Annotated in this window: 54 protein-coding genes, 1 tRNA gene, 1 other RNA gene and 1 pseudogene (1 of these 57 only partly in view); 22 read left to right on the top strand and 35 right to left on the bottom strand. The window is 61.0% G+C overall.

All coding sequences use genetic code 11. The annotated features are described in order from the left end of the window. The 3 genes in view from BM269_RS08980 to BM269_RS08970 are tightly spaced (each overlapping or abutting the next) and all read right to left on the bottom strand, a layout consistent with a single transcriptional unit that may run on beyond the window. A protein-coding gene (locus BM269_RS08980) for a metallophosphoesterase family protein (RefSeq protein WP_090436688.1) crosses the window boundary here: on the bottom strand, positions 1-30 show its 5' end (the start). The gene continues 780 nt to the left of window position 1, outside the view; the window shows 30 of its 810 coding nt (coding positions 1-30); its start codon is at positions 28-30; the stop codon falls past the left edge of the window. Next, positions 30-932, bottom strand: a complete 903-nt coding sequence (locus BM269_RS08975; RefSeq protein WP_090436687.1) for a diacylglycerol/lipid kinase family protein — start codon at positions 930-932, stop codon at positions 30-32. Before BM269_RS08975 ends, BM269_RS08980 begins: the two co-directional genes overlap by 1 nt. Then, on the bottom strand, positions 929-1,591 hold the full coding sequence (locus tag BM269_RS08970; protein ID WP_090436686.1) for a phosphatase PAP2 family protein: 663 nt from the start codon (positions 1,589-1,591) through the stop codon (positions 929-931). Before BM269_RS08970 ends, BM269_RS08975 begins: the two co-directional genes overlap by 4 nt. 110 nt (positions 1,592-1,701) lie before the next feature. On the opposite strand from BM269_RS08970, the gene BM269_RS08965 reads away from it, so the two are divergent. Continuing rightward, the gene (locus tag BM269_RS08965; RefSeq protein ID WP_090436685.1) at positions 1,702-1,926 is read left to right on the top strand and encodes a hypothetical protein; all 225 of its coding nucleotides are present in this window, start codon (positions 1,702-1,704) and stop codon (positions 1,924-1,926) included. Here BM269_RS08965 and BM269_RS08960 read toward each other — a convergent pair. Further along, the gene (locus BM269_RS08960) at positions 1,923-2,825 is read right to left on the bottom strand and encodes a LysR family transcriptional regulator (protein ID WP_090436941.1); all 903 of its coding nucleotides are present in this window, start codon (positions 2,823-2,825) and stop codon (positions 1,923-1,925) included. The two genes, BM269_RS08965 and BM269_RS08960, sit on opposite strands and share 4 nt — an antisense overlap. 102 nt (positions 2,826-2,927) lie before the next feature. On the opposite strand from BM269_RS08960, the gene BM269_RS08955 reads away from it, so the two are divergent. Further along, on the top strand, positions 2,928-3,944 hold the full coding sequence (locus BM269_RS08955; protein ID WP_090436684.1) for a zinc-binding alcohol dehydrogenase family protein: 1,017 nt from the start codon (positions 2,928-2,930) through the stop codon (positions 3,942-3,944). Here the strand turns inward: BM269_RS08955 and BM269_RS08950 are convergent. The 3 genes from BM269_RS08950 to BM269_RS08940 form a co-directional block, all read right to left on the bottom strand. Further along, positions 3,941-4,507 (bottom strand): hypothetical protein, encoded by a 567-nt coding sequence (locus BM269_RS08950; protein ID WP_090436683.1) that lies wholly within the window; start codon positions 4,505-4,507, stop codon positions 3,941-3,943. The two genes, BM269_RS08955 and BM269_RS08950, sit on opposite strands and share 4 nt — an antisense overlap. A 113-nt stretch (positions 4,508-4,620) precedes the next feature. Continuing rightward, positions 4,621-5,343, bottom strand: a complete 723-nt coding sequence (locus BM269_RS08945) for a hypothetical protein (protein ID WP_139232698.1) — start codon at positions 5,341-5,343, stop codon at positions 4,621-4,623. Between the two features lie 15 nt (positions 5,344-5,358). Beyond that, a complete protein-coding gene (locus BM269_RS08940; protein ID WP_090436681.1) occupies positions 5,359-6,255 on the bottom strand; it encodes a ribose-phosphate pyrophosphokinase in 897 nt (298 codons plus the stop codon). A 152-nt stretch (positions 6,256-6,407) separates the two neighbouring features. On the opposite strand from BM269_RS08940, the gene BM269_RS08935 reads away from it, so the two are divergent. Further along, positions 6,408-7,238, top strand: coding sequence for an alpha/beta fold hydrolase (locus BM269_RS08935; protein WP_090436680.1), 831 nt, complete (start codon positions 6,408-6,410; stop codon positions 7,236-7,238). On the opposite strand, the gene BM269_RS08930 is transcribed toward BM269_RS08935, so the two are convergent. The 3 genes from BM269_RS08930 to BM269_RS08920 all read right to left on the bottom strand — a co-directional run bounded on the left by BM269_RS08930 (position 7,214) and on the right by BM269_RS08920 (position 12,239). Beyond that, positions 7,214-8,512, bottom strand: a complete 1,299-nt coding sequence (locus BM269_RS08930) for an MFS transporter (RefSeq protein WP_090436679.1) — start codon at positions 8,510-8,512, stop codon at positions 7,214-7,216. The genes BM269_RS08935 and BM269_RS08930 overlap by 25 nt on opposite strands. Next, complete coding sequence (locus tag BM269_RS08925) at positions 8,509-9,810, bottom strand: GH1 family beta-glucosidase (RefSeq protein WP_090436678.1); 1,302 nt, start codon at positions 9,808-9,810, stop codon at positions 8,509-8,511. The genes BM269_RS08930 and BM269_RS08925 overlap by 4 nt, the downstream gene beginning before the upstream one ends. A gap of 71 nt (positions 9,811-9,881) precedes the next feature. Further along, positions 9,882-12,239 (bottom strand): TonB-dependent receptor, encoded by a 2,358-nt coding sequence (locus BM269_RS08920; RefSeq protein WP_170860327.1) that lies wholly within the window; start codon positions 12,237-12,239, stop codon positions 9,882-9,884. Positions 12,240-12,349: 110 nt separating this feature from the next. Here BM269_RS08920 and BM269_RS08915 point away from each other — a divergent pair, with 110 nt between their 5' ends. Together BM269_RS08915 and BM269_RS08910 are read left to right on the top strand one after the other, a co-directional pair. Then, positions 12,350-13,912: a tryptophan halogenase family protein gene (locus BM269_RS08915; RefSeq protein WP_090436676.1), complete on the top strand. Its 1,563-nt coding sequence runs from the start codon at positions 12,350-12,352 to the stop codon at positions 13,910-13,912. 53 nt (positions 13,913-13,965) lie between these two features. After that, positions 13,966-14,997, top strand: coding sequence for a LacI family DNA-binding transcriptional regulator (locus BM269_RS08910; protein ID WP_090436675.1), 1,032 nt, complete (start codon positions 13,966-13,968; stop codon positions 14,995-14,997). 3 nt (positions 14,998-15,000) lie between these two features. On the opposite strand, the gene BM269_RS08905 is transcribed toward BM269_RS08910, so the two are convergent. Beyond that, complete coding sequence (locus tag BM269_RS08905; protein WP_139232697.1) at positions 15,001-16,167, bottom strand: M23 family metallopeptidase; 1,167 nt, start codon at positions 16,165-16,167, stop codon at positions 15,001-15,003. A gap of 45 nt (positions 16,168-16,212) precedes the next feature. On the opposite strand from BM269_RS08905, the gene BM269_RS08900 reads away from it, so the two are divergent. From BM269_RS08900 to BM269_RS08880, 5 genes are all read left to right on the top strand, one after another. Then, positions 16,213-16,302 (top strand) — tRNA-Ser (locus tag BM269_RS08900). A 370-nt stretch (positions 16,303-16,672) separates the two neighbouring features. Next, on the top strand, positions 16,673-17,650 hold the full coding sequence (locus BM269_RS08895) for an ATP-binding protein (protein WP_090436673.1): 978 nt from the start codon (positions 16,673-16,675) through the stop codon (positions 17,648-17,650). Beyond that, complete coding sequence (locus tag BM269_RS08890) at positions 17,647-17,985, top strand: STAS-like domain-containing protein (RefSeq protein WP_090436672.1); 339 nt, start codon at positions 17,647-17,649, stop codon at positions 17,983-17,985. Before BM269_RS08895 ends, BM269_RS08890 begins: the two co-directional genes overlap by 4 nt. After that, positions 17,957-18,460 (top strand): hypothetical protein, encoded by a 504-nt coding sequence (locus BM269_RS29015; protein WP_139232696.1) that lies wholly within the window; start codon positions 17,957-17,959, stop codon positions 18,458-18,460. Before BM269_RS08890 ends, BM269_RS29015 begins: the two co-directional genes overlap by 29 nt. A gap of 31 nt (positions 18,461-18,491) precedes the next feature. After that, positions 18,492-19,007, top strand: coding sequence for a hypothetical protein (locus tag BM269_RS08880; RefSeq protein ID WP_090436670.1), 516 nt, complete (start codon positions 18,492-18,494; stop codon positions 19,005-19,007). A 172-nt stretch (positions 19,008-19,179) separates the two neighbouring features. Here the strand turns inward: BM269_RS08880 and BM269_RS08875 are convergent, their stop codons facing one another. Next, entirely contained in the window at positions 19,180-19,578 is a 399-nt protein-coding gene (locus BM269_RS08875; RefSeq protein WP_090436669.1) for a hypothetical protein, read from the bottom strand. Between the two features lie 205 nt (positions 19,579-19,783). Continuing rightward, a pseudogene (locus BM269_RS08870) lies at positions 19,784-20,242 on the bottom strand (integrase core domain-containing protein); the annotation flags it as partial. A 57-nt stretch (positions 20,243-20,299) separates the two neighbouring features. On the opposite strand from BM269_RS08870, the gene BM269_RS08865 reads away from it, so the two are divergent. Then, a complete protein-coding gene (locus tag BM269_RS08865) occupies positions 20,300-20,644 on the top strand; it encodes a YggL 50S ribosome-binding family protein (protein WP_090436668.1) in 345 nt (114 codons plus the stop codon). A 145-nt stretch (positions 20,645-20,789) separates the two neighbouring features. On the opposite strand, the gene BM269_RS08860 is transcribed toward BM269_RS08865, so the two are convergent. The 5 genes from BM269_RS08860 to BM269_RS08840 are packed head-to-tail and all read right to left on the bottom strand — an operon-like array spanning position 20,790 to position 24,614. Beyond that, positions 20,790-21,404, bottom strand: coding sequence for a GAD-like domain-containing protein (locus tag BM269_RS08860; RefSeq protein ID WP_211482676.1), 615 nt, complete (start codon positions 21,402-21,404; stop codon positions 20,790-20,792). Position 21,405: 1 nt separating this feature from the next. Next, positions 21,406-22,032 (bottom strand): GAD-like domain-containing protein, encoded by a 627-nt coding sequence (locus BM269_RS08855; RefSeq protein WP_090436667.1) that lies wholly within the window; start codon positions 22,030-22,032, stop codon positions 21,406-21,408. Between the two features lie 25 nt (positions 22,033-22,057). After that, a complete protein-coding gene (locus BM269_RS08850; protein ID WP_090436666.1) occupies positions 22,058-22,675 on the bottom strand; it encodes a GAD-like domain-containing protein in 618 nt (205 codons plus the stop codon). 11 nt (positions 22,676-22,686) lie between these two features. Next, positions 22,687-23,304 carry a GAD-like domain-containing protein gene (locus BM269_RS08845; protein WP_090436665.1) on the bottom strand — a complete coding sequence of 206 codons (618 nt, stop codon included), beginning with the start codon at positions 23,302-23,304 and terminating at the stop codon, positions 22,687-22,689. 11 nt (positions 23,305-23,315) lie between these two features. Then, positions 23,316-24,614, bottom strand: a complete 1,299-nt coding sequence (locus tag BM269_RS08840) for a DUF6861 domain-containing protein (protein WP_090436664.1) — start codon at positions 24,612-24,614, stop codon at positions 23,316-23,318. A 195-nt stretch (positions 24,615-24,809) separates the two neighbouring features. Here BM269_RS08840 and BM269_RS08835 point away from each other — a divergent pair, with 195 nt between their 5' ends. Then, complete coding sequence (locus tag BM269_RS08835; protein ID WP_090436663.1) at positions 24,810-25,835, top strand: alpha/beta hydrolase; 1,026 nt, start codon at positions 24,810-24,812, stop codon at positions 25,833-25,835. Between the two features lie 37 nt (positions 25,836-25,872). Then, entirely contained in the window at positions 25,873-26,670 is a 798-nt protein-coding gene (locus BM269_RS08830) for an alpha/beta hydrolase (RefSeq protein WP_090436662.1), read from the top strand. Here BM269_RS08830 and BM269_RS08825 read toward each other — a convergent pair. From BM269_RS08825 to BM269_RS08805, 5 genes are all read right to left on the bottom strand, one after another. Then, positions 26,667-27,464 carry a substrate-binding periplasmic protein gene (locus BM269_RS08825; RefSeq protein ID WP_229204562.1) on the bottom strand — a complete coding sequence of 266 codons (798 nt, stop codon included), beginning with the start codon at positions 27,462-27,464 and terminating at the stop codon, positions 26,667-26,669. The two genes, BM269_RS08830 and BM269_RS08825, sit on opposite strands and share 4 nt — an antisense overlap. A 2-nt stretch (positions 27,465-27,466) precedes the next feature. Further along, positions 27,467-29,524, bottom strand: coding sequence for a putative bifunctional diguanylate cyclase/phosphodiesterase (locus tag BM269_RS08820; RefSeq protein WP_090436661.1), 2,058 nt, complete (start codon positions 29,522-29,524; stop codon positions 27,467-27,469). Positions 29,525-29,526: 2 nt separating this feature from the next. After that, positions 29,527-30,714 (bottom strand): HDOD domain-containing protein, encoded by a 1,188-nt coding sequence (locus BM269_RS08815; protein WP_090436660.1) that lies wholly within the window; start codon positions 30,712-30,714, stop codon positions 29,527-29,529. Between the two features lie 205 nt (positions 30,715-30,919). Beyond that, the gene (locus BM269_RS08810; protein ID WP_090436659.1) at positions 30,920-31,549 is read right to left on the bottom strand and encodes a response regulator; all 630 of its coding nucleotides are present in this window, start codon (positions 31,547-31,549) and stop codon (positions 30,920-30,922) included. Further along, positions 31,546-32,907: a cache domain-containing protein gene (locus BM269_RS08805; RefSeq protein ID WP_090436658.1), complete on the bottom strand. Its 1,362-nt coding sequence runs from the start codon at positions 32,905-32,907 to the stop codon at positions 31,546-31,548. The genes BM269_RS08810 and BM269_RS08805 overlap by 4 nt, the downstream gene beginning before the upstream one ends. Positions 32,908-33,036: 129 nt before the next feature. Between BM269_RS08805 and BM269_RS08800 the strand changes: the two genes are divergently transcribed. From BM269_RS08800 to BM269_RS08785, 4 genes are all read left to right on the top strand, one after another. Then, entirely contained in the window at positions 33,037-35,097 is a 2,061-nt protein-coding gene (locus tag BM269_RS08800) for a carbon starvation CstA family protein (RefSeq protein ID WP_090436657.1), read from the top strand. A 4-nt stretch (positions 35,098-35,101) separates the two neighbouring features. Further along, a complete protein-coding gene (locus BM269_RS08795; protein WP_090436656.1) occupies positions 35,102-35,302 on the top strand; it encodes a YbdD/YjiX family protein in 201 nt (66 codons plus the stop codon). A gap of 186 nt (positions 35,303-35,488) precedes the next feature. After that, positions 35,489-38,275, top strand: a complete 2,787-nt coding sequence (locus BM269_RS08790) for a response regulator (RefSeq protein WP_090436655.1) — start codon at positions 35,489-35,491, stop codon at positions 38,273-38,275. Positions 38,276-38,279: 4 nt separating this feature from the next. Then, on the top strand, positions 38,280-40,367 hold the full coding sequence (locus BM269_RS08785) for a putative bifunctional diguanylate cyclase/phosphodiesterase (RefSeq protein WP_090436654.1): 2,088 nt from the start codon (positions 38,280-38,282) through the stop codon (positions 40,365-40,367). Here the strand turns inward: BM269_RS08785 and recR are convergent. Genes recR through dnaX form a run of 4 tightly spaced genes read right to left on the bottom strand, consistent with a single transcriptional unit; the run spans position 40,347 to position 44,139 of the window. Next, positions 40,347-40,937, bottom strand: a complete 591-nt coding sequence (gene recR, locus BM269_RS08780) for a recombination mediator RecR (RefSeq protein WP_090436653.1) — start codon at positions 40,935-40,937, stop codon at positions 40,347-40,349. The genes BM269_RS08785 and recR overlap by 21 nt on opposite strands. A 4-nt stretch (positions 40,938-40,941) precedes the next feature. Next, positions 40,942-41,232, bottom strand: coding sequence for a YciI family protein (locus BM269_RS08775; protein ID WP_090436652.1), 291 nt, complete (start codon positions 41,230-41,232; stop codon positions 40,942-40,944). A 9-nt stretch (positions 41,233-41,241) separates the two neighbouring features. Next, complete coding sequence (locus BM269_RS08770; protein WP_090436651.1) at positions 41,242-41,568, bottom strand: YbaB/EbfC family nucleoid-associated protein; 327 nt, start codon at positions 41,566-41,568, stop codon at positions 41,242-41,244. Between the two features lie 45 nt (positions 41,569-41,613). Beyond that, complete coding sequence (gene dnaX / locus BM269_RS08765; protein WP_090436938.1) at positions 41,614-44,139, bottom strand: DNA polymerase III subunit gamma/tau; 2,526 nt, start codon at positions 44,137-44,139, stop codon at positions 41,614-41,616. A gap of 96 nt (positions 44,140-44,235) precedes the next feature. Between dnaX and BM269_RS08760 the strand changes: the two genes are divergently transcribed. Then, positions 44,236-44,898 (top strand): DUF2987 domain-containing protein, encoded by a 663-nt coding sequence (locus BM269_RS08760; protein WP_090436650.1) that lies wholly within the window; start codon positions 44,236-44,238, stop codon positions 44,896-44,898. 43 nt (positions 44,899-44,941) lie between these two features. On the opposite strand, the gene ffs is transcribed toward BM269_RS08760, so the two are convergent. Both ffs and ubiD read right to left on the bottom strand, forming a co-directional pair. Further along, positions 44,942-45,040: signal recognition particle sRNA small type (ffs, locus tag BM269_RS08755), an RNA gene on the bottom strand. A 16-nt stretch (positions 45,041-45,056) separates the two neighbouring features. Beyond that, the gene (ubiD, locus tag BM269_RS08750) at positions 45,057-46,541 is read right to left on the bottom strand and encodes a 4-hydroxy-3-polyprenylbenzoate decarboxylase (RefSeq protein ID WP_090436649.1); all 1,485 of its coding nucleotides are present in this window, start codon (positions 46,539-46,541) and stop codon (positions 45,057-45,059) included. Between the two features lie 478 nt (positions 46,542-47,019). Here ubiD and BM269_RS08745 point away from each other — a divergent pair, with 478 nt between their 5' ends. Continuing rightward, positions 47,020-47,952, top strand: coding sequence for a lytic transglycosylase domain-containing protein (locus tag BM269_RS08745; protein WP_090436648.1), 933 nt, complete (start codon positions 47,020-47,022; stop codon positions 47,950-47,952). 41 nt (positions 47,953-47,993) lie between these two features. On the opposite strand, the gene BM269_RS08740 is transcribed toward BM269_RS08745, so the two are convergent. The 6 genes from BM269_RS08740 to ribBA form a co-directional block, all read right to left on the bottom strand. Beyond that, positions 47,994-49,277, bottom strand: a complete 1,284-nt coding sequence (locus BM269_RS08740; protein WP_090436647.1) for a sensor histidine kinase — start codon at positions 49,275-49,277, stop codon at positions 47,994-47,996. Then, positions 49,274-49,939, bottom strand: a complete 666-nt coding sequence (locus tag BM269_RS08735) for a response regulator transcription factor (protein WP_211482679.1) — start codon at positions 49,937-49,939, stop codon at positions 49,274-49,276. The genes BM269_RS08740 and BM269_RS08735 overlap by 4 nt, the downstream gene beginning before the upstream one ends. 8 nt (positions 49,940-49,947) lie before the next feature. Next, the gene (locus tag BM269_RS08730) at positions 49,948-51,003 is read right to left on the bottom strand and encodes a type 1 glutamine amidotransferase domain-containing protein (RefSeq protein WP_170860326.1); all 1,056 of its coding nucleotides are present in this window, start codon (positions 51,001-51,003) and stop codon (positions 49,948-49,950) included. 108 nt (positions 51,004-51,111) lie between these two features. Next, the gene (nusB, locus tag BM269_RS08725; protein ID WP_090436644.1) at positions 51,112-51,582 is read right to left on the bottom strand and encodes a transcription antitermination factor NusB; all 471 of its coding nucleotides are present in this window, start codon (positions 51,580-51,582) and stop codon (positions 51,112-51,114) included. A 20-nt stretch (positions 51,583-51,602) separates the two neighbouring features. After that, on the bottom strand, positions 51,603-52,091 hold the full coding sequence (ribH, locus tag BM269_RS08720) for a 6,7-dimethyl-8-ribityllumazine synthase (RefSeq protein WP_090436643.1): 489 nt from the start codon (positions 52,089-52,091) through the stop codon (positions 51,603-51,605). A gap of 37 nt (positions 52,092-52,128) precedes the next feature. Continuing rightward, positions 52,129-53,238 carry a bifunctional 3,4-dihydroxy-2-butanone-4-phosphate synthase/GTP cyclohydrolase II gene (gene ribBA / locus BM269_RS08715; protein WP_090436642.1) on the bottom strand — a complete coding sequence of 370 codons (1,110 nt, stop codon included), beginning with the start codon at positions 53,236-53,238 and terminating at the stop codon, positions 52,129-52,131. Positions 53,239-53,383: 145 nt separating this feature from the next. Here ribBA and BM269_RS08710 point away from each other — a divergent pair, with 145 nt between their 5' ends. From BM269_RS08710 to BM269_RS08700, 3 genes are all read left to right on the top strand, one after another. Further along, the gene (locus BM269_RS08710) at positions 53,384-53,806 is read left to right on the top strand and encodes an OsmC family protein (protein WP_090436641.1); all 423 of its coding nucleotides are present in this window, start codon (positions 53,384-53,386) and stop codon (positions 53,804-53,806) included. Positions 53,807-53,957: 151 nt separating this feature from the next. Continuing rightward, positions 53,958-54,671, top strand: a complete 714-nt coding sequence (locus tag BM269_RS08705) for an SDR family oxidoreductase (RefSeq protein WP_090436640.1) — start codon at positions 53,958-53,960, stop codon at positions 54,669-54,671. A gap of 38 nt (positions 54,672-54,709) precedes the next feature. Further along, a complete protein-coding gene (locus tag BM269_RS08700; protein ID WP_090436937.1) occupies positions 54,710-55,060 on the top strand; it encodes a type II toxin-antitoxin system RelE/ParE family toxin in 351 nt (116 codons plus the stop codon). Positions 55,061-55,311 lie beyond the last annotated feature (251 nt).

Here is a 55,311-nt window from a genome sequence, read left to right as displayed (position 1 = left end):
CAGATCGGAGATATGGACCAGGGTTCGCATTATTCCTCCTGAGGGCGCGGCACAATCACCGGCAAGGCGGCCGGGCGGATCCGGTAACGCAACGGCGGCGTCATGACCGAAACCTCGCCATCGGTCGCCACGCGCAGGCGACGGTGGTGCGTCTCGATCGCCATCTCGCCGGCCTGGAACACATGAAACTCGCGCGATTGGCGCAATCGTCCAAACAAGGCCCGCAAGGCCAGCTTCAGCAAGCCAAATCGTGTCGGCCGCTGCGCCACGTAGACGCTGAGGGCGCCGCCATCGATGCGCGCCCTTTCGCCGATATTGAACCCTTGCATCTGGTATTCATTATTGCCGACGAAAACGAAAGGCGTACGGCGCGCATGGCCTTGCTCGCCAACGGTCAGGCGGACGCTGAGGAAAGGATAGCGCCGAAGCGCAGCCAGTGTCGCCCAGCCAAACGCCGTCCACTTTCCGCGCCCGAGGCGGCGCTGCTGCCGCTGGCGGTCGCGCACGATATCCGGATACAGCCCGAGGCTGGAGTTATTCAGGAAAATGCGGCCATTCACCTCCCCGACGTCGATCTGCGCCACGTGGCCGGCGGCCAGGGTGGCAATCGCCGCATCGAGCTGGGACGGAATGCGCAGGTCGCGCGCAAAGTGGTTGAGCGTCCCCATCGGCAGCACACCGAACACGGCGCCGCTGTCCAGCACCACCGAGGCCACGGCATTGATGGTGCCGTCGCCGCCGCCGGCCACCACGATGCGCGCCCCGGCGGCCAGCGCCGCGCGCGCCGCCTCCATCAGATGGTTGACGTCGGAAGCCAGCGTAATCTCCGCATCGAGGCCGTGGCCGGCAAAGCGCGCCGCCAGCGATTCGCGCCACGGCTCGCCATACCCCAGGCCTGCGCCGGCATTGACGATGACGGCCATGCGGCTCATAGCCGCTCCCGGTGCCGGCGCAGGCTGGATACGGCGGTCACGCAGATCGCCAGCCAGGCCATGCCTTCCGCCACGGCAGCCAGCACATCGGTCAGGTAATGCACGCCCAGGTAGACGCGGCTGAATGCCACCAGCGCCACCATCAGCAGCGCGGCCACGACAAGCGCCGCCCGTTGGGCAGCGCTGCGGGCTCGCGTCCAGAGATAGCAAGCCAGCACGCCGTAGAACACCGTCGCCGCCAGCGTATGGCCACTGGGAAAACTAAAGGTCGGCAAAGTCAGCAATGGCACTTCAAAGCTGGGCCGCGCCCGCTGGTAACTGTGCTTGAGCAAAACGTTCAGCACCATGCCCGGCGGCACGGACAACAGCAAGGTCAGCAGCCAGTAATGCGCTTGCCTGCGCCAGAGATGCCAGGCAAGCAGCAGCGTCATGAAGGCGATGCCGGCCACGCTGTGCCAATGGCTGACCGCCAGCATCAGCGTGGTCCACGGGTCGCCGGCACGGGCATGCAGCCATTGCGACACATGGATATCCAGCGCCGCCAGGCGAGCGCCCGGCCCCACCGCGGCGCCGGCAATGGCTTGGAAAACAGCCGCGGCCACGATCAGCAACGCCAAGCCGGCCACAAGATGCAAAGGAAGTCGGATCGTATCTCTCATACAACGCTTAATAAAAATACCTGATTTTTCATCCAGTACTGTTGATTCATACAGTATTTGTGTTATTCTAATCACTCGTTAAACACACAACACAGCAAAAGGAATTCGTCATGAACACTATGCACAGCACCTTCGGCTCCCGCTTTGGCCTGGAATATGCCCCTACGTCTTTCCTGGTTCGCTTCGGCAAACGCGAAGTGCTGGTGTGCCGCGACTTCCGCAAGCGCTTCTACGCTGTGAACCCGATCATCGAATGCGACACCGGCGTTCAGCCTGGCCATCTGGAAGTACTGCTGTTCAGCCGCTGGCTGCTGATCTTCTCCAAGGCCCACTAAGCTTCAGTCTCGCATAGCTGTTCATACTGAGCGCGCAAATAGTCGCGCAAACGAATCACGACGGGCGTGACCTGCGAGCGATGCATGCAAACCAGCTGTAATGGCACCTCTTCACCCATTACATCTGGTAGCAGCAAACGCAAGCGACCGGCCTTCAGGTCGGCGGTCACGTCCAACCGTGATTTGTAGGCAACCCCCAATCCCGCTACCGCCCAGCGGCGCACCAGGTCGGCATCATCGCTGCTGCGATTGCCCCTGACCTGCACCACTTTGCCCTGGGCGGGGAAGGCCCAGCGGTCATACAGCATGTCATCCAATGCAAAGCGCAGGCAATTGTGCCGTGCCAGCTCGTCCAGGTTGGCCGGGGCACCGTGCCGGCGCAGGTAATCCGGCGAGGCCACCAGTGCGCGCCGGTTGTTGGGCGCAATGGGCATGGCCACCAGGCTGGAATCATCCAGCTTGCCATAGCGCAGGGCCAGGTCGACCGGCTGGCGGTACATATCGGCGACCCGGTCGCTGACAAACAGCTGCAGGCTGATGGCCGGGTATTCGGCCTGGAATCCGTCCAGCCATGGCAGCAGCACGTTGCGTCCCACGTCCGATGGCATCGAAATCTTCAGCAGCCCAGCCAATTCCTGCTGGCCCTGCCTGATCGCCTCATGCCCTTCGCGTAATTGGCGCACCGCCTCGCGCGCGTGTTGCAGGTAGTGCTCGCCCTCCGCCGTCAGGCGCAGTGAACGCGTGGTACGGGCAAACAAGCGCAATTGCAATGCCTCTTCCAGCCGCTTCAGGGCCGCACTGGCCAGGGCCGGCGAAATATCCAGGGAGCGCGCCGCCGCCGACAAGCTGCCACGATCGGCGGTGTTGACGAAGACTTCCAGGTCGTCCAGGCGCAGCATTTTCAGCATTCCTTTGAAAGTGTTTCCATGATTTTAATCTTTTTCTTGAAGCCGCAATGTTCGAAGATAGCGACATCGCCACTTTTTACGAAAGAATGAATCATGAAAGCTGTTGCTTACCGCGCCTCCCTGCCGATCGACCACGCCGATGCGCTGATCGATGTTGAACTGCCTGCCCCGGTTGCCACCGGCCGCGACCTGCTGGTCGAAATCAAGGCGGTTTCGGTCAACCCGGTCGATAGCAAGATCCGTCTCAACGTCGCGCCTGCCGAAGGAGAAAGCAAGGTGCTGGGCTGGGACGCCACCGGCATCGTGCGTGCGGTCGGGCCCGACGCAAGCCTGTTCAAGCCGGGTGATGAGGTCTGGTACGCCGGCGCCCTTGGCCGCTCCGGCACCAACGCCGAACTGCACCTGGTTGACGAGCGCATCGTCGGCCACAAGCCTTCCAAGCTCAGCTTTGCCGAAGCGGCCGCCCTGCCCTTGACTGCCATTACGGCCTGGGAATTACTGTTCGACCGCTTGGGCGCAAGCCGCGACCAAATGGGCGAAGCCGGCAAGTCCCTGCTGGTGACGGGCGCCGCCGGTGGCGTCGGTTCCATCCTGGTCCAACTGGCACGCCAGTTAACGGGACTGACCGTGATCGGCACGGCCTCGCGTCCCGAGACCGCGGAATGGGTCAAGTCGCTGGGCGCCCACCACGTGATCGACCACAGCAAGCCATTGGATGAAGAAATCCGCCGTCTCGGCCTGCCGCCCGTCAATTACATCGCCAGCCTGAACGAGAGCGAACAGCACTTTGCCGCGCTGGCAGAACTGGTGGCTCCGCAAGGCAAGCTGGCCCTGATCGACGACCCGGCCCAAATCGATGTGCGCCTGCTGAAACGCAAGAGCGTATCGCTGCACTGGGAATTCATGTTCACGCGTTCCATGTTCGAGACCGCGGACATGGCGCAACAGCATGCACTGTTGAACGAGGTGTCGCGCCTGGTGGACAATGGCGTGCTGAAGACCACGCTGGGTGAACGCTTCGGCGCCATCAACGCGGCCAACCTGAAACGCGCGCACGCCCTGCTGGAAAGCAACCGGGCACGCGGCAAGATCGTGCTGGAAGGGTTCTAAACGCCGGCGGCGGAAGCGGTGCGCGCGGCATGCGCTGCCGCGCTCGCCTCGCCGGCCTGCGCCATCGCATGCTGCTGCTGGCGGATTGCCAACGCCCGCCGGTCATGCGCATCGACCAGGTCGATCAATGATTGCGAAAGACGGCATGCCTCCTTGACCGTTGCATCAAAGCGGTCACGGCCACGCTTCAACATGGGCGATTCGTAGCCGACTGCGCTGAACATCTCGCAGATTTCAGCGCACAGGTCGTGCAGGCTGCGCATCGAATCACAGGCGCCCTCGATGTCGGTGCGCATCTTGCGGTCAAGGTCGATGAACTCGGTACGGGCACAGTCATGGGCCGTCAATTCCGACACGGTGACTTTCCAGCCCTGGATGCGGCCGCAGATACGTCGGATGTTGGCATTTTTCTCGCGAAGGATCAGCGCATACTGCCAGGCCAGCAGCGCCATCGGCAGGCAGGCCAGGAAGGCCGGCATGCCGGCACGCCGCAATGAGGTTTCCATTTTTTTGCAGCGGCGCAGGACTGCGCCGATATTGCTGCCCAGGGATTGATTGCGCATGGCCGTCCTCCCGACGATCCGCCGTGCAAAGGCATGGCGCGACAAGCCAAGTATAGGCAGCGCAGGACCGGCGCGAACGTGCCCAAGGTTGATGCAGATTAAAGGTGGGACGATTAGGCGCCGTTGAGCCAGGTTTGTTCGTGGGCGCGTTCGCGCCGACGGCGTTCGGCTGGAGAATCGAAGTCGCGCAGAAACTGGATGTGCTTGCGCTCCAGCGCCAGCATCTCGCGCTCGAGCGCGTCGATCTCGGCACGGTCGGCCGAGTGGTTCATGTAGGCGGCGCGTTCGCGTTGCATACGCTCCTGCTCGTCCTGGATGGTTTGCAAGCGGCCCTCGCAACGCTGCACGGTCCGGCGCAGCTTTTCAGGCGTCAGCCCCTGGTCACGCAGGTCGGTCTGCACGGCCAGGTCGCCACGCACGGCATTGGTACGCTTTTGCAGTTCGGCGACCTCCGCGTTGACCTCATCGATGGCCCTGGTGTCCTTGGCTGCATAGGCGTTGCGGCGACGTTCGCCCAGCAGGGCCATTTCCGCTTCCAGTTCTTCGTACTCGTCGCGGAAGGGGCGTTCGAAATTGCCCAACTGGGTACGGCAGGACTCGAGCTGCTTCTCCAGCGCCACCACTTCAAGCTGCAGTTTGGCGACCGGTATGTCGAAGCGGCGCTGGGCGCGCTCCTCCATCGCCTTGTTGGCGGCCAGCAGGCGCGCCTCGTAGCGCACGGTCGAAAACTTCCTGCGCGCCTCTTCCTCATGGACGGCACGCAGCCTGCGCTCATACGCGCGGTAGGCCGCGGGCATGCGCAGCTTGCGATACCAATTACGAATCCAATTCCACATAGGCAGGAATATAGCCTAGGCTGCGCCGCGTGTCATGTCTGCCAGGGCCGGGGCCAGCAAGGATGCGACAGGAATGGCATTGCTGCTGTGCGGCACGGTGTCGCAGCTCGCGGTACGGGCAACGCCAGCGCCTTGCAAGTCTTCGAAGGCGCTGCCGGCAAACAGGGGATGGATCGCAACGCATACGGGCGGCGGCAGGCCGGCCCGGCGCACATGGCCGACGGCGGCGATCATGGTGCGGGCGGTGGATGCGATATCGTCAACGATAACGGGGGTGTGGTGCAGCCAACGTTCCGTGTCGGGCACCGAGACTTCCACATCGTGGTCGCCGCGGCGCACTTTTTCCAGGACGATGCAGGGGCAATCGGCGCCGCGCGCCACTTCAGAGGACCATTGTTCGCTTTCGGCATCCGGCCCGATCACCAGCGGCCGCTCCACATTGGCTGCGATCCATTGCGATATGGCGGGCGCGGCGCGCACAACGCGGGTCGGGATGGTATAGATTTCGGCCAGGTCGTGGTGGCGGTGCAAATGGGGATCGATCGTCACCATCCAGTGGAATACACCCGACACCAGCCGCGCAAAGTGGGCGGAGGTGATGCCTTCACCCGGGTTGAAGACGGCATCATGGCGCATATACGCCAGGTAAGGCGTGACCAGGCCGACGCTGGCTGCCCCCAGATCGCGTGCGATGCCGGCGGCGAAATACAGCGGCATGAAACGGTCGTCCGGCCGGTCCATGGTGCAGACCAGGACCACCTGGCGCCCTTTCACTTCCGAGTGATAGCGCACGTAGGATTCACCGTCCGGAAAGCGCCGCACCTGCAAACTCCCATGCTCCCAGCCTGTCAATGCCGACAGCTGCGCTGTCATTGCTTCATTGCCGGGCAGTGCGAACAGGATTGGCGCCATGACGATTCCCCCTCGATGTAGTGACTTTTATTCTAGCCCCCAGGCCGGGATTTATGCAATTCATGCATCATTTTTGACAACTCGTCGCAAACGCCAGATGGCCAACAGTTGCAGCGACCAGAATCGCTCCTGTTATCAAACTGGAGACATTCATGCCCTTGACCCGTTTCACCTTGCCCTTCCTGGCATTGGCGCTGGCAAGTACCCACGCGCATGCGGAAACCATGCTGAAGGATATTGCAGGCCATAAGATAGAAGTCCTGAAACTCGCCAAGCCCGGCACCCCCGCCACCGTGGTATTCGAGAACGGTTCGCGCAACACCCTCGATAAATGGGACAAGGTGATCCCTGAAGTGGCCAAGGAAGCGACCGTGTTCGCCTATAACCGCCCGGGCTACGGCAAGAGCGACAAGCCGTCCACGCCACGCGACGGCAAAACCGTGGTGGAAGAATTGCGCCAACTATTGCGCGAACAAGGCTTGCAGCCGCCTTATACCCTGGTTGGCCATTCCCTCGGCGGCCTGTATATGCAGCTGTACGCGCGCGCCTACCCGCAGGAAGTCCAGGGCGTGGTGCTGGTCGATTCGCTCTACCCCGGCATCATCAAGAAGCCGCAGGACTTCCCCCTCATGACGCGCATGGCCAAGTACGTTTTCCTGAATGCGGCGATGGAAGCGGAAGTCGACCAGATCAACAGTACCGGCCAGGCCACGCTCGCGCTGCCCTGGAATGACGATATTCCGGTCGTGCGCCTGTTCAATGTGCCCAAGTCGGCCGGCGCGGTGGCGGTCGACCTGGGCACCGTGAACGACGACGAGCAGACCCGCAACATGGTCAAGAACATGTATCCGAAAGCCTGCAAGGTGATCGTGGATTCCGATCACCAGATGCAGCAGGCCAATCCCGAAGTGGTGGTCAACGCCATCCGCGACGTGATTGGCGCGCGTGACGGCAAGCGTCAGCCGGCCTTGCACTGCATCTGATCGGGCTCCTCCACGGGACGCGCTTCTTCATGATGGAAAGGCGCGTACCAGGTGACGATGAAGGATGGCACGGTCGCCGCCATCACCAGCCAGAAGTAAGTGACATAGCCCATAGCCTCCTGCAGGTGGCCGCTGACCATGCCGGTCAACATGCCGCACATTCCCATCAAGCCGGTGCCGAAGGCGTAGTGGGTGGTGGTGTATTTGCCGGGCGCCAGTTGCTGCATCAGGTAGATCATGAAGCCGACCGAGCCGAAACCGAAGGAAAACTTCTCGATCACGACACCGGTGCTGATCACCCATAGGTTGGACGGCTGGTAAATCGCCATCAGCAGGAAGGTGGCGATCGGGATGTTCAGCACGCAGCACAGCGTGAACAGCACCGGCTTCAGGCCGCGCTTCGCCACGTACCAGCCTCCGATCAGCGAGCCGGCCAGCACGGCCAGCAAACCGTATGTGCCGTAGACAATGCCCAGCAACTCGTTGGACATGCCCAGGCCACCCTTTTCGATCGGATCGACCATGAAGAAAGGACCGATCTTTTCCAGCAGGCCGATCGACACGCGATACAGCAACGCGAAGGCCACCATGGTCCACACGCCGCGCTTTTCAAAGAAAGTCTTGAAGGCGTCGCGCAGGATAAAGCCAGCCTGTGCCACGCTTTCGGGCGTATCGGCAGCACGCGCGCCATCCGGCATCACGCGCCAATGCCAGGCGGTAATCACCAGCAGCAGGATCGCCACGGCGACGAAGACGATGCGCCAGGCGCCCAGCCAGTCCATGCCATAGTCCGAATGCAGGCGGCCACTCAGGTAGACCAGCACGCCGGAAGCCACCACCGGGCCGATATTCCAGCTCAGGCTTTGCACGCCGCAGTACAGCGACTGGCTGCGCGAGCTAAGCGATGTGACATACACGCCGTCGCTGGCGATGTCCATGGTGGCGCCGATGAAGGACATGATCCAGAACAGCACCATCATCAGGGCCATTGAGCCCGGCATGCCCATGACCATGGCCACCGCGCCGAAGCCCAGGCCAAGCAGCAACTGGGTGACCAGCACGAAGAACTTCTTGGTGCGGTACATTTCCACCACCGGCGCAAACAGCGGCTTGATGGTGTAGGCCAGGATCAGCATGCTCGAATACTGCGCGGCGCGCCCATTGTCCATGCCCAGGTTCTTGAACATGATGGAGGTGACGCTGGTCAGCATCATATAGCCCATCGCCATCGCGAAATAGCCGGTGGGCACCCACTGCAGCGGCGAGCGGTTCATGAGCGCTGAACCTTGATGAACTCGCGGTACCAGTGCGCGCTGTCTTTCAGCGTGCGCTTTTGCGTGGTGTAGTCGACGTGGACGATGCCGAAGCGTTTGGCGTAGCCGGAATCCCATTCGAAGTTATCCAGCAGGCTCCACATGAAATAGCCCTGCACGTCGACACCCTGCTCCATGGCGGCGGCCAGCGCATCGAGATGGCGCGAGACGAAGGAGATGCGCTCTTCGTCATGCTCCGGCGTGCTGCTGGCCATGCCGTTCTCGGTGATGTAAATCGGCGGCAATTCGTACTCGCCTTTCAGCTTGAGCAGCAATTCGGTCAATCCTTGCGGATAGATTTCCCAACCCATGTCGGTACGCCCGTTTTCCAGCGGCGGCGTGCGCGGCGGGTCTTCGGCGCTGCAGAAGGCGCGGAAATAATAGTTCACGCCGAGGAAGTCGATCGGCTGGTGGATCGCGGCCATGTCGCCCGCCTCCACGTGCGGGGCGTTGGCGGCGTGGTGGCGCAATGCCAATTCGGGATAGCGGCCTTTGAAAATTGGGTCCATGAACCATTGTACCGAACGCGCGTACTCCACTTCGGCCAGGGCGCGGTCGACATCGCTGTCGGTGGCCGGGTCGGCGGTCCACTGGTTCAATACGATGCCCAGCTTCGCTTTAGAGCCGACGGCGCGCATGGCGTTCATGGCCAGCCCGTGCGACAGCAGCAGGTGATGCGAAACCTGGACGGCGGCCTTGGCGTCGCGCACACCCGGTGCGAACTGGCCGTTGCCGTAGCCGAGGTTGGCCGTGCACCAAGGCTCGTTATGGGTGGCGATGCTGGCCACCCGGTGGCCGAAGCGGCGCGCCACTTCCGCTGCATAGGCGGCAAAGTGGTAGCAGGTATCGCGATTCAGCCAGCCGCCCTCCTCTTGCAAGGCTTGCGGCAAATCCCAGTGGTAGAGCGTGACGTAAGCCTGTTTGCCTTTCGCGTGCAAGGCATCGATCAGGCGTTCATAAAAAGCGAAGCCGGCTTCATTCCAGGCGCCTTTGCCGTCCGGCTGCACGCGCGACCAGGCGATGGAGAAGCGATAGGCATCGACGCCGAGGGAGTCGATGATGTCGACGTCCTCGCGGTAGCGATGATAGTGATCGCAGGCGACGCTACCGTCGCTGCCATCCTTGATCTTGCCGGGCGTGTTGCAGAAAACGTCCCAGATAGAGAGGCCTTTGCCGTCCTCCTGGTTGGCACCCTCGATCTGGAAGGCGCTGGTGGCTACGCCCCAGAGAAAATCGGGCGGCAGGCGTGTGTCTTTCATTCTTGATTTCGCAGGTAAAAGCTTAGGGATGGCCTGCCCCGGGGGACGAGGCAGGCCGCGTTGCGACGGGCTTAGAAGTCGATGCCCGCGTTAACACCGATGGTGCGTGGAGGCAGGTACTGCGCCACCCACACATTGGCACCGTTCATGGCGCTGGTCTTGATGCGCTTGTCGCCTGCATTACGCACGAAGACGTCCACCCAGAACTGCTTCGGTCCCTGGTAACGCAGGCCGAGGTCGAACTTGGTGTAGGCGGCTTGCTGGTCTTCCGCACCCAGGTTGAAGATCGACAGTTCGGACTTGGTTTCGTAATGTGCCGAAATGCGCGGGACCAGCGTGTCGCCATTCGCCAAGCGGAAGGTGTGCTGGTAGTTCAGGTGGGCCGAGAACTTTGGAGCGTGCGGCATGATGTTGCCGGTGACGTTCAGGCAGTTCGAGTTCAAGTCCGGGCAGAACGGCAGCGCGTAGTCGTTGGAGCCGGCAACCAGGAAGCCCAGCTTGGTATGCGTATAGGCCAGGGCCAGCGCCAGCTTGTCGTCCGGCGACAGCTTGGCCTGGATCTCCGATTCAACGCCCCACACCTTGGCGCCATCCACGTTGCTGGTGACAAAGGTATGCGAACCGTCCGGATTGGTGACCGGAGAGCTGAACTGGAAGTCCTTGAAGTCTTCGTAGTACACCGCGTTATTGATGCGCAGTGCGCCGCCGAGGAAGGAGCTCTTGCTGCCGAACTCGTAGTTGGTCAGGGTCTCCGGGTCGTAAGTACGGCCGCCGTCCTGCAGGCCGCCGGCCTTGTAGCCGGTGGCGACGCTGGCGTACAGCATGTGGTTCTTGTCGATATCGTAGCTCAGGCGCAGCAGGCCGGTGGTCTTGCTGCCTTTGTAGCGGCCATCATTGGATGGCACGCTCGGGTTATAGCCTTGGCCAGGCTTGGTCGGGTCGATGCTCGGGCTCAGTGGAACTTGCGGCACGGTCGCATCGTAGTTCCAGGTGTAGCCGTTACCGCCTTCATTGGTGCGCTTGTCCGAGGTGTAGCGCAGGCCGCCGGTCAGGTGCAGGTTGCCTACGTTCCAGGTAGCCTGTCCGAAGACAGCGCGCGAATCCACCGTTTCTTTCGGCTGGATGAAGGAGCCCTGCCACGCCACACTGCCCTGCTGGGTACCGTGCATGATCGGGATATCGAAACGGATGCCGTTGTCTTCCGCCGCATAGTAAGCGCCCAGTTGCCAGTCCACCTCCTTCTGGCCGACCGATTGCAGTTGCAGCTCGTGGCTATTGCTGCTGTACTTGGACCAGACGGTGTTGTTGGCTTGGAAATCGCCACCGGTGGTGAAGCTGGTTGGCAGCACGCGGCCGCCGTCCTGGTCGTATGTGGACGAACCGGAGAACTTGGAATGGCCGGCGATGTAAGTCAGCGACATATCCGGGTTCACCGCATATTCGAGTCGGCTGCGGAAGGTGTTCACATTCCGGTGCAGGAACGGCGCGGTGTCGATCAGTGCCGACCACTCGTCCTGGCCGGCGCGCGGGGTCTGCATCAGGTTCATGTTCGGGGTGCCGCGGTCCTGGAAGCGCTCATACGAAATATTCCACTTCAGGCGATCGGTCGGCTGGTACAGCCAGCTCACGCGCACGCCGCTCTGGTTCTGCGCGTTGTAGCGTGGACCGTTGACGACGTACTGGTTCGGGTTGATCGGCTGGAACAGCGCCGGGTCGCCCCCGCCTGCCAGGAAGGCCGCTCGCTGGTCAGCCAGCGAAATGTTCGGCAACGTCTGGTACTTCACGTAGCCGTCGTGCTCCTCGTGGATCACGGCCACGCGCAGGGCGGAGTTGTCGCCGGTCGGCACGTTCAGGGCAGCACGGGCGCCAAGGCGGGCGTAATCGCCGATGCCGCCGGAAACGCTGCCCGAGAATTCTTTCAGCTTGGGTTTGACAGTCTGCATATTGACCGCGCCGACAGTGGAGTTGCGGCCCCACAGCGTGCCTTGCGGACCGCGCAGGACTTCAATCGCTTCCACATCGAACAGCAGCGCGGTGGCGCCTTCCGGACGCGGCGAGTAGATACCGTCCACGAAGAAGGCCACTTCCGGATCGGCGTATTCGGTCTTGGCGGAGTCATTACCGATACCGCGCATGGTCATGGTGATGACGCCGTGGTCGCCCTGGCCGGTGGCCTGGAAGCTTGGCACCAGGTTGGTCACGTCCTGGATGGTTTGCACGTGTGCGTCTTCCAGCGCCGCTGCATCCAGTGCGGTGACGGCCACCGGGGTCTTTTGCAGGGAAGTGGTGCGCTTGGTCGCCGTGATCAGCACTTCCGGCACGACGGTGGATTCGGTGGCGGCAGGCGCGGCAGGGGCTTGCTGCGCGGTAGCGCTGTTCGCGGACGCGACCAGGGCCAGCACCCCGATCTGGATTGCAGAAAACTTCATGTTGTCTCCGGGTTGTTGTTGTGAAAACGATTTCTTATTGCTTGAAAACGTTTTCATGGTACATTTTTGAAAAATAAAAAGTCAACAAATTTTTAAAGGAGACGACAAAAATGGTAGCGATTCCAACACGGCGCATACTCATCGTTGGCGGCGGCAGCGCGGGCTGGCTGTGCGCTGCTTACCTGGCCAAGATGTTCGGCGGCAGCAAGGAAATCACCTTGGTGGAAGCGCCCGAAATCGGCGCTATCGGCGTCGGCGAGGGCAGCTTCCCTTCCCTGCGCGCGACCCTCGCGGCGCTGGGCATTCCGGAAACGGAATTCGTGCGCGAATCCAGCGCCACCTTCAAGCAAGGCATCACCTTCCAGAACTGGCTATATGGCGGCGACCACTACTTCCACCCGTTCTCCATGCCGAGCCAGCGCCCCGGCGCTCCGGAACTGCTGCCTTACTGGCTGCAAGGCATGGCCGGCGACACACCGTTCGCCGAAGCCGTCACCATGCAACAGCGCGTGGTCGATGCACAACGTGCGCCGAAACGCGCCGGCGACAGCGACTACAACGGGCCGATGAACTACGCCTACCATTTCGACGCGGCGCGCTTCGCCGGACTGCTGGCCAAGCACGCCCGCAAGCTCGGCGTGCGCCACTTGCAGGACCACGTCGAAGGCGTACAACTCGCCCTCGATGGCGCGATCGCCAGCGTCGAGACCCGTGAGCACGGCGCACTCACCGCCGACCTTTACATCGACTGCTCCGGCTTTCGCGCCCTGTTGATCGGCGCCGCGCTTGGCGCGCCGTTCCGCAGCGTGAGCGACATCCTGTTTTGCGATATCGCACTGGCCGTGCAAGTGCCCCACCCCGCGCCGGACGCGCCGATCGCCTCCGCCACCATCTCCACCGCGCACGAAGCCGGGTGGACCTGGGACATCGGACTGCAGGAACGGCGCGGCATCGGCTACGTTTATTCGAGCCGCCACACCAGCGATGAACGCGCCGAACAAGTGCTGCGCGCCTACGCCGGCCCGGCCGCGGATGGCCTGAACGTACGCAAGATTCCCATGCGCGTCGGCTATCGCGAACAGCACTGGATCAAGAATTGCGTCGCGATCGGCCTGGCGGGCGGCTTCCTCGAACCGCTGGAAGCATCCGGCATCGGCCTGGTCGAAACGGCGGTGCACATGCTGGGCGCCCTGTTCCCGCACAACGGCGACATGGCGCCGCTGGCGCGCCACTTCAACCAGTTCATGAGCGAGCGCTATGCCCGCATTGTCGACTTCATCAAGCTGCACTACTGCCTGAGCCAGCGCCACGAGCAATTCTGGATCGACAATTGCGACCCTGCCACCTGGACCGACAGCCTGCGCGACAAGCTCGCCATGTGGCGCTGCCGACCGCCGCAGCGCATGGATTTCCTGACCGATGTCGAAATGTACCCGCCGACCAGCTGGCAGTACGTCTTGTATGGAATGGGCTTCCCCAAGGTGATGCCCCCTTTGCCCAGCCTGGAACCGATGGCCGATGCAGCGCGCCAGGAATTCGCCAATATCGCCGCCGTTGCAGCGCGTGCAGTGGCGGACTTGCCCGACCACCGCGCCTTCGTAACCCAGCTATGCCAACATGAAAACGCTTTCAGAAACGACTTTCATGCCATTCGCGCAACAGTGAGCCGCTGAGCGCTTGCTGCTGTCGGGTTCTATGGTAATCTCCGCTTGAAAAGCATTTCATAATGAGAAACCTCTTGAACGACCACGCCAATCCCCCCTCGCCAGCCACGCTGACCGACGTCGCCCGCCGCGCAGGCGTTTCACCCAGCACCGTATCGCGCATATTGAACGGCACCGCCAAGGTGGCTGACGATAAACGACAGGCCGTGCAAGCAGCGATCAGCGAATTGAATTTCGCCCCCAACCAGATGGCGCAAAGCCTGAAGCATGGGCGCACGATGACGATAGGGATCGTGGTGCAGGATATCGCCTCGCCCTTCTTCGACGAGATCCTGCACGGCGTGGACGACGGGCTGAAAGGCACCGGCTACGCCTCCGTGATCGTCAGCGGCCACTGGAACGCCGACGAAGAAGCAGAGCGCATCCGCCTGCTGCTGGCACGCAAAGTGGACGGCATCATCCTGCTGACCGGCCGAATGACCGATGCCACGGTGCTGGGCTTCGCAGCGCAGCGCCCCGTCGTATCGCTGGGCCGCGTGCTGCGCACCAACCGCGCCATCGGCTTCGCGCTCGATAATGAACATGGTGCCTGGCTGGCCGTGCGCCACCTGATCGAAATGGGGCACCGCAGTATCGCCCACCTGGCTGGGCCAGTCGAAAACCGCGACTCGGTGGAGCGCCTGGCAGGCTACAAACGCGCATTGAAGGAAGCCGACATCGCCTTCGATCCCGCCTTGGTCGTTGAAGGCAACCTGCAGGAAGCCGGCGGCCTGATGGCAATGAACCGCCTGTACGACAGCCAGCATCCCTTCACCGCGGTATTCGCGGTCAATGACCAGACGGCATACGGTGCACGGCTCTTCCTGTACCGCAAAGGCATCCGCGTGCCGGACGATGTTTCGCTGGTCGGCTTCGATGACCTGCCCGGCTCCTCCTACACCACCCCGCCGCTGACCACCATCCGCCAGCCGCTGTACGTGATCGGCCAGACAGCCGTGCAATCCATGCTCGGCCTGATCAACGGCGACGAAGTGGAAGGCACCATCCCGCCCGTAGAGCTGGTGGTGCGAGAGACCACACGGCGCATCCGCTAGTACTTACGGAAGGCGACGTACCACGTCGCCGCTATCGACTTGGCCTTGACTGACCTTGAGCCAGCTCTTGCCAGTCAGGCGCTCGAAATTATTGAATGGAGATGGCAGCGCGTCGGCGTCAAAGCCTGGCGCATTCTTCAAGTCATAGTGCAGGTGCACCAGGAAGGCGTCGCCGGAAAAGCCCATTTCACCGACCTTCTGGCCTGCCTTCACCATATCGCCCACTTTAACCGGCACACTACCCTGCTTCATATGGGCCAACAGGCTGATTTCGCCGTTGCCATGGTCGATTTCCACATGATTGCCCCACATGATGCTCGGATCGGCAATGAACTGCTCCTTGCCAAACGACGGCCCCTTTCCTTTGGAATTGTCCGGGATCGTGGAAACCGCGCGAATCACTTTGCCACCGGCCGGCGCCAGGATCGGTTTGCCCCAGCCATACCAATCCTCATTGCGCGAACCGTCGCCTTTGAACATACGGCCCTGGTCGTCGGTGGCGACGAAATCATAACTGTAGCGCATGAAGTTGCGCTTCCATTTCAAGGCCTGCGCCATCGGGTCAAGCAATGGCAAGCGTCGGTGATGGCCATAGAAGTCGTGACCATCATGCACCAATACAGGTCCCGCCACGGGTAGCTTCAACTGTGCTTTCGGCTTGTAAGGGCTTGGCTCCACAGGGATTTCGACGGTGTATTTGGTGTCATCGCCCACGTCGAACTTAAAATTATAGCGCAGGCGAGATAAATCCAGCTCCTGAGGGAATGCAAACAGGGGATTGAAAACCAGCTCCGACTTACCCGCCTCGATAAACCGGTTCGGCACCACCAGCACACTGCGGCCATTGGCCCCTACGCGGTATTGCGCCACCAGCTTGCCGGCGTCGCCCAGCACGGAAACTTCAACTTCGCTCAATTCGACCTTGTCCTGACTATCGTTCTTGATCAGAAAGTCGATGTTCAGCAGTTGCTGACCCTTGCCCTGCTCAATCAGCGGTTTGACAGGCGACACGCTCACGTTGATCGGGTCAGCCCATGCCATGCCGGACGCCAGGGCCAGTGCAGCGAAGGCGATGTTATGCAATTTCATTGAGTCCCCCACAGGTTTTAATAGTGGGGCGACTTTACCCGGCACCGGGACGCAAATGCGGGAATTTGCGACGAACTGCACGATTCTTGGCGTGATCCGCGCCAGGAATGTATAATCCAGCCCTCCGGAAGCGTGGCCGAGTGGTTGAAGGCAGCAGTCTTGAAAACTGCCGACGGTTAATCCCGTTCGTGAGTTCGAATCTCACCGCTTCCGCCAAACACGTCAATAAAACCCTTGTACATCAAGGGTTTTTCTTTATCTGCAATGAGCAACTCGGACAGGCGGTACTAACTTCGGCACATGCTGATCCGCTAGTTGCGGAAATTGTTTCCGCAACTAGCGTCAGAACTGACAGTAATTGATATCTCGATTTGTTTCCAATCATTAACTTGCTTATAATTAACACATCGAAACCAGCCCGGACAAGTCGATGAGCTCTCGCAAGGTGCCAAATGAAATCGAAGCACGCATAAATCGGAGACGCTCCGAATACGCAGTGTCTCGCAGGCGAGAGTTTCTCGCAGCCAAGCGCCGAACAGCGCAAGCGGGGGCGGTGAAAGGAGACTACAGTTGGCGCATAAACCGCATGATCATCAAGGTGCCTGAAGTTTTAGACCTAGTTGATCATCGGGCCAACACGCTTGAAGTCGCCGCTGCATGTCGCTCAAACTGCATGATTCACAAAAAGCGAACTCTCCTCGACTTCTCAGCGACGAAGACCATTTCTTCTGCGGCGGTCTTATTTCTGGTGGCTGAGATTGACCGATGCCGGAAAGTGAGCGGCATCGCGATGCTGACCGGCACATTCCCTCGCGACAAACGCTTAAACCGGCAAATGCGTGATAGCGGCTTCTATGACGCTTTGGGCGTAAAGTGTGACATTCCGCAACGTGAGCGCATCTATCCGGTGGAGTATATTAAAGTACGTAGCGGAACGGCAGCTGACGGGCGTCTGGCGGTCGAGTTGCGCCAAGCATTACTTGGCCCACATGAGGAACAGCTAGCCAAGGACAAGAGGGGGTCTTTCTTTCGCGGCATAACAGAGGCCATGACCAATGTGGCACAGCATGCCTATCCCGACGATTGGGACAATGGTCCGATCAAGGTCATAAAGAAGGGTTGGTGGATGCTGGGGCACATCAACAAGCTTTCAAAGCAATTGAAGATCATGATTGTGGATCAGGGCATTGGCATTCCTCGTAGCCTCCCCCGTACGCACAAAGATGTGATCCCGGCGCTTCTTGCAATGCTTAAATTGGAGAACAGCGACGGGGCGATGATCCACGCAGCCATGGAGCTTGGTCGTTCAAGATTAGAGCAAAGTCACCGTGGCAAGGGGTTGAATGATTTAAAACAGATCATAGATTTATGTCAGGAAGGCACATTACGCATCCTGAGCAAGAAGGGTGAATATCTCTACCGAGTTCGGGGTGGCCAATGCCTGCCAACCATCGTAAGCGGTCACCAAGATTCACTCAATGGTACACTCGTAGAGTGGAGTATTCCGCTAGATGCAATTTTGCCGTTCTTGTTGATTAACGAGGTCGGAAACGAGGAAAAATGAAAGTGATTAATATTGCCAAGGAGTTTTCTGCCTATCCAGTTGGGCGCTTTTACACCGACGGACCGGACAGCGGAGAACGTTTCAGAGAAGAATTCTTGGCGCCTGCAATGAAAGACGGCGGTCTGGTACGTGTTGAACTTGGCGGTACGGAAGGCTACGGTTCCTCTTTTTTGGAAGAGGCATTTGGCGGTGTCGTGCGCAAGTTTAATCTAAGTGAAGCCGACGTCGCTACGAGGTTAGAGCTAGTGGCGGACGATGATCCCGTCGACCAAAGCTATTTAACGGAAACCCTTGAATATATTGCCAATGCCTGCCGAGACAACAAACGCAAATAACCTATTTGAGTTCGCAAAAATCGGGATTCAGTTAGTTGGTTATGGAGTAACTTGGGGTATTGTTTTTCGCGGCTGGAAAGTCAGCAACGAGCAAAACGCTAAGCGCGACGATAGGAAGGAGTTACGGGACCTGGTGAACGACATTGCTGATTCCATCCGCAATGTCGAGGCCGATGTCGTCTCTTACCTCACATCGACTGAAGGCAAGTCGGCAAGCTATTGGACTGTTCATTTTGGCGTCCGTCAGGTGAACGCCTCCATTGTTGGTAGCAAAATTTTCAATACCAAGCCTATCAATGATCTCTTGATCGCCTATCGTCAAGCCGTAACTGATAAAGCATTGCAGGGTCCCGACTCCCCTGCACTCACGGGGCATCAATTAAGTTCAGCTCTCCGGGGCGTTAGTAGTGCTGGTACCAGTCTGATACGTGGGATCGAAACACGATACCGTGAAATTTACCCGCTCGCAGCGTGACATCGGGCTCATGCCGTAGTTGGACTTACCTATGCCTCCTGAAGAAATTCAACTTCTCGCCGATACCGTAAAAATCGGATTCCCCGTCATAGGTACTATCGTAGGTACATTGATTGGCGGCGTATCGACGTACTTACTTACAAGGCTCAATCATCGACACGACGCCTCCAAAGAGCTCACCAAGCGCCGCTTCGAATTGCTGATTCAAACCGCCAATGATGTAACCGAATTTGAGCACCTCGTCGGCAGCTATGCCACGGAGGTAAGTAACAAAATTCAGGGGCTCACAGGAGCGCTTAACTTTGAAGAAGCCAGAACAAATATCTACACGAAGAACCAGCCACTACGTCGCGCAAGGATGTCGCTAAAAGTTCTCGGTCTAAAAGAGGCTGAGGCAAACTTAGAAAAGTACGTCGAAGTTACGCGTGAGCTCATTCGGTATGGTCCAAATTTATCGAAGGAGCGGGCCTCAGAGCTAGCGAAGCAAATCGTCATTGGACCGGTAGAGTTTTATGAGTCCCTTGCCAAAGAAGTATCCCCTACCTAAGCTAAGCTGTAGTGGTCGCGATCTGATCGGGAAGTGACCCCGGTTTGGACATCGGCGCTGTCAGATCAGATGTACTGGCTCAGACTTGACCAGACACATGATGTCTGGTGACCGGCAGCAACCGCCCCATTGCTGAAGTTCACGAATCTAAAAGCGAATTTTCAGCGTTGATTTAAACGATACGCCAGCGGATCCGCTGCGAGTAAGAGTTAGACATCGAATGGTGGAGCGAACCATCCTCATATGGAGATTCGCCAACGAACAGCCAATATGCCAGATCATGCAACCTTTCATAAGCATCTTCGTAGTATTGACGCTCATACGGCCTGGAGAACGAAGCGTGGGAGGACCATTCTTTGACAAAGTGATCCAGAAACCAAAACCCTTCTGCTACCCAGCGTTCAAGGCTTTCCGACTTTGGCCTTCTCTCGATGTAGTCCTGCATAGCCCTGATGAGACGGATGAAAGCCTTCTTGTTCCATTTCAGATTGCATCTTAACTCTATTAGAAATGAACCATCTTCGCCTTGAAGCTCTTCCTTGAGGACAAGAATGTGGTCAGGTGTGGTCATAAATGTTTATTTGCCGAGCGATCGCTTGATTGCACGCTCTTGGGTGGCCGATGTTGGCCGAAGTCAGTCAATTTGTGGCTAGTTCGATTGGCGCGGCCTCGGGCCACGTCTGGCCCGGAATCGGCCCAAACGAACTCTAGCCCATCTTACACTCTGTGTCAGATCAAGTCGAAGCTACTACAGATCAGATCGCGACCACTACAGATCAAATTCCGTCGTTCAGTGCGACGATTTTATCGCGCCACGCCTCCTTTCCGTCAATTAGAGTTTGCATCGGTGTCCGGCCACGGCACATCTTCCCTTGATGCGTTCGCTCGTTGTTGTAGTAGCGAAGCCATTCAGCGACGTCCGCCCGCAGTTCATCAATGCTCCGATGGATCCTGCGTCGAAACGCCACCTGGTAAAACTCCTGCAGGATGGTCTTGTGGAAGCGCTCGCAGATTCCATTGGTCTGCGGATGCCGAACTTTCGTTTTTGTGTGCTCGATCTCATTCAACGCTAGGTACAGCTGGTAATCATGCTTTTCCGGCCTTCCGCAGTATTCGGTTCCCCGGTCGGTGAGGATCCTGATGACGCCCATGCCTTGCTCCTCCATGAATGGCAAGACGCGGTCGTTAAGAAGATCTGCTGCTGTATTCGGGGTCTTCGTGCTGTACAACTGGCATTATGCGAAGCCCTCCTCCTGTGCTAACATCCCAAGTCCAAAATATTAGGCCCCACCATGACCGCATCCCGCCGCTATAACAAACGTCAACTCAAGAAAAAGCACCTCGGTGAATTCCAGGAACTCGGTTTCCTCGTCGAGGCAGAACTGGTTGGCACCCTGACCCTGGCCGAGCACAACACCCTGATCCACCAGTTCCTCGAAGAAGCCATCGAAGCCAATGGCCTCGCGTTCGGCGGTGGCTACAGCGACGACTTCGGAGGCATCGTGGTGTCGAACAAGCCTTATGGCAAAGTCGAAGAACGCCATCGCACCCTGGTACAGGATTGGCTGTCCAAACACAGCAAACTGACCAACGTCAAAGTCGGCGAACTGCGCGACGCTTGGTACGGCTGGGGCTAAACGGAAAGCTTCGCGCCAGTGAAGGGCAGCCTTAGAGCTGCCCTTTTTCATTTCTCGGTCTATCCAAGACTAAGCTTTGATCTCTGAATGGGAGACCAGGCACTGAGGCAGCAAGCACCAACGACCTCGCCGTACACGCCACCAATCAGGGCGCCGTCATCACTTCCAATGGAGCGAGTTGAGCAAGGAGCACTAAATGCTCGACGGCATTGACCTTCTGCAGATGCGACAATTCAGACGGGCCGCCCAACGCCAGTGCAGGGACAAAACCGTACATCTCATCATGCTTTAGCGGCCCGAGCTTCTTTGAAGCTGAAGAAAACAGGTCCGCATAGTCGCTCTCTTCACGATCCCGTTTGCTGAAGAATGCGCGCACACCCCGGTCCAAATCACCGTTCTGGAATGTTGACTCACGAGGAAAACAATACGAGCCAGGTGCAAAGACTTTCAATGAATCGCATGTGTGTTCGCCCCAAAAGTACAATTCACCGAAGGCCCCACGTGCAATGATGTGGTAGGCGTCTCTGTTCATGAATGGCGTTTCGCCTATCCATGCTTCTAATACGGGTTCGTATTCTTGCGGATCGACCGTCCAGAACAAGCCGTCAGCATAGCCACACCAGCCATGCTCGGCCCAATACGTCAACAATTGATCGGGGAGTTTTCCTCGAAAACGTTCGATACTCGGCGCTGGGACGCAACGCTTGTCCATGGCCGGCCCCATCTTTTCAAGAAAAAACTCGAAGTGTTCGTCCATCATTTTACAGATCAGTCAGCGTAGGGGGCGTCATCACGTCCAATGGGGCGAGTTGCGCGAGAAGCACCAAATGCTCGACAGCTTTGACCTTCTCGAGGTATGTCACGGTCGCAGGGCCGCCGAGCGCCAAAGCCGGAACGAATCCATACATTTCATCGTGCTTCAACTGACCAAGCTTTTTTCGGGCGCTGGAGAACGTACCGTCAAAATTATTCTCGTCGCGATCTCGCGCGCTGAAGAACGTGCGAACGCCACGATTCATATCCCCATTCTGGAAAATCGATTCGCGAGGGAAGCAGTATGCGCCAGGGGCGAAAACAGTTAGCGAGTCGCAGGTACGCTCGCCCCAGAAGTACAACTCACCGAAGGCGCTTCGCGCAATGATGTGATAAGCATCCTTCTCCATGAACGGAGTACTGCCAATCCATGCGTCCAGCACAGGCCCGTACTCTTGAGGATCGACGGTCCAGAAGAGCCCGTCTGCGTAACCGCACCAACCATGCTCTTCCCAGTAGGCCAACAACTGCTTGGGGAGCTTGCCGCGGAAGCGTTCAATGCTTGAGGGCGGAACGTACCGCTTATCAATTGCGGGCCCCATCTCTTCTAGGAATAGTTCGAAATGCTCGTCCATATTATTAGCAGGCGCGTATGCTGTTTCAGGCTGGAGGAGGTGTCATCACCTCCAATGGAGCGAGCTGCGCAAGGAAAACCAAGTGCTCGACAGCTTTGACTTTCTGAAGGTGTTCCGAAGTCGAAGGGCCTCCCAGGGCGAGGGCGGGAACAAAGCCGTACATTTCCTCGTGATTTAACCGACCCATTTTTTTCAAAGCCGGAGAGAACATCTCTGCGAAGTCGTTCTCCTTTCGTTTCCGGACGCTGAAGAAGATTCGCATACCCGACTCTAGCTCGTGCTCCTTAAATGCTGGTTCTGTAGGAAAGCAATATGCGCCTGGCGCGAACAACGTCAGCGTGTCTCCTGTTCGTTCACCCCAAAAGTACAGCTCCCCGAACGCACTCCGCGCGATGATGTGATAAGCATCCCTCTTCATGAGTGGCGTATCGCCGATCCATGCATCCAGAACGGGCTCATATTCTTGCGGATCGACAGTCCAGAACAAGCCGTCCGCATAGGCACACCAACCATGCTCTTTCCAGTAGGCCAGCAACTGCTCTGGAAGCTTTCCGCGGAAACGATCAAGGCTCGATGAAGGAACATGGCGCTTCTGAGTGGCTGGCCCCATCATTTTCAGAAAGAATTCGAAATCCTCGTCCACTGCATCAGCCTTTACGTAGGGGGAGTCGTCATCACTTCCAAAGGAGCGAGCTGTGAAAGGATTACCAAGTGCTCCACTGCCTTCACCTTCGTTAAGTTTTTCAATGTTGAAGGTCCACCTAACGCCAACGCCGGCGCGAATCCATACATTTCGTCATGCTTCAAATGTCCCAATTTCTCTAATGCGGGAACGAACATTTCAGCGAAGTCGTTTTCCTCACGATCTCGAATGCTGAAAAACGCCCTCACTCCAAGCTCCAGTTCATCCTCTTCAAAGACCGATTCGATAGGAAGGCAGTAAGAGCCCGGCGCAAACAACCGGAGTGATTCGCCAGTACGTTCTCCCCAAAAGTAAAGCTCTCCAAATGCACTTCGTGCGATGAGGTGATAGGCATCGTTTTCAACGAAAGGCGTCTCTCCGATCCAGGCTTCTAATACAGGCTCATATTCTTGGGGATCAACTGTCCAGAAAAGTCCATCCGCGTACCCGCACCAACCATGCTCTTCCCAGTAAGCCAGCAGTTGATCGGGAAGCTTACCTCGGAAACGCTTGACGCTTGACGGTGGCACGTGGCGCTTTTGAATTGGTGGGCCCATCTTTTCAAGAAAGTACCCGAAGTATTCATCCATAGCTCTTCTTTCTATTTGCATCGTTCAAGTTTCGCATTAATCTTCATCGATGCGCGGTATGACAACGGTACCTTAGTTGCGGCATCATCGAGCGCCCCCACACGGCTTCGCCATTGCGCACCAATGCGAGAGTTGATGTTCCGGTCGCCAAAATCGCCAATGGCGTCCTTCCCGGCCACGATCATGTCTGGATTATGTAACGCCGCCAATGTTTTCATTCTGATTGCAGCTTCCTCCAGAGCCTTTGCCGCCGCGACTTGTGGCGGGAGTCCTTTCCGAATGAACTCTCTCTCAAACTTCTTTGTAAGTTGCGCCTCGTGAGCAGCGCGAGCATGCTTAGCCACGCTCGGATCGCGAGTTACATCCTTCGCTTTAAAGGCCTCACGTCCTTCTAGATACTCCTCGACGGTCATGGCATTCAGGCCGGCTTCTTGCCCCGCCAGTTGGCGGTCAAACTCGGGAATGCTCCCTTGCGGCAAATCATTCGGTTTAAAGCACGGCACCTTCTTTTGCGGCATGCCGGCGGGGCGTGGCTGCTCCGGTTCCTCGACCGGGCGTTTGCGCTTCGGTGGCACGGGTGCAGGCTCGTCCAGCGCGCTAGTTGCATTTTTTCGGCGTGATTGTAAGGCAGGATGCCGGCTTAGCCGCTCTTCGTTTTCCTCGATCCAGCGTGCGATTTTTGGTCCCAGGCGCGGGCTCTCGCGGACTTCCTTTAGCGCCAGGGCTCTATTACCCTTGCCGCGTGAGAAATAGGCCATCAGCGCCATGAGGACCGCCATGATCATGATCACGTGGCCGTTGGCGAATTCAAAGGCAGCGTGGCGCACATTCCCTTGTTCCGGGCCAGCCAATGCGTAGCTGCAGGTCCGTCCGTCGCGCGGCGCTGGCCCCCAGGCTTCGCGGAAGCCCCGTTCATAGTGTTCCATCGCTTCGGGAATTGCCGTGGCCATGCCTTCGATCAGCGACTTCAGGCCCAGGAGCGCCATCACCCATGCTCCGAGCTGAGAGCCCACGGCTGCGCCGGCAGCGGCGCCTGGCAAGGCGCCGACACCGCCAAAGAACGCACCGCCGACTGCGCCGACCGTGGCGCCTGCAACCACCGAACCACCGTAGTAGAGCGCTATGTCCTTGCAGACTTCGACGAGAATGTGCCAGATGGTCGATAGGTCAATGCCGGACAGTTGATGGGCAATGATCCTGCGGGCCATATCGCCCGACTGCTCCAGAGCTCTCTGTACGCGCTCAACACGCTTACCCTGGGCGGGGAAATTGCCGATGCCGAAATGCGTGGGACTTATGCCCCGCCCCATGCTATCGAATACCGGGCCTTCGCCAGGGCCCCTGCTGACCTGGCGCTCCCGTTTTTCAAGCTCGGACCATATACGCGACGATTGGTTTAGCAAATTGCTACCCTCTGGCGTTGCTCAGGTGAAAAAACCGGTAGGATAGCAAATAATTAAATTTTCGATAAGTTCTACAGTGCGGCATGACCGCGGGACGGATTAATGAAAACTTTGCTTCTCATCGCTGCCGGCGTGGTGCTTTCGCCAGCCCAGGCTTCTCAACAGTTCAATATCCCCTCCGCGCCGGGAATCTCGCTGGCGGTGACGGAGGTTGGCCAGCACCGCGGCAAGCGCCCGATCCTCTTGGTGCATGGCGCGCGGGTCAGTTCGAAGGCTTCATTCGACCTGCCGGTGGCGGGCGGCTCGTTGGCGTCCGACTTGGCGGCGCGTGGTTTCGATGTCTACACGCTTGATGTGCGCGGTTATGGCGCTTCGACGCGGCCTGCCGGGATGGAGGTAGCTCCCGCAGCCAGTGCGGCGCTCGTACGCACCAACGATGCAGTGGAGGACATCGATGCGGCAGTGGATTTCGTGCGCCAGCGCAGCGGTGGTTCGAAAGTGGCCCTGCTTGGCTGGGCAACCGGTGGCCAGTGGGCGGGGCATTATGCGACCCTGCATTCGCCCAAGCTCAGTGCGGTTGTCATGCTGAATAGCCTCTATCGCGGCACGTCGCCACATCCGCTGATCGGGCGCGGCACAGGGATGGAAGACAAGGAGCGTCCCAGCGCATTCAACCGCGCGGCTTGCGGTACCTATCGCGTTGCCGACGCGGCCTCCACGCTTGGTCCGTGGGACCGCACGCTGGGCGACGAGAAGGATACCGCGCGCGATCCGGCCGTCGCGCAAGCTTACGTCGAGGCTGCACTGGATAGCGACAGCACCAGCCGCCAGCGAGAACCACGAAGCTTCCGCTCACCTTGCGGTGCAATGGAAGACAGCTTTTACCTGGCTACCGGACGCCAATTGTGGGATGCCTCTCTGATTACGGCGCCAGTGCTGGCCATCGCCGGCGAAAAGGACTTCTGGTCTCGCCCTGAGGATATGCGAAACCTGCAAGCCGATTTGGTACATGCCGCCAAGGTGCGAATGGTGCTCATTCCGAACGGGACGCACTTCCTGCACCTTGAACGTCCGCCCCGTGGCCGCGCACAGCTGATCGATGAAGTGGACAGCTTCGTGCCAAGATAGACTTTGGGCAGCGCCACACTGATACTTGGAGGCCGTCATGCGTATATTTTTCTGCCAGTTTGTAGCAATGCTGCTTGTTGCTGGCGCCGCCATGGCGCAACCCGCACCGCAGGCGGTGGGCATCGTCGTCATGCATGGCAAAGGCGGCTCGCCGACGAAATTTGTGGCGGAGCTGGCATCCGGACTGGAAGCCAAAGGCTACCAGGTCGCGAATATCGAGATGCCGTGGTCGGGCAGCAGGAATTACGACGTCAGCACGGCTGCGGCGGAGGCGGAAATCAATGCAGCACTGGTCCGCTTACGGGCGAAGGGAGCCACGCGCCTATTCCTGGCAGGGCACAGCCAGGGTGGCACATTCGCCTTTTATTTCGGCAGCAGGAACCCGGTGGACGGCTTGATCGCTATCGCGCCGGGTGCGAGCAGCGCCAGCCAGGTGGTTCGCGAAAAACTGGGAGGTACGCTGGAGGAAGCGCGCCAACTGGCTGCTGCGGGAAAGGGCGGCGTGGCAGCGCGGCTGCAGGATTTCGAGGGTGCCAAGGGTACGTACACGGTCGTCTGCAAGCCGGACGACTACCTGACCTGGTTCGATCCCGAGGGCGCGATGAATCTCATGAAGTCGATCCGCGGCATGAAGCCTGAAACTCCGGTGCTCCTGGTTGTGCCGAAGAACGACTACCCCGGCCTGCTCAAGGCCAGGCAGGCCAACTTCAATGCCCTGCCCCGCAATCCAATGACGCAGCTTTACGAGCCCGACGCGAGCCATACGGGTGCGCCCTCCGCTTCGCTCGAGGAGGTAGCACGCTGGATCATGGAAGTGGTGAAAGCGCCGCGCTAGCAGTCTTTCGGCTTGACGCTGGCGAAGCGGCAGTCCAATGGGCGGAAAAATTCGCGCGAGGTGCCGTAGGCTTTGTTGTAGCGCGCGAAGATGCGGTCGATGTCGCCGGATTTGTACAGCGCCGCAATGCCCCGCTCGAAGCTGTCGCGCATTTCGGCCGTGCGGAAGGCGAACCAATATTCGTTCGGCTTGCCAAGAATGTCGTGGTAGACCAGGTCGAAATCGCCTTCGCGCAGATAGGATTGGCGGTCAAGATAATAGTTGAAGATGTCCCTTTGCGAGATCACCACGTCCACCTGCTTCAGCACCAGCAGTGGCGATTGCAGCGTCAAAGGTTCGGAGTAGCGTGCGTTCCCCTGCACCGCATCGCGGTAGTCCTGCCCCAGCATCCGGCTGGCGCCGTTGAATGCGGTAACGCGGTAGCGCGCCAGGTCGGCGACCGAATCCAGCCGCGGCAAGTTGGCGCGGCGGGTGATCGCCAGGTTGTGGAAACTGGTGATGGGCCAGCGGCTCATCACGCCGGGCAGCATCATGACAGGCTTGGCGCCGGTTGTGACGTCGACCACGCCCTTGCGCAAGGCCTCTTCGGTGCGCTTTTGCGGCAGGTAAAGGAAGTCGGCGGTGATGCCTTGCGTCGCCATTGCGTCGCGCAGCACATCGACCATCAGGCCGCTGTGGCGGTCGGGCATGACAAAGGGGGCGATGTCGTCTTGCAGCCCGAACCTGATGCGCGCCGGCTCGGCTGCCTGCGCGGTGCAGGACAACAGCATAGCCAGGGCGGCGGCGCGGAACATGGTCAGCCTGCGGCGGCGACGGGTTCTGGCGGCGCCCAGTTCTGCAGCAGCGCGTTCTCGAATTCGAGCGCGGGCAAGGGGCGTGAGAAAAGGTAGCCTTGCACTTCGTCGCAGCCGGAATCCTTCAGGAAGGCCAGTTGTTCGGGGGTTTCCACACCTTCGGCGATCACCTTATGGTTCAGTTGCTGGGCGATGCTGATGATGGTGCTGGCAATGGCACAGTCGTTGGTGTCGACCGGAATGCCGGTGGTGAAGGAGCGGTCAATCTTCAGCGTGTCGATCGGGAAGCGCTTGAGGTAGGACAGGCTGGAATAACCGGTGCCGAAATCGTCCAGCGACAGCGTGATGCCGGCCGCTGTCAACCGGTCCATGATGCCGATCACACGTTCGATATTGTGCATCAGGGTGGATTCGGTAATTTCCAGTTCCAGCCACGATGGTTCAAGGCCGTAACGGTGCAGCGTTTCCATCACGCGGCCCGGCAGCGCGGAGGTGAACTCACGCGCCGATACGTTGACCGCCAGCCGAATCGGCGGCAAGCCTTTTTCCTTCCAGGCCTGCGCCTGCGCGCAGGCCGCTTCCAGCACCCATTCGCCGACCTGCACCACCAGGCCGGTTGCTTCCGCCAGCGGAATGAATTCCGCCGGGGGCACCAGGCCGCGTTCCGGATGCTTCCAGCGCACCAGCGCTTCGGCGCCGATGATTCTGCCGGTGCTGATTTCAAACTTGGGCTGGTAGTGCAGCAGCAGTTGTCCGTTGCCCAGCGCCTGGCGCAGGCCCGATTCGATGCGCATACGCTCCTGCATGCCCTTGTTCATGTCCTGGCTGTAGAAGGCGATATGCTCGCCGTCCGATGAGGCGTTCTGCTTGGCGCGGTACATGGCGATATCGGCCAGGCGCAGCAGGGTCTCGGCGTCGTTGCCGTCCTGCGGGTAGACGCTGATGCCGATCGAGGCGCTGACGCGCAGGTCGTGGCCATCGATCAGGAACGGTTCGTTCAGCGCCGACAGCAGCTTGTTGGCCACCATGCTGGCTTCGTAATGCTGGTGGATGTCGAACAGGCCGACCGCGAATTCGTCACCGGACAGGCGCGCCACCACATCCTGGTCGCGCAAGGCGAGTCGGAAGCGCTGCGACACTTCACGCAGCAGCGCGTCGCCGACCGCGCGGCCCAGCGTGTCGTTAATCAGCTTGAAGCGGTTCAGGTCGATGAACATCACGCAGCCGTCTGCCTTGCTGCGCTGGGCCACCGTCATGGCCTGGTCGACCAGTTTGGTCAGCAGCGAACGGTTCGGCAGGCTGGTCAGGGCGTCGTAGTAAGCCAGGTGGTGGATGCGCTCCTCCGCCTCCTTGCGCTCCGTGATGTCGGTCAAATAGGCGACCAGGCCGATCGAGCGGTCTTCCATATCGCATAACTGCGACAGCGACAGGCTGGCCCAGAATACATCGCCGTTCTTCTTCCTGCGGCGCACTTCCATCAGGCGGCCGCCCTGCTCCAGGAATTCGTCGCCCAGGTCTTCGTCTTCGTCGTCGTAGAGGAAGATGATGTTGCGGCCGACCGCCTCCACCGCCGAATAGCCGAACAGGCGCTCGGCGCCCTTGTTCCAGCTTGTGATGAAGCCGTTCAGGTCCATGGTCAGCACCGATTCGTGGATCTGGTCCAGTATTTGCGTCTGATGCTGCAAGCGCGCTTCCACTTGCACATAGGCGTGGGTGGTGCGCTGCGCTATCGAGTGCACCTGCAGCACGCTGGCGGCGAGACTGGCCAGGCTGGCCAGGTTCTGCCGGCTGGTTTCAGTGTAGCTGTCGAGGCCGGAAACTTCAAAGCGGCCGAAATACTGGTGATCGTACTGGATCAGTTGCGACAGGCCGCTTTCCCATCCCGGCAAACCGGTGGCCGGCGTCATCTCGCGCGGCACGTAGCGGCCATGCGGGCTGCCGGTGACCTCGCGCGCGATGCGGCCCAGCTCTTCGACGAGCGCACGGCCACGCAGGCGCAGCACCGCATCGCACACGGCGGCGCTGCTGGCGAGGTAGTTGGCAACCGGTTGCTCGTGCATGTTTATACGTTCCTGCTGACCTGCAGCGCCCAATGGTAGGCCTGCAATAGACTTCGCCAATAGGTTTCGTTGTCGATGCCGACATCGCGCAGTGCGCTTGCCTGCGGTTCGTGCATTTCCACCAGCGCCAGCATTTCACCCAGTGGACCACTGCGGTCCAGCAGGGCCGCGACCACGTCCAGGTCGAGGTTCAGGGCCGAGACGATGTCGGTCATCGGCATCGCCAGCAGCACGTCGAGCAAGGAGAACACGCCCACCAGGAAGGCCTGGTCCTGTGCGTCGCGCTCACCTTCGCGCAGCTTGCACAGGGCTTCCATCTGCGCCGCGCGCAGGGCAGCCAGCGGCAGCAAGGCATTGGCCGGGCCGTCGGCCTGCTGGCGCGCATACAGCAATAGCTGCAGCCAGCGTTGCAGTTGGCGGCGGCCCAGCAGGTTGATGGCCTGGCCGAAGTTGTGGATCGGGTTGCTGTTCGGGGCGAAGGCCGCTGAATTCACCAGCTTGAGCAACTGGAAGGATAGCGCCGGGTCTTGCTTCAGCAGGGTTTCCAGTTCGCGCGAATCGGCGTCTTGCGCCAACAGGCCAAGCAGGGCAAGCAGGCGTTTGCGGCTGGTGCCATCGCCCTGCCCCCCATCACGCTCATATTCATGTTCATGTTCATGTTCTTGCGCGCGCGGCAGTTCGCCGCGCAACAGGGTGAAGCCGGCTTTGCGGCATGCATCGGCGCGGGTGGCGTCGGCATTGCGGGCCAGGTGCGGGCCGGGCAGCGACATCATCGCCAGCGTGCCGGGCAGCGCTTCGGTGCAATCGACATCAAGGCCGCGGATGCCGGCTTGGACGGCGGCGATGCCGGCGTCGCCGTCCGCCAACAAGCGCAGGCCGCGGTCGGCCAGCCGCTTGCAGTGCTTCTGCATCGCCTCGTCGGCCAGCAATGCGGCGGGAACAGTGAATACGATGCGATCAAGCGGCAGGCCATCGAGCTGGCTGGCGTCGAGCGCGAATGGATCGGCGAGGGGGATGAAGTAATCGAGCGAACCCAGTGCGTCGGATTCAGGGCAGCCCAGGAGCGATTGCAGCGTCGGCAGCGAAACCGCTTCCGGCAGCTGAAAAGCCAGTCCTACCCAGTGGTTTTGGGTATCCAGGACAGGCTTGATTCCCACCAGCGGTAACGATTTCGGGTCTGACGCAAACATCGGAATCTCGGTGTGGTAACACTAACAATGGTAAATGGTCTGTTGATGTAAAGCAACCATTGAGCGCACGCGGACACCCTGTGTTACAAGACTCGGGGAGTCTAACAGAAATTGCCCAAAAGTCAGCTTTTGCGTGGTAGAGGAGACAATCGAATTGCCAGTTTTGTATCACTAACGATACATTGCTGATTATTTTACTAATTTTTTATTTATCGAATTGTGCGTGTTGGACAGCAAACTTGATCAGTTCTGCCTGCCCTTCGATGCCAAGCTTGCGTTTTATGTTCAGGCGGTGGGTTTCCACCGTGCGCACGCTGAGGTCCAGCTCGCGCGCAATATGCTTGTTGGATTCACCATTGGCGAGGTGGCGCAGCACCTCGGCTTCGCGCGTGGTGAGCTGGTTATCCTGGGCCATCGGCTTGGCCAGCTGCTGCGCCAGGTTGGCGCTGTAGTAGATGCCGCCTGCCATCACGGTCTCGATGGCGACCACGATATCCTTGCCCGGCGCGTCTTTCAGCACATAGCCGCGCGCGCCGGCCTGGATGGCCTGGGTCACGTATTCCAACTTGTCGTGCATCGACAGGATCAGCACGGCAATCGCCGGGAATTGGCGCTTGAACAAGGCGGTGGCTTCAATGCCGTTGGTGCCGCGCATATTGATGTCCATCAGGACCAGGTCTGGATTGTGCAGGCGCGCGGCCTCCAGCGCTTCGGCAGCGCTGCCTGCCTCGCCGACCACTTCGAACTGCGCCATGGCTTCCAGCCGCGCGCGCAGGCCGTCGCGCACGAGGGGGTGGTCGTCTACCAGCAGGATACTTGTGCGCAGCTCACTCATTTTTGTCCTTTATTGTCTACTCGCGCCAGCACCGTGGTGCCGGCGGGCGAGGATTCGATGCGGAACTGGCCGCCGATCGCATCCATGCGCTCCATCATATTCCGTAAGCCGATGCCCCGCTTAGGATGGCCGGCGATGCCCTCGGCATCGAAGCCGCTGCCGTTATCGGCAATGCGCAGCGTGACGCCCTCGGCATCGCCCTCCAGATCGATATTCACGCTGGCGGCTGCGGCGTGACGCTCGATATTGGTCAGCGCTTCCTGCGCAATGCGGAACAGCACCGTGTTGGCCACGTCCGGCAGGCCGTCGGTGCAGCCGGTGGCGCTGAAGGCCACGTCGACGCCGATGTGCACGCGGAATTCGGCCGCCAGGTGGTCGAGCGCGGCGGCCAGGCCCAGGTCGTCCAGGATGGCGGGACGCAGGTTGTGCGAGATGCGGCGCACCTCGCCCAGCACATTGTTCAACTGTTCCGCCGTGTGCTCGAAGGCGGCCTTGGCCTTGTCCTGCTGCGCGGGATTGCCAAGGCGGATGATGCCCGCTTCGATTTGCAGCTTGATCGACACCAGCCACTGGCTGATGCCGTCGTGCAGGTCACGCGACAGCCGCGCCCTCTCCTCCTCCTGCGATTCGACCACGCGCTGTGCCAGCACTTTGAGCTTGGCATCGGCCACGCGGTATTCACGGATATTCAAGGCCAGGCCGGAGACGCCGACCGCCACCAGCGCCATGGCGGCAATCGCCGCCATCCACAGCAAGGTGTTGCGGATATTGCCGCGCTGCTGGGCGTCGACCTTGGCCAGCGCCGCGTCGACGTCGTCGAGGTAGATGCCGGTGCCCAGCATCCAGCCCCATTCCGGCAGCGGGATCACGTAGCCCAGCTTGGGCGCCGATTTATGGGTGGACGGCTTGACCCAGTTGTAGCGCTCCAGCCCTCCGCCTTCACGGGCGCGGGCCAGCAGGCGCTGGATGGTCGGATTGCCTTCCTGGTCTTTCAACATGAACAGGTTCTGGCCGACCAGTTCCGGCTGGCGCGGGTGCATCAGCGAATTGCCCTGCATGTCGTAGACGAAAAAATAGCCGTCATCGCCGAAACTCAGGGTGGACAGGATGCGCTTCGCCTCGTCCAGCGTGGCCGGGTCTTTGCGGCCGGATTTGACCAGGTGGGCAATCGAGTGATTGGCCAGCGTCACGTAGTGCTTGAGTTCCGCTTCCTTGCTGGCCAGGTAGGCCTGCTGGATGGTATCGCGCTGCTGGCGGGCGAGCGTGGTCGCCTGGTAGCGCACCGCGATGGAGATCGCGCACAGGGCCAGGATCAGTGGCGCAATGGCCAGGAACAGGAACTTTTGCCGCAGCTTCATGCGGCGATTGTAAGCCCGCCGCGGCATGCCTGTCCTACGTAGTTATACCGACGGCGTTTGCGTAGTGGTGCGCTTGTGACAGATATTCAATTCCTGAATACTGGCCATTCATCCTTGGAGGAGACACCGATGAATCCCGTTATGAAGAAACTTGGCTGGGCAGCGATGTCCGTGCTGGGTGCCAGCGCCCTGGGCGTGATTGCACTCAAGCGCGGCGAACCTGTCAGCGCCATCTGGCTGGTGATTGCGGCCGTTTGCGTGTACCTGATCGCGTACCGCTTCTACAGCCTGTTTATTGCAAAGAACGTCATGGGCCTGGAGGCCGGTCGCCTGACCCCGGCCTACAAGTACAACGATGGCCTGGACTACGTGCCGACCAATAAGAACGTCCTGTTCGGCCACCACTTCGCAGCCATCGCCGGCGCCGGCCCGCTGGTCGGCCCCGTGCTGGCGGCGCAAATGGGCTACCTGCCCGGCATGCTGTGGATCCTGGCCGGCGTGGTATTCGCCGGCGCCGTGCAGGACTTCATGGTGCTGTTCATTTCCACCCGCCGCGACGGCCGTTCGCTCGGTGACCTGATCAAGTCCGAACTGGGCCCGGTCCCTGGCAATATCGCGCTGCTGGGCACCTTCATGATCATGGTGATCATCCTGGCGGTGCTGGCGCTGATCGTGGTGAAGGCACTGGCGCACTCGCCTTGGGGCTCGTTCACCGTGATGGCCACCATCCCGATCGCCTTGTTCATGGGCGTCTACTCGCGCTACATCCGCGTCGGCCGCGTCGGCGAAGTGTCGCTGATCGGCTTCGTGCTGCTGATGCTGGCGATCTTCGGCGGCCAGTGGGTGCAGGAAAACCCTGCCCTGGCCCCCATGTTCACCTTCTCCGGCACCGAACTGACTTGGATGCTGATCGGCTACGGCTTTATCGCGTCCGTGCTGCCGGTCTGGCTGCTGCTGGCGCCGCGCGACTACCTGTCCACCTTCCTGAAGATCGGCACCATCGTCGGCCTGGCGCTGGGCATCGTGATCGTGTCGCCGATGCTGCAAATGCCATCGCTGACCAAGTTCATCGACGGCACCGGCCCTGTATGGTCCGGCAACCTGTTCCCCTTCCTGTTCATCACCATCGCTTGCGGCGCCGTCTCCGGCTTCCACGCGCTGATTTCCTCCGGCACCACGCCGAAGATGATCGAGAATGAAACCCACGCCCGCTTCATCGGCTACGGCGCGATGCTGATGGAATCCTTCGTCGCCATCATGGCGCTGATCGCCGCTTCGACCATCGAACCAGGCGTGTACTTCGCGATGAACAGCCCGGCGGCACTGCTCGGCACCACTGCGGAATCGGCGGCACAGGCGATCTCGCAGTGGGGTTTCTACGTCACGCCGGAAATGCTGACGCAAACCGCCAAGGACGTGGGCGAATCGACCATCATCTCCCGCGCCGGCGGCGCACCGACGCTGGCGGTGGGCATGGCGCACATCCTGTCCAATGTGGTGGGCGGCAAGGCCATGATGGCGTTCTGGTACCACTTCGCCATCCTGTTCGAAGCATTGTTCATCCTGACCGCTGTCGATGCCGGTACCCGTGCCGGCCGCTTCATGCTGCAGGACTTGCTGGGCTCCTTCGCACCATCGCTGAAGCGCACCGATTCCGTGTTCGCCAGCCTGCTCGCCACCGGCCTGTGCGTGGCGGCCTGGGGTTACTTCCTGTACCAGGGCGTGGTCGATCCACTGGGCGGCATCAACACCCTGTGGCCGCTGTTCGGCATCGCCAACCAGATGCTGGCTGCGATTGCGCTGATCCTGGCGACCTGCGTGCTGTTCAAGATGAAACGTGCCAAATACGCCTGGGTCACCATCCTGCCGACCATCTGGCTGCTGCTGTGCACCCTCACCGCCGGCTGGCAAAAGATCTTCGACGCCAATCCGAAGATCGGCTTCATGGCCCACGCCGCGAAATACCAGGCCGCACTGGCCGATGGCAAAGTGCTGGCGCCGGCCAAGTCGATCGAACAGATGCGGCAGGTGATCTTCAACGACTACCTGGATGCGGGCCTGGCAGCCTTCTTCATGATCGTGGTTGTCAGCGTGCTGGCATTCGGCGTACGCACCGCGCTGGCAGCCTGGAACGCCAGCCGCCCAACCCACAACGAAGCCCCGGCCCAATACGCCGCCGCGGCCAAATAAAGCCATGCTGGGCGACATCGTCAAGGCAGGCCGCTACCTCGGACAGAGCATGCGGCTGATGTGCGGCCTGCCGGAATACGACACCTACGTCGCCCATCGCGAGAACACCCACCCGGGTGAGCCCGTGATGAGCTACAAGGAATTCTTCCGCGAACGGCAGGAAGCGCGCTACGGCGGCGCCGGCAAGCGCGGCGGCTGCTGCTAGCCGCGCTGTCCACCTGGGGTCAGGAACGAATTGGACATTTTTTTCCTTGGCGGAAGAATTGTCCATTTTGTTCCTGACCCCAGGTGGACATTTTATTGCAAGCAACTGAACCTTAGAGCCAGATCAAGGTGTCGAAATTCTTAGCATTTATTCTTTGCCCGATGGAATCGTCCTTCGGCGGCGAATATGCTCAACTTCGAACGGTCCGGCTTAAGCCAGAAACTGACCATCATTTCGGTGCTCACCACCGGCAGCGCCCTGCTGCTGGTGTTCGTGGCGTTCGCCGTTGCGTCCATCCTTTCCCATACCAGCGAGGAGCGCAAGCAGCTTACGTCCCTGGCTGATGTCATCGGCGCCAGTAGCGTTGCTTCCCTGCTCTATGCCGACCGGCCCACGGCCGAACAAGCCCTGGCCGCGCTGGCGGTCAAGGGCGACATCACGCGCGCCGCGCTGTTTGACCGGGATGGCAAGCTGTTCGCCGCCTACCCTGCCCTGCGTGAATTGGCGCCCGATGCGCTGGACGCGCAGCGCCTTCAACAACTGGCTTCCGGCGAAATGGCCGAGCGCGATGGTCCGCCCTGGGCGCCGCTGCTGCGGCTTTACCGGCCGGTGCGGGTGCGCCAGCATGTGATCGGGGCGGTCATGATCGAGGCCGGCCAAGCCTCGCTGTGGCTTGGCATCCTGCGCAACCTTGGCATTACCGCGGCAGCCACGGCGTCCTCGTTCGGACTGGCGCTGGTGCTGTCGGCCCGCTTCCGCGAAGGCATTGCCACGCCCATCGCGCAGTTGATCGCGGCGGCGGACCGGGTCAGCAGCAGCCAGACCTACGCCCAGGTCCAGCACCAGCGCAGCGATGAACTGGGCACGCTGATCGACAGCTTCAACGGCATGCTGGCGCAGATCGAGAGCCGCGACACCAAGTTGGCGCAATACCGTGGAGAGCTGGAACGGCAGGTCAGCATCCGCACGGCGCAACTGGAAAAGGCCAAGGATTCGGCGGAAGCGGCCAGCCAGGCCAAGAGCGCCTTCCTGGCCAATATGTCGCATGAAATCCGCACGCCGATGAATGGCGTGCTGGGCATGGCGGAACTGCTGGCGGCCACTGAACTGACGGAAACCCAGCGTCATTACACCAGCATGGTGCGGCGCTCGGGCGAACATCTGCTGGTAATCATCAACGACATCCTTGACTTTTCCAAGGTCGAAGCGGGCAAACTGACCGTTGAATACATCAACTTCAACCTGCGCGAGCTGCTGGACGATATCGAAAACGTGTTCGCGCCGCAGGCCCAGGCCAAGGGCATCGAAATCGAGTTCGCGGTGGCGAACAATATTCCGCTGGCGATCTGCGGCGATCCGAACCGGCTGCGGCAGGTGATCGTCAACTTGCTGGGCAACGCGGTCAAGTTCACCGACCAGGGCCTGATCAAGGTGGCGGTGCGCGTGGCGGAAGAGGATGCGCAGTCGGCGCGGCTGAGGATAGAAGTGCACGATACCGGCATCGGCGTGTCGCGCGAGGCGCGCGCGCATATCTTCGATTCGTTCTCGCAGGGCGATGGATCGACCACCCGCAAGCATGGCGGCACCGGACTCGGGCTGGCGATTTCCAAGCAATTGGTGGAGCTGATGGGGGGCTCGATCGGCGTCGACAATGCGCTGGGGCGCGGTTCGGTGTTCTGGTTCACCGTGCAGTTTGACAAGCGGCGCGTGGATGCGGACGACGCGGGCTTCCAGCAAAAGCCGACCAAGGGCTTGCGCGCGCTGGTGGTCGATCGGCATGCGGAAAGCGCGCTGGCGCTGCACCGGCTGCTGGCACGCTGGCACCTGCAGGGCAGTTGCGCGCCCAGTGCCGCCGACGCCTTGCGCGAACTGCACGCAGCCGCGGCGCGGGGTGCGCCTTACGATGTGGCGCTGCTCGACGTGGGGCTGGACGATATCGGCGGGCTGGCACTGGCGGCTGAAATCAAATCCGATCCGGATATTTCGCCGGTGCGGCTGATCCTGCTCGCTTCCGAGCGCAACGCGGCGGACCAGGTGCAGCGCCGTGCGGCGGGTGTGGCGTTCCAGCTCATCAAACCCGTGCGCGAGCCCGACCTGTACGACTGCATCGTGACGCCGCTGCGCGCCAATGAAGGCGTGGGTGTGGCGGCCCTGGCCGGCGTGCCGCCGTCGCAATCGTCGCCGCGGCCGCGGCATGGCCAGCGGCCGCGCGCCTTGCTGGCGGAGGATAATCCGGTGAACGTAGAGGTGGCATCGGCCATGCTGCGCGGCCTGGGCATGGAAGTGGCCTGCGCCGCCAATGGCGAAGAGGCACTGGCCGCGGTGCGCGCCGGCGACTATGACCTGGTGCTGATGGACTGCATGATGCCGGTCATGGACGGCATGGCCGCCACTGCCGAAATCCGCCGGCTGGAGCAGCAGCGCGGCCGCACACGGACCACGCCGATCGTCGCCATCACCGCCAATGCCCTGCAGGGCGACCGCGAACGCTGCCTGGCGGCCGGCATGGACGATTACATCAGCAAGCCTTTCTCGCAACAGGCCCTGGCCGACACGCTTGGGCGCTGGATCGCCCTGCGCGTACCCGACTCGCCGGCCGTCCCCGCCGCCGCGCCGGCAGCTGCCATCAATCCGCTGGCGCTTGACGCTATCCGCGCCCTCAGCGCAGAGCAGGGAGAACTATTGCTGCACCGCGTGCTGGCCACCTTCCTGCAGGACACTCCCCGCCAGCTCGCAGCATTGCACGAAGCGGTCGCAGAAAGCGACCCAAACACCATCCGCAAGACCGCCCACAGCCTGAAATCGAGCAGCGCCAACGTCGGGGCCGACATCCTGGCAAAGCTGTTCAAGGACCTGGAACAAATGGCGCGCGCCGGCAAAACAGACGGCGCGCCAGCCCTGATAGCGCAACTGGAGCGCGAATTCCAGTCAGTCCGGCATTCGCTCAGTCTCATCCTGCCGAAGGGAGCATGAAATCATGGCAGCGCTCTATTCCCCCAAACGCGGCACCGTGCTGGTGGCGGATGACGATCCTGTCATGCGCCTGTTAATGCTTGAAATGCTGGCCCAGGTCGGGCTCGATGCGGTGGAAGCAAGCGACGGCCGCGCCGCCGTGGCCAGCTTCCGCGACAACGCGCCCGACCTGGTGCTGCTCGACGTCGACATGCCGCTGCTCGACGGCTTCTCGGTCTGCCGCGCCATCCGCAAACTGGAGAGCTCGTCCCACGTCCCGGTCATCATGGTCACCGGCAGCGACGACCTGGAAGCTGTCACCCAGGCGTATGAAGCCGGCGCCACCGATTTCGTCTCCAAGCCGATCAACTGGCCCATCCTCGGCCACCGCGTGCTGTACGTGCTGCGTGCCAGCGACGCCATCGCCCGCCTGCGCATTGCCGACGCCCATAACCGCGCCGTGCTGGCAGCCATTCCCGACACCTTCTTCCGCCTCAGCGCCGACGGCTATTACCTCGATTACGAAGAAGGCCACGAGCCCGGCGCCGACTTCGCCAGCCGCGAATGCGTGGGCCGCCACATCCGCGACGTGCTGCCCGGCCCCATCGCAAGCCGCATGCTGGACCAGCTATCGGCCGTGCTGCATTCCAGCTCCGTGCATTCCGTCGATTACGAATTGACGCGCGACACCATCAGTCACCACTTCGAAGCGCGGCTGGTCGGCACCGCATCGGGCGAAGTCCTCGGCCTGGTGCGCGACATCAGCGAACGCAAACGCACCGAGGAACAGATCCGCAAGCTGGCCTATTGCGACAGCCTGACCGGCATCCCCAACCGCCAGGCCTTCCTGGAGACGCTGGAGCGCGAACTGGAGCGCTCGCGGCGCGAACAACGCAAGTTCGCGATCCTGTTCATGGATCTCGACTCGTTCAAGCGCATCAACGACACGCTGGGCCACAACGTCGGCGACCTCCTGCTGCAGATCGTCACCGAGCGCTTGCGCGAGACCATTCGCCCCAGCGACCACCTGTGCAGCCTGGCGCGCCTGGGCGGCGATGAGTTCACCATCCTGCTGCCCGACATCGAACGGGTGGACGATGCGCTCACCGTGGCGCATCGGGTGAAGGATGCCATGCGCCGCCCCTTCAACCTGGACGGCCACGAGATCTTCGTCACCGCCAGCATCGGCATCTCGCTTTACCCGGAGGACGGCGAAGACTGCACCTCGCTGCTCAAGTTCGCCGACACCGCCATGTACCACGCCAAGAACTGTGGCAAGAACAACGCCAAGCTGTACAGCTCGTCCCTGACGATGCAGATCATGAGCCACGTCAAGCTGGAAGTGGGTTTGCGCAAGGCCCTGCAGAACAACGAGCTATACCTGCTGTACCAGCCGCAGGTGGACGTGCCCACCACCCGGATTGTCGGCGTGGAAGCGCTGATACGCTGGCGCCACCCCGAACACGGCATCATCCCGCCAACGGAATTCATCCCGTTGGCCGAGGAAACCGGCTTGATTGTGCCGATCGGAGAATGGGTGCTGCGCACCGCTTGCAACCAGGCGCGCGACTGGCAGCGCGAATGCGAGCGGCCGGTCCGCATGGCCGTCAACCTCTCCGCGCGCCAGTTCAAGGATGAAAACCTGGCGTCGATCGTCCTGTCCGTACTGCAGGACAGCGGCCTCGATCCCAACCTGCTGGAGCTGGAGCTGACCGAAGGCACCTTGATGGACAACGCCCTCGCCACGCTGGCCACGCTGGAGCAGTTGCGCGGCATCGGCGTGTTCCTGTCGATCGATGATTTCGGCACCGGCTATTCGTCGATGAGCTACCTGAAACGCTTCGACGTGCGCGCGCTGAAGATCGACAAAAGCTTTATCAGTGGGCTGCCGCAAGACAGCGAAAACGCCGCCATCACACGCGCCATCATCGCCATGGCGCATGGCTTGAAGATGATCGTGGTGGCGGAAGGCGTCGAGACGCCCGAACAATTGGAGCTGTTGAAGCATTACGGCTGCGACATGGCGCAAGGCTACCACCTCGGCCGTCCCGCTACGCAGGAGGCTATCGGCCAGATGCTGGCGTGTGCGGGATCAGGTGCTGCGGCGGTCTAGCATGGCGCGGGCGATGGTGCCGGCGTCGACGTATTCGAGCTCACCACCCACCGGCACGCCGCGCGCCAGGCGGGTTACCGCCAGGCCGCGCGCTTTCAGCATCTCGCTGATGTAGTGTGCGGTCGCTTCGCCTTCGTTGGTGAAGTTCGTTGCCAGCACCACTTCCTCCACCACGCCATCGGCTGCGCGTGCCAGCAGTTTTTCGAGGTGGATGTCTTTCGGGCCGATGCCGTCCAGCGGCGACAGGCGTCCCATCAGCACGAAGTACAGGCCCTTGTAGGTCAGGGTCGACTCGATCATCGCCTGGTCGGCCGGGGTTTCGACCACGCATAGCTGGCACTTGTCGCGCGATTCGTCGGCGCACGTGTCGCAGATCTCGGTTTCGGTGAAGGTGTTGCACAGCGCGCAGTGGTGCACCTGCTCCACCGCCTGGTACAAGGCGCGCGACAGCATGGCGGCGCCTTCGCGGTCGTGCTGCAGGAGGTGGAACGCCATGCGCTGAGCCGACTTGGGACCGACACCAGGCAGGCGACGCAGCGCCTCCGTCAGGAATTCAAAGGACTTCGCCATGAGGTCAGGCTTGCTTGAAGGCGCTCAGGAAATCGGCCGTCTTGGTGGGCACGAATTCGGTGATCGCGTAGCTGGCGGCACCCGCTTCGTTGAAAGGGTCCAGCTCAATCACCGCTTCGATATCGGCCCGGCTGTCGGCCGTGGCAAGGATGACGCCGCCCGTGCGCGGCACCAGGCGTCCAGACATCAGGAACATGCCGTTGGCATATTGCTCGCGCAGGTACTCGCTGTGGGCGGCGAGGAGCTTGTCGATCTCCTCGGCCGGCTTCAGGTACGTGAGCGTGATGATGAACATGATGTCAGCTTAGAACGGCATCTTGAAGCCGGGTGGCAGCGGCAGGCCGGCGGTCAGGCCGCTCATTTTTTCGGAAGCGGTGGTTTCGGCCTTGCGCACGGCGTCGTTGAAGGCGGCAGCTACCAGGTCTTCCAGCATGTCCTTGTCGTCGCCCAGCAGCGATGGGTCGATCGATACGCGCTTCACGTCGTTCTTGCAGGTCATCACGACCTTCACCATGCCGGCGCCGGCCTGGCCTTCAACTTCGATCAGGGCCAGCGCGTCCTGCGCCTTCTTCATGTTGTCCTGCATGGCTTGCGCTTGTTTCATCAGGCCTGCCAGTTGGTTCTTCATCATGGTGTGGTTCTCCGTATTTCGGTGTTGAGTATTTGAGTATCGGGTTTAGTGCGCAGGCGTCATCGGCGCCACGATCGAGCCGGGCACGATGAAGGCACCGAAGTCGCGCATCATTGCTTTGATAAATGGATCGGCGGCTACCGTTTCTTCGGCGGCGCGCTGGCAATTGTCGCGGTGGACCTGGGCTTCGACGCTGGTGGTGTACCAGGCCTTGCCGATTTCGGTTTCAACGCGTGCCGCACGGCCGAAGCGTTCAGCCAGCGCGGAGGTCAGCTTTTCCACATTGGCCGGCGTGGCCCAGGTTTCGATCGGGCAGCGGATGCGGAACACGGCCATATTGCCGTCGAAGACACAGCTTACCAGTTCGGCCTGGGTGGCCAGTTGCTGCGCCACGCCGCGCAGCGGCAGGTGGGCGGCCAGCGCCGGCCAGTTGCCGTCCCAGCCCAGTTCAGGCACTGGAGTGATGACGTATTCATAGGGTGCCTTGGCCGGCGCGGCGCCACGCTGCTGCGGCGCGGACGGCGACATGCCGGAAATGTGGTCGGCGCCGGCCGGCAATGCGGAGTCTTCGGAGAAGTCGGTCACCCAAGGCGGCAGGTCGTCTTCTTCCGCGTGCTGCTGCGCGGGGGCGGTGCGACGCTGCTGCACTTGCGGCGGGGCTTCCATCACGCTGGCGGCGCTGCCCTGCTCATCCCAAGGCGCGCTGGAAGGCGCGGATGACGCCGATGACGCGCTCGGGGCTGGGTCGTCTTCCCACGGCGCCGGTGCGCGCGGCGCGGATGGCACGGCAGGAGCGGTGTATTGAGCTTGGGCTTGGGCCGGCGCGTGCGACATCGCGCTGCGCGGTGCGGCAGCCGGAGCGGCGTGCGCGGCGGAAGCCGGCGGCGCCGATGCCGGGGCGTCGGCCTGCGGTGCGGCCGGACGTGCCGGTGCCGGAGCACGCTGACCGGTACGGGCGGCGGCGGCCGCGCGGGCCGCTTCCAATGCAGCGGTGATGGCCATCTTGGCGGGGCTCATCGGGCGGCTGTCGGCGGCAGGCGCGGGCTGCGGTGCCGGTGCGATCGCGGCTGGCGCGGAAACGTACGAGGCGGCGACTGGCGCGACAGGCTGCGGCGTGCTTACGGCCAGCGAAGGGGCTTGCGGCTCAGCAGCGGACCCGCTGGCGGCTGGCGCTGGCGGAGCGGCGGCGGAACCGTTCGGAACGCTGGTCAGGTGCGCGGCGCTGGCGGCGTTGGCTGCCGGCGCGGCGGCCGCTGCGACTTGCTGGACCGGCGGCGCCGGCGACACGGCCGGTGGCACTGGCGTTGCCGAAACAGCGGCGGCCGGCGCAGGCTGGCCAACCGGAACACTCATGCGATCCGCCGTTGCAGCGCTGGCCGCCATGGCGGCGGCGGCTGCCGCACGGGCGGGATTCGCGCCGGCTGGACGAGCCGCTACCGGGGCGCTGGCCGCTTGGCCATCTGCCCCACCGATGCCGGGCCGAAAGGCAAGCATGCGTAACAGTGTCATGGAAAAGCCGGCATATTCATCCGGCGCCAGCCCCAGCTCATTGCGGCCATGCACCGCGATCTGGTAATACAACTGCACTTCCTCCGCATCGAACAGGGAGGCCAGCCGCACAACATCATTATATTCAGGCAGGTCCACAGGCACCGCGGAAGGCACGGTCTGCGCCAGCGCAATCCGATGCAGCAAAGTACCCAGGTCCTGCAAGGCGCCGTTGTAAGACAGGGAGCGCGTCGCCATCTCATCGGCCACCGCCATCAGGTCCGCGCCATCCTTGTTGGCCAGCGCGTCCAGCAGCCGCACCAGGTAAGACTGGTCCAGCGCCCCCAGCATGCCCTGCACCGCATCCAGGGTGACGGCACCTGCGGCGTAGGCAATCGCCTGGTCGGTCAGCGACAAGGCATCGCGCATCGAACCGTGCGCGCCCTGCGCCAGCAGGCGCAAGGCCGGCTGCTCGAACACCACGTTTTCCTGGCCCAGGATATTTTCCAGGTGGCCGACGATATGACCCGGCGGCATCTGCTTCAGGTTGAACTGCAGGCAGCGCGACAGCACGGTGACGGGAATCTTCTGCGGATCGGTGGTCGCCAGGATGAACTTCACGTGCTCCGGCGGCTCCTCCAGCGTCTTCAGCATCGCATTGAAGGCGTGATTGGTCAGCATGTGCACCTCGTCGATCATATAGACCTTGAAGCGCGCATTCGACGGTGCGTACACCGCCTGCTCCAGCAACTGTGCCATTTCATCGACGCCGCGGTTGGACGCCGCGTCCATTTCGACGTAGTCGACAAAGCGGCCGCCATCGATCGCGGTACAAGCCTCGCATACGCCGCACGGGGTCGCCGTGATGCCGCCATTGCCGTCCGGGCCGACGCAATTGAGCGACTTGGCCAGGATACGGGACAGCGTCGTCTTGCCGACACCGCGCGTCCCGGTAAACAGGTAGGCGTGGTGCAGGCGACCGGTATGCAACGCGTGGGTCAGCGCACGAACTACGTGCTCCTGGCCGACGAGCGTTTCAAAGTTCCGGGGACGGTATTTGCGAGCGAGGACTTGATAGGACATGATCGGAATTTTACCGTAGATAGCAGGCACTGCGGACAACATTAGACGTTTGGCCAGGCTTCGTCTAGACTTTGCCTTTTTTGCAACCTGCTCACCATGAAAAAGCTGCTCCTGATTGCCTTGCTGGCCAGCGCTGGCGCCGCCCATGCGGAAGAGCGCGAATGGACGACCTATAAGAAGTTCGTCGAGTCGATACGCCTGGATCGCTTCTACGCCCTTCCCGCCTCCGAACGCGACAAGCTCGACTTCTACCTGACAGTGGAGCCGTCCAACAAGAAACTCAAGGTCGCCGACATGAATTTGACGGTGGTCCATGCGGGCATGCGCAGCGCGCTGCCGCTGGACAATAAAGCCCACCTGCGCATGGTGCCCAACCCGCAATGGCTGGCCGAAGACGCCAAGATCATGACCACCCAGGCCAAGGGTGAAAAAATCAGCGTGATCTATAACCTGGATGCGGTGGTCCCGGAAGGCACGCAATGGCCATATAAGCAACTGATGGGCAGCGTGGCCCAAGGCAATGCGGCCATTGGCAAGGTGGCCGGCGCCTTCAGCTGGTTCGCGCCAACGATGAAGTCGGTCCTGCTGACCTTCGACAAGCCATCCCAGTTGACCATCCAGTCGAGAAACGGCACCAAACGCTTCCTCAGCGATGCAAAGCACAAGATCCGCCTGCCGGCCGACGCGGAGCTGCTGAAGGAAAATCCACTGGTAGAGATCTCGACCCGCCCACTGCAGGCCGAGCTGGATTCCGAGTGAGAAAATAAAAAAGCTGCCAATGGCAGCTTTTTTTTGAATTCAAAGAGGCGAGCCTGATCTGCGGCACTTGCGGTGAACAGCTTTGGCTGCTTCGTTCCCGACCTGACCAGGTTAACCGTGCCACAATGCGCAGGGGCCCGCCCGGGCGCAATTATAGGCTATAAACCCAGTTGCTGCCAAATATCGTCGACCCGGGCTTTCACCTCGGGCGTCATGGCGATTGTCGTACCCCATTCCCGGCTGGTTTCACCCGGCCACTTATTGGTGGCGTCGATGCCCATCTTGCTGCCGAGGCCGCTGACCGGCGAAGCGAAATCCAGGTAGTCGATCGGCGTATGGTCGACCAGCGTGGTATCGCGGGTCGGGTCGACGCGGGTTGTTATCGCCCAGATCACTTCCTTCCAGTCGCGGATGTTCACGTCCTCGTCCACCACGATAATGAACTTGGTATACATGAACTGGCGTAGGAAACTCCACACGCCGAACATCACGCGCTTGGCATGGCCCGCGTACTGTTTGCGGATCTGCACCACCGCCATGCGGTAGCTGCAGCCTTCCGGCGGCAAGTAAAAGTCGGTGATCTCACTGAACTGCTTCTGCAGCAGCGGCACAAAGACCTCGTTCAGCGCCACGCCCAGCACCGCCGGTTCATCCGGCGGTTTGCCTGTATAAGTGGAGTGATAGATCGGGTCGCGCCGCATGGTGATGCGGTCGATGGTAAACACCGGGAACCAGTCCTGCTCATTGTAATAGCCGGTGTGGTCGCCATAAGGACCTTCCAGGCCATGCTCGTAGCCGGACGGATGATTTTCATCCGGGTAGATATGCCCTTCCAGCACGATCTCCGCCGATGCCGGCACGCGCAGCTCGCTGCCGATCGCCTTTACCAGCTCGGTGCGGCTGCCGCGCAGCAGGCCGGCGAACTGGTATTCCGACAGGCTGTCCGGCACCGGCGTCACCGCGCCGAGGATGGTCGCCGGGTCGGCGCCCAGCGCCACGCAGACCGGATAAGGCTGGCCAGGATTCCTGATGCAGTGCTCGCGGAAATCCAGCGCGCCGCCGCGGTGCGCCAGCCAGCGCATGATCACCTTGTTACGGCCCAGTACCTGCTGGCGGTAGATGCCCAGGTTCTGGCGCTTCTTGTTGGGGCCTTTGGTAATCACCAGGCCCCATGTAATAAGGGGCGCCACGTCGCCAGGCCAGCAATGCTGGATCGGCAAGCGGCCCAGGTCCACGTCGCTACCTTCCCAGACAATCTCCTGGCATGGCGCACCGCGCATCTCTTTAGGCGACATATCCCACACTGCTTTTACCAGGGAGCCCAGGCCCATCAAGTCCTTGAAGCCTTTCGGCGGCTCAGGCTCCTTCAACTGCGCCAGCACGTGGCCGATCTTGCGCAGCTCGCCGACATCGTCAGCGCCCATGCCCAGCGCCACGCGACGCGGCGTGCCGAACAGGTTGCCCAGCACCGGCATGTCGAAACCGGCCGGCTTCTCGAACAGGATGGCCGGTCCACCGACGCGCAGGGTGCGGTCGCAGACTTCCGTCATCTCGAGGTGTGGTGAAACGGGCAAGCTTGTGCGCTTAAGTTCGCCAATGCCTTGCAGTTGAGAAATAAAATCTCGGAGATCGCGATATTTCATACTTTTTTACGATTATTTTGCTCCCGACGGGCCGTCTGAGCACTTTTAGTCAAGCCGTTGATTTTATTGGTTTTTGTCAATGTGTTCACGAGAAAGTCATACTCAAAAGTAATAAAGAACGCGAGTGTTAGTATTGACGGGATATAATACGCCTCCTACAATTTGACCTACCTGATGAGGACATGGCCTTTATGCCAACTAAGTTGTCCCTCATTACATTCACGGAGCATCCGGGCTCCACAGACATTTTAAGGAGTGTTTTTCACGAGGCGTCTGCCTCTCACCCGGAAAAAGTTGTGTTGCAACTGGCCCTACAGAATCGCCAGCTTTAGCAAACAATGATGGCGTCCAATCCCGTGCAACCTGTGCGGCGGTGGACGAAGATAACTACTGATGTAACGACTATGGCACGTCGAATTGACCGCGTTTCAACGCGGCGGGGACGCGTTTTGACTCTTACATTTCAGGGGAGTTCTGAATGAACAATCGATTCAATGGGTTGCTTGATAGCGCCCGCCTGTGGGCTTGCCAGCCCGCCGCGTGGATTTCCACGCAGAGCATTTCGGCACGCGGCCTGATGACCGCAGCTCAGTCCATGCTGAGCCTCCTTGGTATCGCTGCATTGGTCATGGCTTGCGCCATGGTTGCCCGTCCTGAACTGGCGACCGACCTGGCACACGCCCTGCGCGGCGAGCAGCCGGTGCCGAAGCAAGTTGTGGTTGCACCTCCGCTGTCCGAACTGATGGAAGCGCCTGCGGTGCGTCCGGCCGGCCTGGTCATCGCCACCGCCGAAGCGCAACTCACTGCCGAGGAGAAGGACCTGGTCGGTTCCAAGAAGCAACAGGACGCGGTCACCAACTGGCTGTCCAAGCGTTACCGTGTAGCAGGCGATGCGACCAATATGCTGGTCTCTACCGCCTACCTGACCGCTCAGGAAATCAAGCTGGATCCGCTGCTGATCCTGGCCGTGATGGCGATCGAGTCGGGCTTGAACCCGTTTGCGGAAAGCCCGATGGGCGCGCAAGGCCTGATGCAGGTGATGTCCAAGGTCCACACCGACAAATTCCAGGACCTGGGCGGCGTGCAAGCTGCGCTGAACCCGGTCGCCAACATCCGAGTTGGCGCCCTGATCCTGCGGGATTATGTGGCCAAAGGCGGCTCCGTTGAAGCCGGCCTGAAATTCTATGTTGGCGCAGCCGCCTTCGAGACCGATGACGGCTATGGCTCGCGCGTACTGGCGGAATACTCCCGCCTGAAGCAAGTCTCCGCCGGCAAGAAGGTGCCTTACATCACCCCGCCGCAACAAGTTGCAGCAGCCCCCGCCCCGGCTCCTGCCAAGGCGAAGGAAGCCCCGACCACCGTGGCCCAGGCTGACAAGCAAATCAGCGCAGACCAGCTGGCCGGCCTGTAATCGTTCGCGGCGCAACAGCAAAGCCACCCCGGGTGGCTTTTTTATTTTCGCGGTGTCAGCGTGGCGACTGTCCCGCCTTGTGCGCCCGGTTCCAACGACAACTCCAGGCCAATGCGCTCGGCCAGCCGCCGCGCAATCGACAGCCCGAGGCCATGCCCGCGACTGTTGCCACCCTTGACGCCAGCCTCGAACAATCGCGTGCGGATCGCGTCCTCCAGGCCGGGTCCTTCATCGCTGACTGTCAGACGCACGCCATCGAATGTGATTCGCACGCAACCTCGCTGTGAATGCTGAAAAGCGTTGCCGACGATATTCGACAGCACGACGGCAAGAGCCGGCTGCGGCACACAGAAATGCGCCGCCTGGCCAATGTCCACTTCGACGCTCACCGGTTTTCCATCCAGCAGGTGCGCCATTTGCACCACAGTACTCTCGGCCAGCGGAAGCAGTCTTACCGGTTGTAGCGGCGGATTGGCACTGCCCTCCTGCGCCAAATCCTCGCGCGCAAGTGCCAGCAGGAGATCGACCGTTTGCGCCATATGGGTAGCGGCGCTGCGAATGCGCTGCAGTTGCTCAGACGCGAGCGATGGCATCGGCTGCTCCGCCAGCAGGTAGGCCGCACCTTCAATGACCGCCAACGGGGTGCGCAATTCGTGGCTGGCGTCGCGCGTGAAATGCTGTTCGCGCTCGATGAAGGCGGCCGTGCGCGACATGGCGTCATCAAGCGCCCGCGCCAGCGCGCCGATTTCATTGTGCGGAAAGGCTTCAGCAAAGCCCTGCGGCAGATGCCCCGGGGCGGCACCGCCGACCAGTTGCGCCAATGTATTGAGCGGACGCGTGGCGCGCCATGCCAGCCAATAGCCCAGGCCCACGGTCAGCGCCAGGATCGCCAGCAACGATCCGCCCAACAGGCCGAGCACCTTCGGCAAGCGCGGCCGGACCAGTAGTTCAGTGCCCACCTCCGCCACCAGCAGCATTGGCGGCGCGGCAGGCAATGCAAGCTGGCGCACATGGTAGTGGCGGCCGCCGTCACCGAAGAATTCACCGCCGCGCGCAACGCCTGGCTGGCGCCGCAGATCCGGCGGCAAGCTTGCCTCATCACGATGCACGCTGACAAATGGCCGCAGCGGCGGTGCCAGCGCTGCAGATTCCCGCCAGCTGGCCTGCTGGTGCGCAGTTTCCTGCGCCAGCAAATTGGCGAAGAATTCGTCTTCCAGCGCGTACATGAACACCACCGCGAAACCGGAAAACAGCAGGGCCGTGCACAGGGCGATCAGGGCGAAGGCCGAAGCAAGGCGGCGGCGCAAGCTATGCTGAGCCGTCATGCGCCGGCATCCAGGCGAAAGCCGACGCCATGCACGGTCACCAGCATCGGCAGGGCGAACGGCTTATCCAGCGCCTGCCGCAACTGGTACAAGTGGCTGCGCAATGCGTCCGAGTCCGGCGGGTCGTCATGCCACAGCACTTGCGTCAGTTCGCTGCGCGTCATCACGCGTGGATGCGCCTCGGCCAGCGCCAGCAGCAACTGATAGCCGGCAGGCTGCAGCCGTAGCGGCTGGCCGGCGCGCGTCACCGCCTGCGCCCGGCGGTCTATCTGCAGGCTGCCCACCGCCAGCGCGTAATCCCGGTGCCGCAAGGCCAGCGCCTGGCAGCGCGCCAGCAGTTCCTCCATGGCGAACGGTTTGACGAGGTAATCATCGGCTCCCGCGGCGAAGCCTCCAAGTTTGTCCTGCAGCGTATCGCGCGCAGTCAGCATCAACACCGGCAGGCGGCGCGGCAGGCGGGCGCGCAAATGCCGGCAGACTTCCAGCCCGTCGATACCCGGCAAGGCCAGGTCCAGCACCAGCACGTCGTAAGGATGTTCCAGCGCCAGCGCCAAGCCATGTTCGCCGTTCGCCGCAAAATCCACCGCATGGCCCCGGCCGCCGAAAGCATCGGCAAGATTACGGGCCAGCAGTTGATTGTCTTCGACGACGAGTATATTCAGCGGCATCCTTATCCTTTAGCGAGTCGCTGCAGCTGGAAAGCATCGCGTCCCCTGCCCTGCATGGCCGCCACCATGGCGTGCATCAGCACCAGCATCTTATCAAAGCCCTCGCCTTGGCGAAGCTCCGCGCGCCCCGCCTCCAAGCCGCTGTCGTAATACGCCGCCAGCGCCAGCGCGCTGCGCTCTTCGGCGGTCAGCGGCCGCGCGGCAGGGGTAGCGCCCATGGCAGTCACCATCGCCTCCGCCGTGGCCCAGGTGGACCAGGGATTTTGGCCGGTTACCAGCTTGCCGTCGACCACCACGTGCCCGACGAACTTCGGCGCGACGGCAAATCGGGCACCAAGGGCTCGGGCACGGTCCTCGAGCATGAAGGGCAAGCGCTGGCGGGCATCCTTCATCAGGAACAATTCTTCGTCATTTGAAAAACCCGTCATGCGGCGGCCGGCAACCAGACTGCCGCCGCCGGGGCCGTGCGCGCCGAACAGTGCAACGGGTCCATGGCAGACCGCCCCCACTACCCCGCCTCGCGCTGCAATTGCCGATGCGATGCGCGCCGCGTCGGCATTATTCGGGAAGTCGAACATGGCGCCCTTGCCACCGACAAAAAAGACTGCCGCGTAGCGGCCTGGATCGACGCTGGCCAGCGGCTGGGTAGCGTCCAGCTTTCGTTGCGCTGTGTGGTCGTTGAGGAAGGCGTAGTCGGCATCGCCCATGTCTTCGGCATCGATGCGCTCGGGGGGACGCCCGCCGGCGGGCGAAGCGATGTCCACCTCATACCCACCGGCCTGGAACACGTAGTAAGCGCGCGCCAGCTCGGTCAGTTCGTAGCCAGCCTTCTTGCGTCCGTCCGGGAAGTGCGCGGCGCTTGAAACCACGGCCAATATCCGGCCACGCGGCGCAGCCGGGGCGGCGGCAAGCCAGGCAATCTCGGCCGGACGCACCTGAGGATTCGGGCGCGGTTGCCGGTCAAGTTCAAAGCTGAGGAAATATGCGTAGCCGGCGGCGGCCAGCAGGGCGAGGGTCGCAGCCAGCCAGCCGGCGGCGCGCAAGAATTGCTTGATCATTGATTTCTCCTGGTAAAAACGGAATCGAAAAATGGGGACGTACCCCATTTTTCGGCCCCTTGTTCAGGAGACATGCTGCGCCCGAAGGCGTGAAGCGGATGTGAAGAATCAGCGCTTCTTGTCGGCAGCGACTTCGTCGCCGCGCAGTTGGGCGGCCAACTTGTCCAGCACGCCGTTCACGTACTTGTGGCCGTCGATACCGCCGAAGGACTTGGTCAGTTCCACCGCTTCGTTGATCACGACACGGTATGGAATTTCGACATGGTTCTTCAGCTCATAGGCGCCGATCAGCAGCACCGCGTGCTCGATCGGGGACAGCTCGCCAATGCCACGATCGACCAGCGGCGTGAACTCTTCACGCAGTTCAACCGATTGCTTGATGGTGCCGCGCAGCAGGTCGGCAAAGTACTCGCCGTCCGCCTTGTCGAAGCCGTGCGCGCCGCGGATGTTGTTGACGACCTTGGTCGCTTCTTCATTGTTCAGCAGCCACTGGTACAGTCCCTGCAGCGCGAACTCGCGGGCACGGTGGCGCGGCGTGCGGTTCTTGCTCGGGTTAGCGTGAGTCATATTGTCAGTCATGTTCTTACCTTCTTGTTGAATTACTCGTCGTCGCCCAGGTCCTGGTGCAGCTCTTCCAGGGCGATCGACAGGTTGGCCATTTCGACGGCGCAGCGGGCAGCTTCGGCGCCTTTGACGGCCATGCGGACTTCCGCCTGCTCGTCGTTCTCGGTGGTCAGGATGGCGTTGGCGATAGGGATGCTGTAGTCCAGGCCCACGCGGGTGATGCCCGCGCCGGATTCATTGGACACCAGCTCGAAGTGATAGGTTTCGCCGCGGATCACGGCGCCCAGTGCGATCAGCGCGTCGAACTGGTTGGACTCAGCCATCTTTTGCAGCACCAGCGGCACTTCCAGCGCGCCTGGAACGGTCACGTGCAGGATGTCTTCATCTTCCACGCCCAGGTTCTTCAGCTCCTGCAGGCAAGCGGACAGCAGGCCATGGCAAACGTCTTCATTGAAGCGCGCTTGCACGACGCCGATGCGCAGGTTTTCGCCGGACAGGTTGGTTTCGTAGGTTGCTACGGTCATGGTGGTCCTCTTTTCTGGATTCGGGTTAAGCCGCGCTTCAGGCGGCAGGTTTGGCCATGTAGCCGGTGACTTCAAGGTTAAAGCCGGTCATCGAAGGCATCTTGCGCGGGCTGGCCAGCAACTGCATCTTGTGGACACCCACATCGCGCAGGATTTGCGCGCCAATGCCGTAGCTGCGCAGGTCCATGCTGGCGGCGCGGCCGGTTGGGCGCACGTTCTTGTCCAGCGCGGCCAGTTGGCCGAACAGTTGCTCCGCAGTCTCGCCGCAGTTCAGCAGCACCATCACGCCCTGCTCCGCTTCCTTGATCGCCTTCATCGAGGACGACACGTTCCAGGAGTGGGTGGTGGCTTCGGTTTCCAGCAGGTCCAGGATGGAGACCGGCTGGTGCACGCGCACCAGCGATTCCTTGCCGGGAGCCATGTCGCCATGCACTAGCGCCAGGTGGGCCGCCCCGCTTGGCTTGTCGCGGAAAGCGATCATACGGAAGTCGCCGTGCGCAGTGCGCAGCGGACGCTCGCCAATGCGTTCCACCATGCATTCATTCTGGCTGCGGTAGTGGATCAGGTCGGCGATGGTGCCGATCTTCAGGCCGTGCTCCTGCGCGAACTCCAGCAATTCCGGCAGGCGCGCCATGGTGCCGTCGTCCTTGATGATCTCGCAGATCACCGAAGCCGGCATCAGGCCAGCCATCGCGGTCAGGTCGCAGCCCGCTTCGGTATGGCCGGCGCGCATCAGCACACCGCCCGGCACCGCGCGCAGCGGGAAGATGTGGCCCGGCTGCACGATATCGCTTGGCTTGGCGCCCTTGGCCACGGCCACCTGGATGGTCTTGGCGCGGTCGGCTGCCGAAATACCGGTGGTCACGCCTTCCGCCGCTTCGATCGACACGGTGAAGTTGGTGCCGAACGAAGTGCCGTTCTTGGCCGTCATCATGGTCAGGTCGAGCTGGTTGCAATGCTCTTCGGTCAGGGTCAGGCACACCAGGCCGCGCGCGTGCTTGATCATGAAATTGATCGCTTCCGGCGTGACGTGTTCGGCGGCCAGCACCAGGTCGCCTTCGTTTTCACGGTCTTCTTCATCGACCAGGATCACCATGCGACCGGCGCGCAGTTCGGCGACGATTTCTTCGGTGCTGGAAATGGACATATTTTTTCCTTTGATGTGAGGCACAGAGCGTTTCTTTGTTAACCCGCTATTTTAAAGGATTTGCCGCACTTCCGCCCCCTCGGGCGCCGCCATTAGGGGTTTTGGCCTAGACTAAATTGCTTTTTCAACCCTCAAGGAGGCAGCAATGAAGACTAGCGGTTCGGCCGTCTGGACTGGCGGCATCAAGGATGGACGTGGAGCGATCAGTACTGCAAGCGGCGCGCTACAGGCGGCGCCCTATGGATTTTCCAGCCGATTCGAGGGCAAACCGGGCACCAATCCGGAAGAATTGATTGGCGCGGCGCACGCCGGCTGCTTCACCATGGCCCTGTCGCTGATCCTCGGCGAGGCGGGACTCACTGCTGAAAAAATGGAAACCAAAGCCGAAGTGACGCTGGATAAAGTGGCCGACGGCTTCTCGATTTCCGCCATCCACCTTGACCTGCAGGCGAAGATCCCCGGCGCAGACAAAGCCAAATTTGAAGAACTTGCCAATAAAGCAAAGCAAGGCTGTCCAGTCTCCAAGCTCTTCAAAGCCAACATCACGCTCACCACCACCCTCCTTTAACCGAGAGCCGTCGCTCAGCAAGGGTCAGGCCATGTGGGTCTGACCCTGGTTTACCGGTTTCCGAAAATTTCCCTTGAACTTTTTAATTGCGATCACTATTATTAAGTCATTCGATGACGACCGTCATCATTAACCCTCGAAGGAAACCACCATGAACCTCAAAGATTCCGTCGTCTTCATCACTGGCGCAAACCGCGGCCTCGGCCTGCAACTAGCAAAAGCAGCGCTGGCCGTCGGCGCGAAAAAAGTCTACGGCGCCGCCCGCGACCCGAAATCGGTCACGCTCCCCGGCGTGACTCCGGTCCAGCTGGACGTGACCAAGCACGACGAAATCGCCGCCGTCACCCGTGAATACAAAGACGTCACCGTATTGATCAACAACGCCGGAATCGTCCGCACCGGCGGCATCCTGGCCGACGACTCGCTGGAACAGGCGCGCGCCGAACTGGAAACCAACGTGATCGGCCCAATGTTACTGAGCAAAGGCTTCGCCCCAACATTGAAAACCAACGGCGGCGGCGCCATCGTCAACATCCTGTCCGTGCTGGCCTGGTACAGCCAGGGCCCGACCAATACCTACAGCATGTCAAAGTCCGCCGCCTGGGCGCTGACCAACGGCCTGCGGATCGAACTGGCCGCGCAAGGCACGCAAGTGGTGGGCGCCCATATGGGCTACATGGAAACCGATATGACCGCCGGCTACGACATGCCAAAAATTAAACCGGAAGACGTGGCAGCGCAGATCTTCGCCGCGCTGGCAGAAGGGAAGGAAGAAGTGCTGGCAGACGACCTGACCCGCCAAGTCAAGTTGGGCATCAACGCTGAAATCCCGGCCTACATCGCTGCCGCCCGAGCTGCGGCTTGAATGTGCCCACGGTGTAGCACTAGGTGCCCCACTTAACCATGGACAGTAAGAGAGTCTTCAAAACGAAGACTTTCGACCACTGGGCCAGGAAAGTAATTGGCGATGACTTGATTTGCATCGCAGCGCTCGAAATCGGGGCCGGCCTTTTCGAGGCCGACCTCGGCCACGGTTTATGCAAGAAGCGCATCGCAACTCCCGACCATGGCAAACGCGGCGCGGTTAGCACGTTAGTTGCAAAGCAGGACAGCTCGGCAATCATATTTCTCGTCGGTCGCGAGAAAAGTCAGCCGGGGCATGACTTCCCCGCCACGGTTGTATCCCCAGCAAAAAAATGCTCGCGGAAAGCTTCCATCGCCAAAGCCTGGCCGAATTGGAGCAATTGGCATTGATCGGGGAAATGAGGGAGATGCGCAGTGAGCAGAAGATTAGTGAAGAGGCTCGAATGCTCGACGAGTTGATTGAGACCTCTGAAAGCCTGAGTGCCTACGGCATTGTTTCCAAGTCCGACCTGGCACACTTACACGTTCCCTATGTCAGGAACCGCCGAGCCTGTCAGAATTTTAGTGTGAATCCGGGGTCATGAAATAATACCGAAAGGGATTGTCCATGACCGACGTAATGACCACTAAAAAGCCAAAAA

Origin of the sequence: Duganella sp. CF458, assembly GCF_900113115.1 — a bacterium.
GTDB lineage: Bacteria > Pseudomonadota > Gammaproteobacteria > Burkholderiales > Burkholderiaceae_D > Rugamonas.
This window is presented reverse-complemented; position numbering and strand designations above follow the sequence as displayed.

Excerpts from the sequence above, each read along its gene's own strand:
- BM269_RS08895 (WP_090436673.1), top strand. The coding sequence starts at position 16,673 with ATGATCATCAAGGTGCCTGAAGTTTTAGACCTAGTTGATCATCGGGCC.
- BM269_RS08935 (WP_090436680.1), top strand. The coding sequence starts at position 6,408 with ATGCCCTTGACCCGTTTCACCTTGCCCTTCCTGGCATTGGCGCTGGCA.
- BM269_RS08800 (WP_090436657.1), top strand. The coding sequence starts at position 33,037 with ATGAATCCCGTTATGAAGAAACTTGGCTGGGCAGCGATGTCCGTGCTG.
- BM269_RS08825 (WP_229204562.1), bottom strand. The coding sequence starts at position 27,464 with ATGTTCCGCGCCGCCGCCCTGGCTATGCTGTTGTCCTGCACCGCGCAG.
- BM269_RS08820 (WP_090436661.1), bottom strand. The coding sequence starts at position 29,524 with ATGCACGAGCAACCGGTTGCCAACTACCTCGCCAGCAGCGCCGCCGTG.
- BM269_RS08865 (WP_090436668.1), top strand. The coding sequence starts at position 20,300 with ATGACCGCATCCCGCCGCTATAACAAACGTCAACTCAAGAAAAAGCAC.
- recR (WP_090436653.1), bottom strand. The coding sequence starts at position 40,937 with ATGGCGAAGTCCTTTGAATTCCTGACGGAGGCGCTGCGTCGCCTGCCT.
- BM269_RS08705 (WP_090436640.1), top strand. The coding sequence starts at position 53,958 with ATGAACCTCAAAGATTCCGTCGTCTTCATCACTGGCGCAAACCGCGGC.
- BM269_RS08845 (WP_090436665.1), bottom strand. The coding sequence starts at position 23,304 with ATGGATGAATACTTCGGGTACTTTCTTGAAAAGATGGGCCCACCAATT.
- BM269_RS08815 (WP_090436660.1), bottom strand. The coding sequence starts at position 30,714 with ATGTTTGCGTCAGACCCGAAATCGTTACCGCTGGTGGGAATCAAGCCT.
- BM269_RS08945 (WP_139232698.1), bottom strand. The coding sequence starts at position 5,343 with ATGTGGAATTGGATTCGTAATTGGTATCGCAAGCTGCGCATGCCCGCG.
- BM269_RS08840 (WP_090436664.1), bottom strand. The coding sequence starts at position 24,614 with ATGGGGCGGGGCATAAGTCCCACGCATTTCGGCATCGGCAATTTCCCC.
- nusB (WP_090436644.1), bottom strand. The coding sequence starts at position 51,582 with ATGACTGACAATATGACTCACGCTAACCCGAGCAAGAACCGCACGCCG.
- BM269_RS08830 (WP_090436662.1), top strand. The coding sequence starts at position 25,873 with ATGCGTATATTTTTCTGCCAGTTTGTAGCAATGCTGCTTGTTGCTGGC.
- BM269_RS08910 (WP_090436675.1), top strand. The coding sequence starts at position 13,966 with ATGAGAAACCTCTTGAACGACCACGCCAATCCCCCCTCGCCAGCCACG.
- BM269_RS08960 (WP_090436941.1), bottom strand. The coding sequence starts at position 2,825 with ATGCTGCGCCTGGACGACCTGGAAGTCTTCGTCAACACCGCCGATCGT.
- BM269_RS08835 (WP_090436663.1), top strand. The coding sequence starts at position 24,810 with ATGAAAACTTTGCTTCTCATCGCTGCCGGCGTGGTGCTTTCGCCAGCC.
- BM269_RS08955 (WP_090436684.1), top strand. The coding sequence starts at position 2,928 with ATGAAAGCTGTTGCTTACCGCGCCTCCCTGCCGATCGACCACGCCGAT.
- BM269_RS08880 (WP_090436670.1), top strand. The coding sequence starts at position 18,492 with ATGCCTCCTGAAGAAATTCAACTTCTCGCCGATACCGTAAAAATCGGA.
- BM269_RS08730 (WP_170860326.1), bottom strand. The coding sequence starts at position 51,003 with ATGATCAAGCAATTCTTGCGCGCCGCCGGCTGGCTGGCTGCGACCCTC.
- BM269_RS08975 (WP_090436687.1), bottom strand. The coding sequence starts at position 932 with ATGAGCCGCATGGCCGTCATCGTCAATGCCGGCGCAGGCCTGGGGTAT.
- BM269_RS08875 (WP_090436669.1), bottom strand. The coding sequence starts at position 19,578 with ATGACCACACCTGACCACATTCTTGTCCTCAAGGAAGAGCTTCAAGGC.
- BM269_RS08805 (WP_090436658.1), bottom strand. The coding sequence starts at position 32,907 with ATGAAGCTGCGGCAAAAGTTCCTGTTCCTGGCCATTGCGCCACTGATC.
- BM269_RS29015 (WP_139232696.1), top strand. The coding sequence starts at position 17,957 with ATGCCTGCCGAGACAACAAACGCAAATAACCTATTTGAGTTCGCAAAA.
- BM269_RS08790 (WP_090436655.1), top strand. The coding sequence starts at position 35,489 with ATGCTCAACTTCGAACGGTCCGGCTTAAGCCAGAAACTGACCATCATT.
- BM269_RS08915 (WP_090436676.1), top strand. The coding sequence starts at position 12,350 with ATGGTAGCGATTCCAACACGGCGCATACTCATCGTTGGCGGCGGCAGC.
- BM269_RS08860 (WP_211482676.1), bottom strand. The coding sequence starts at position 21,404 with ATGATGGACGAACACTTCGAGTTTTTTCTTGAAAAGATGGGGCCGGCC.
- BM269_RS08775 (WP_090436652.1), bottom strand. The coding sequence starts at position 41,232 with ATGTTCATCATCACGCTCACGTACCTGAAGCCGGCCGAGGAGATCGAC.
- BM269_RS08770 (WP_090436651.1), bottom strand. The coding sequence starts at position 41,568 with ATGATGAAGAACCAACTGGCAGGCCTGATGAAACAAGCGCAAGCCATG.
- ribH (WP_090436643.1), bottom strand. The coding sequence starts at position 52,091 with ATGACCGTAGCAACCTACGAAACCAACCTGTCCGGCGAAAACCTGCGC.
- BM269_RS08795 (WP_090436656.1), top strand. The coding sequence starts at position 35,102 with ATGCTGGGCGACATCGTCAAGGCAGGCCGCTACCTCGGACAGAGCATG.
- BM269_RS08700 (WP_090436937.1), top strand. The coding sequence starts at position 54,710 with ATGGACAGTAAGAGAGTCTTCAAAACGAAGACTTTCGACCACTGGGCC.
- BM269_RS08930 (WP_090436679.1), bottom strand. The coding sequence starts at position 8,512 with ATGAACCGCTCGCCGCTGCAGTGGGTGCCCACCGGCTATTTCGCGATG.
- BM269_RS08940 (WP_090436681.1), bottom strand. The coding sequence starts at position 6,255 with ATGGCGCCAATCCTGTTCGCACTGCCCGGCAATGAAGCAATGACAGCG.
- ribBA (WP_090436642.1), bottom strand. The coding sequence starts at position 53,238 with ATGTCCATTTCCAGCACCGAAGAAATCGTCGCCGAACTGCGCGCCGGT.
- ubiD (WP_090436649.1), bottom strand. The coding sequence starts at position 46,541 with ATGAAATATCGCGATCTCCGAGATTTTATTTCTCAACTGCAAGGCATT.
- dnaX (WP_090436938.1), bottom strand. The coding sequence starts at position 44,139 with ATGTCCTATCAAGTCCTCGCTCGCAAATACCGTCCCCGGAACTTTGAA.
- BM269_RS08760 (WP_090436650.1), top strand. The coding sequence starts at position 44,236 with ATGAAAAAGCTGCTCCTGATTGCCTTGCTGGCCAGCGCTGGCGCCGCC.
- BM269_RS08745 (WP_090436648.1), top strand. The coding sequence starts at position 47,020 with ATGAACAATCGATTCAATGGGTTGCTTGATAGCGCCCGCCTGTGGGCT.
- BM269_RS08855 (WP_090436667.1), bottom strand. The coding sequence starts at position 22,032 with ATGGACGAGCATTTCGAACTATTCCTAGAAGAGATGGGGCCCGCAATT.
- BM269_RS08920 (WP_170860327.1), bottom strand. The coding sequence starts at position 12,239 with ATGAAGTTTTCTGCAATCCAGATCGGGGTGCTGGCCCTGGTCGCGTCC.
- BM269_RS08965 (WP_090436685.1), top strand. The coding sequence starts at position 1,702 with ATGAACACTATGCACAGCACCTTCGGCTCCCGCTTTGGCCTGGAATAT.
- BM269_RS08785 (WP_090436654.1), top strand. The coding sequence starts at position 38,280 with ATGGCAGCGCTCTATTCCCCCAAACGCGGCACCGTGCTGGTGGCGGAT.
- BM269_RS08925 (WP_090436678.1), bottom strand. The coding sequence starts at position 9,810 with ATGAAAGACACACGCCTGCCGCCCGATTTTCTCTGGGGCGTAGCCACC.
- BM269_RS08890 (WP_090436672.1), top strand. The coding sequence starts at position 17,647 with ATGAAAGTGATTAATATTGCCAAGGAGTTTTCTGCCTATCCAGTTGGG.
- BM269_RS08810 (WP_090436659.1), bottom strand. The coding sequence starts at position 31,549 with ATGAGTGAGCTGCGCACAAGTATCCTGCTGGTAGACGACCACCCCCTC.
- BM269_RS08950 (WP_090436683.1), bottom strand. The coding sequence starts at position 4,507 with ATGCGCAATCAATCCCTGGGCAGCAATATCGGCGCAGTCCTGCGCCGC.
- BM269_RS08710 (WP_090436641.1), top strand. The coding sequence starts at position 53,384 with ATGAAGACTAGCGGTTCGGCCGTCTGGACTGGCGGCATCAAGGATGGA.
- BM269_RS08970 (WP_090436686.1), bottom strand. The coding sequence starts at position 1,591 with ATGAGAGATACGATCCGACTTCCTTTGCATCTTGTGGCCGGCTTGGCG.
- BM269_RS08740 (WP_090436647.1), bottom strand. The coding sequence starts at position 49,277 with ATGACGGCTCAGCATAGCTTGCGCCGCCGCCTTGCTTCGGCCTTCGCC.